Raw genomic sequence first — 46,902 nt, 5'->3', positions numbered from 1 at the left:
GGTCGAGCAATTGCTGCTGAATGGGCATAAAAAAATCCGATACCAGGGGGCTGGTATCGGATTTTCTAGAAACCCTGGCTCGGACTCAAATGCTTAAGTGAACAGCATTACACCTTTCGGTGAGCCTTTTGAGGCACCAGACGAACGGTTGTTAGCTGCGAGGCCCCGATTTTAGCGGGACTGGAATTTGGTGGATTTTTTGACGTACCTCAAAGGGTATCTATAAAAAAATCAGCTAGTTATGGCTTTCTGTGGAATCGAATCGGGAATTTTGGGGGCCTTTCGATTGCTGCTATGCGAGAGGGCGTCTGCTGCTGAAGACAGGGGGCACAAAATGTCTCGAGGCAGCGTTTACAGACGACCGCTATCGACCCAGGCTGTGTGAAAACCCTAACAGCTCTTTAGAGAGCGCGGTCCTACGTGAAATTTGAAAAGTTTCGGCTGCTTAGCTGACCCATAATTCGCGTAGGAGCGCGAATTATGGGTTGTTTTTCAACCAATCGAATCGCGCCGGAGGTTTTCACACAGCCTGGACCCAAAGCTGCCGTAGATGCCAAGCAGTGGCTCTGGGGATCATATCGCCCCATTTTTGTATTTGTCGAAGTCAGGCTGATGAGGGTGCTCCCACCAGCCATGATGGTCACGTTTGATCAGCTTGATTTCTTCCAGAATGAGATATTTTTGTCGAAGTCGTGGCCATTTTCTTGAACACATGGATTAAAAGGCGTGTAGCGATGTCCACCGCATGAGCCGTTGAAGCTAATAGCTCATTCATCCACCACAAGGTGAGCTAAATGCCCAGCGCCAAAGAAGGTCGATACCAGGCCTACAAGCTTCTGAAAGAGCTTGACTCCCAGATTTCCGAAACCATGAATCAGATCGCGTATGGGCGAATGAGCGGCGTCGACTGGGAGGAAACGTGTCGCTCACACCGGATTGCGTTTGAGGAGTGGATCCGGTTCGCTGACTTACAAGCCTTTGATGATGTCATTGGCCCCGACGAGGACACTGAGTAGGGCTCGCACCGTTGATTCAGGGTTCCAAAAGCGCAGTCGTGTCAGACGATTGCCTTAGTCAACGGCAGCTTTGGGTTTGTTGTGGTCGGTCTATCGCTAAAGTTCAGACCTACTTAGCACTTGAAGACCCATGCTCTTTCTAAACGGCGAGTCAGCAGCCGCACGGTCAGCAGGTAGTAATATCGTGTTGCCTTGCATCGCCTCGCTAATCGGTGGTCGAGAAACCAAGCAACATGTTTTTTCTGCCAACTCCAAGGTGTTTCTAGCTGCCAACGCTCTGCAATTTCGGCCTGAATGATTTTTGCCTGTCGCACATGGCGTTGCCGAGTTGAGTTCGACCCGGTCAGTACGCCAGCCAAGAACAGTTCCATATCGAATGGCTTACTCATATGCGTCCTCCAATGTAGGCCGCGACCACATCGATCCGTCCGTGTCCCAGCTCATAGCTAATTTGCCTCCGGGCCTCACGATCAAGGCGGTGATCTAACTGGTAGCATTTACCACCGTTGATAGGCGCGCGGTGGTGGGTGATTCGCTCATAGCGCTCACATGCGTACGCCGCTCGTAGCTCATGGAAGCCTTCCAGGTTGTGTGCATGCAGGATGTCCCTTGCTGGGCGGATGATTTCTTGCAACACACCAAGGTAGCTTTCGTGTGGCGCGATCAGGTTGCGGCTACCCGCAGGCGTCATCTGTTGTGCAAATCTAAGTGCACCTCGAACATGCTCGGTTACCGCAATCCAACGTGGCGCCGAGGCGCCAGCGCGGCCGCCTTTGGTGCCATCCTGAATGTTTATCCTGCCTAGGTCGTTAGCCTCGCGGCTTAGCCGTGGCAGATCAGCCAAGATGGCCTCACGCAAGCGCATGCCGGTGGCTCGCGCCAACAGAACAATTGCGGCGGCCCGTTGCTGATGACCCCGGCAAAGCGCATCGACGATCTGTCTAACCTGTTTGCGGTCTTGGCCCTGCGGCACCGTGTGGCGAACCCCAGTGCGCTGCATGCCCAGTGCCTTGCTCGGGCTGGGCAATTTCACGCACTGATCACCGCGAAGCGCCGCCATGGTTCTGTTAACGCTAGATAGCCGATTTTGCGCGGTGCTGATGGCGAGGTCACCGCGTCTAACTACCTCGCGAAGATAATCCGCGTAGTCGGCCAACATCTTCCGATCAATCTGTCGCGCATCATTAATGCCGGGACCTTGTTCGGAGCGGCACCACTTCACGAATGCCTGCCACCGATCACAGTGTGCCCTCACCGTGCCGTAGTGGCCGCCGCCGAACATGTCTTTCAGCGCTTGCGGACCTGCGTAGCTCAATTGCCTGCCGTAGCCGAAATTACGGCCATTGCGTTTACCCACCAATGCCATGTCGGTCACCTCTTCGTCCGCTCTTCGATCCTCGCCCCACGTCATCCCGCCAAGAATGTTGAGTGTTATCAGGGATCAAGGCCCCTGCGACCTGTGGGGAGTGTCCTCTACGCGGGACTGGCGGCTCCTTACGACCGGGAGCAAGGGCATCTCATGATCTGGCCTCCTAAGCACCGTTACCGGTGGGCGGGTGGAGGCAGTGCTGGCTGACGAGACCAGCGCCTGAAGATCCTGAGCCGGGTGAACGCAGCAATGCGATGACCGGGGCATGCCTGACTGTCAGTCAGGTGCAGTCCATTCCTTGGGCTGCGGCACCATCATCTACAGCGCTGTTGCTGGTGACATCGGCGTTTGTCACGCCGATTGTCACGAGGGGGATTGCCGCAAAGCCATGTGCGATCAGGGCTGCAGCAGTGTCAGGAGTGCCCGTCTCTTTCCACAGAAAGAGACGGGCACAGGTTGGCGCAATAGTCGGCCAAGCGGATGGGGTGCTGCAGGGCAGCACAGTACGGTGTCGCTGGCGCACGAGGGCCATGAGATTAGAGAGCATCCATCACCGGGGAGGTGACCGGGCGAGCTGCCGGATGCGAATCGCCCTTGGGGAGAACCACCGCGGGAGCGGCGTGACCTTTAAGGTTCGGGTCACCTGAGGTGCTGTCATCGACAGCGCTTACAAAGTCAGTTCTACGCCTGTGGATAATTTTGGTCAACGCCCCATTCCTCGTGGCTTGTGGGGCTGTGCATGAAATTATCCACCGGTGGAAATCAGTGGTATCCAAAGGATCCGGGTTGGCTTTTAGCTTTTCAAAGCGAGGTCCATCCAAACAGGGCGGCTTTGCAGCCCTGTTTGGATGGACCCGGATTAAAGAGCGGCCAACGTTGATCTGGAGGGTTCATCGACGATTGAATGCGCCACGCCCACTTGGTAAGGGGGTGATGTTGTCCCCAGCTGGATGGGCAAACTCATGTGGAGTGACATGCCCCGATCTGTTGGCATCGATGTAATTACTCCACCACGCCATGATCAACCGACGCTGCTCCAGAAATTCGGCCTTATGGATATAGGCGGCGCGCACGCGATTGCGTTCCTTGTGGCTCATCTGCCGCTCAATAGCCGCGTCTGTCCACAGCCCTGATTCCAGCAAGGCGCTACAGGCCATGGTCCTGAATCCATGCCCGCATACTTCCTTGGATGTGTCGTAGCCAACGTTGCGCAGCACCTGGTTAACCGTGTTCTCCGACATTGGCTTCCAATACTTGTGGTCACCGGGCAGCACCAGTTCGGAGAAGCGACTCAAGCCGCGCAGCCGTTCAAGGATCGCGATGACTTGCGGAGAGAGCGGCACCATCTGTATGTCTCCGCTCATCTTGGTGCCACGAGTGGAATTGCGTACGCCGTCGATTGGCTTGCGGGTGTCGGGGATTTCCCACATCGCCCTTTGCAGGTCGAACTCATCCCAGCGAGCAAAGCGCAGTTCGCTGGAGCGCACGAACACGTGCAGCGTCAGTAGTACCGCCAGTTTGGTTAGCTCACGGCCGTTGTAGTTGTCGATCCGGCTGAGTAGTTCAGGGAGGCGGTTGAGTGAGAGGGCAGGGCGGTGCACGGTGCGCGGGGCATGAATCGACCCTGCCAGATCGAGCGCCGGATTCTGGCTGATCTGTCGCGCTCGCTTCGCGCCTCGCATGATCGTGGAGAGATAATTCTGCACGCGCAGGGCAACGTCCATGGTGCCGCGCTCTTTTATACGCAGTGTGATCTCAAGCAAATCATGAGTATCGAGTTCAGCAATGGGGCGTTGGCCTATCAGGGGGAGGACGTGGGTGCGCAACCGACTCATGACGGTCTTGGCGTGCCCCTCCGTCCAGCGCCGGGACATTTCGGCGTGCCACTCCAGGGCGACGGTTTCAAAAAGCAGGGAGGCTCGTTGGGCGGCAAGCTTCGCTTTCTTCTTCTCTTCCATCGGGTCGAGGTTGTCGAGCAACAGTGCCTTGGCTTCATCGCGCTTGGCCCTCGCGACGGCCAGCGAGATGATGGGGTAGTTGCCGATGATCAGCGTGCCTTCCTTCCCGCTGGGCTTGAAATAGCGCAATCGCCACGTTTTCACGCCGTTGGGTTTCACGAAGAGGTACATGCCGCCACCGTCGAATAGCTTGTAGGCACGTTCGCGAGGTTTCGCCGTACGGCATTTGAGGTCGCTGAGAGGAACGGCTAGGCGTGGCATAAGGGTACGTTCTCCATGCAGGCAAGACGCTGTACCCTAAAAATACCCCCAGGGATGGGGTATTTTGTTGGATCCCGACGGAGGGTCCTGGAACGAAAAAACCCGCCAAATGGCGGGTTTTAGGGGCTTCCAAGGCATTCGCTGGAACGCGATGGAGCTGGATATGGTGCCGGCACCAGGAATCGAACCCGGGACCTACTGATTACAAGTCAGTTGCTCTACCATCTGAGCTATACCGGCAATGGGGCGTCATTATAACGATCGTTTGGCGCCTGTAAACCACTTCGTTGCGAATGTTCGCAAAAGACCTAAGTCACCGGCCCAAAAGGAGAATTTTCCTACCAGCCGCGGTGGATCGTGGTAACGCTTGGCTCGCTTTTGCCCGGGTTGAAGAACAGCTTGTCATTGTCGCAGCCGCGCTTGCGGCAGGGGCTCTCGGTGCGCAGGGGCAGGCCGTTGTCGCCGCCCAGTTGCATGCCGGGGTGGTTCCAGCCCAGGTTGCTGCTGTGGTGGGGCGAGGTGCTGCTGGCGCAGCCGGTCAGGGCCAGGGCGAAACTCAACAGGGCGAGGGGTTTGGCTCGGGTCACGATGGTCAGGTCCATTGGTCCATTGTCGATTCTGGCGCAACGCCAGAAGGCCGCGGGGCTGGTGGGCAGCGCGCGACGTCACTTTTTAATGATTTGGGGGGGGATGATACACCGTTGTGGCGCTTGGGCATTAGCCTTGTGTTGGCTGATTGGGCCTCTTCGCGGGTGAACCCGCGAAAGGGCCGGCAGCCGTACGAAGATTCTGAACCTGGGGCCTAAAAGCTTCAGGGCTTGGATGCTTCGGAAGTATCCTACGCGCGCCGCCGAAGTATCGCTGTTGTCGGGGAAGTGGCTCACGGATACCGTTTTCGGGTCGCTCTGGCGACCGGGTGTGAGAACCCTTCTTCGAATAAGCGCTAACCATTTATGGTGGCCGTACGTGGGCAGACTTCGGTCTGGCCGGGCTTCCTTATTCGACCGGTTTCTCACCCCGCGTACGGCTGCCGCCCCAAATCCGTGAGAAAGATTTCTGGCAGTCCCTTCCTCCGAATAAGGTTTTGCCATGAAGAAAGATATTCCCGAACCCATCACCACCGCAGGCGTGGAAACCTTCCTCGCCGCCGGCAACCCATCCCTCAATCTGCTGCGCGTACAGCCCGGCATCCCGGTCGATGCGGCCTATGAGCACGTCTCTATCCTGATGGGCTATATCAAGCACCTGGTGCGCGAGGGGGATATGGAGGATGACCATAAATTCCTCGGTGCGGCCGATTACCTGTGCGACATGGCCAAGGCGCTGATGAACGATATCGAGATTGCCAAGAACAAGGCGCACTAGGGGCTGACGCGAACCATGTGGGAGCGGGCGTGCCCGCGAAACAGACGACGCGGTGGATGGCACCGGCTTTGCCGGTGTTCGCGGGCATGCCCGCTCCCACAATGACTTCGCTAGCCTCTGGATTTTGAGTAGACAGTTGCCCCCACAAAGGTCGCACAGAGGCCTCTTTTGCCAACCACAAGAAATGTTTATGCACAAGTAGCATTGACGACTTGCGCGAAAGGCATGCCGGAGCGCTACACCGCTGGTCTTTGCGCAAACGCCTGTTTTTACTGGGCTTGACCTACAAGCAGGAATAAGCCAACCGCTTGAAATAGCGCTTGGCTCCAACAGGTAATCACAAGCTTGTTCACAGAGTTATCCACAGGTTGTGCTGCGGCTAACGGTCGCGCTCGGCGAGGATCAGCAGGTTGCGCGGGGTCAGTGGGTAGTCGCAGAAAAGGCCCAGGCGCACGTCGTAGCCTTGTTCTTCGAGGAACAGGGCGCGATCGAGTACCAGCCACAGCTCCAGCGGCCGGCGGAACAGGTTGCGTACGCGCTCCAGGTTGCGTACTTCGGCCAGGCGCTGCCAGCCGGCGGCTTCCAGTGCTGCCCAGTCCAGGTTGCCGTTCAGTGGCAGTTGCTTCAGATCAGCCAGATCACGGCAGTATTGCTCAAAGGGCTTCTCAAGCCAGGCCACTGGCAGGGAAGGCGTCGGCAGGTATTCGTCATTCTGGCGCTGCTGGCGTTGCAGCAGGTCGAAGCCCAGGCGCCGGGCCATCGAGGTGTCGCGCTGGCGCCGCACGCGGGCGCCGGCAGTAACGGTTTCGCTCAGGGGCAGGCCCAGGTCGTCCAGCGACAGCTGCAGGCTGGACGCTTGCGCAGCTGTGGATAAAGCCTGGTACTGCTGCACGGCGATGCGGTTATAGCAGCAAGGCGCTACGGCCAGTTGCCGGCACCCTTGCTGGCTGGCCAGTTGCATCAGGCGTACATGCAGGTCGCCACAGGCGTGCAGGGCGACAACGCTCTTTGCACCATCAAGGTGGCGGGCACTGTCGTTGGCCATTACATCCTGGTGCACGTGCTGCGCTGGCAAGTGGTGGTGCGCGCTCAGGGCCTGGCCGGCGCTGACCAGTTCGGCGTCGTATTCCAGGCAGGTCAGCTGCTGGCCGGGTTGTAGCAGGCGGCGGCCGAGGTGGCCTTTGCCGGAGCACCAGTCCAGCCAGTGGCGCGGCGGGTCGCGGAAGGCCAGGTGGCTGGCGAAGGCTTCGATCTGCTGCCATTTGCGGCCGGGGACGGCGACGTCGAGGCGGTGGGCGGCGGCGGGCAGGTCGGTTTGCGGGAGGTTGCCGAGGGCGGATAGCTGCTGGGCTTGCAGGGCCAGTTGCGGGAACGGGGCGGGCAAATGGTCAGCGGCACTGTCGGCTTCGGCGTCTGCCAGGGAGCATTGGCGCAGGTGGGCGGCAAGCTCGGGGTGGGTGGTTTCCCAGCCCAGGTACAGGGTGGTGAAGGGGCGGGGTTTCCACAGCTGTTGGTGCTCGATCAGGAACTGGTCGAGGGCATGGAAGCGGGTGCTTAGATGATGGCTGTGGAGGTGGTTGGGCATGGCAAGATGTGCGGTGGTTTTGAGGGCCTCTTCGCGGGTGAACCCGCTCCCACAGGTATAGCGCCACATGCGAGGTTGGCGCTATACCTGTGAAGAATGCCAGGAGATCTCAGCGGCCTTGGCAGGCATCCACCCGCAACCAGCGCTCCAGCAGCTTGAAGCCTTGCACCAGCAGGAACGAGATCACCAGGTAGAACACCCCGGCAGCGAAGAAGATCTCTACCGGCAGGTAGGTGCGGGCAATGATGGTACGGGCCATGCCGGTCAGTTCCAGCAGGGTCACGGTACTGGCCAGGGCACTGGCCTTGAGCATCAGGATCACTTCGTTGCTGTACGCTGGCAGGCCAATGCGCGCAGCACGCGGCAGCATGATGTAGAACAGCGTCTTGCCACGCGACATGCCCAGCGCCCGTGCCGCCTCGATCTCACCTTTGGGGATCGCCTGCAGCGCGCCACGCAGGATCTCGGCGATGTAGGCGGCGGTGTGCAGGGTCATGGTCAGCACCGTGCACCAGAACGGATCGCGCAGGTACGGCCACAGCGAACTCGAACGCACGGCATCGAACTGTGCCAGGCCGTAGTAGACCAGGAACAGCTGCACCAGCAGCGGCGTACCACGGAAGAAGAAGATGTAGCTGAACGGCACGGCGCGCACGTACCAGTGGCGCGAGGAGCGGGCGATACCCAGCGGGATGGCCAGGATCAACCCGGCAACCACGGCAATGGCCACCAGCTCCAGAGTCAGAACGGCGCCTTCGGCCAGGCGTGGCAGCCACTTGAAGATGACTTCCCAATTCATTATTCAGCCCTCGCAAAGCCGCGAGCGGCGCGTTTTTCCATGAAGTGCATGCCGGCCATGGCGATAACGGTCAGGCTCAGGTAAATGCAGGCCGCAACCATATAGAAGGTGAACGGCTCCTTGGTCACGGTCACGCCGATTTGCGAGTGACGCATGATTTCTTCCAGGCCGATCACCGACACCAGTGCGGTGTCCTTCATCAGGATCATGAACAGGTTGCCAAGGCCGGGCAGGGCGATGCGCCACATTTGCGGCAGGATAATGCGCGACAGGATGCGGCCCTTGGACAGGCCCAGTGCCAGGCCAGCCTCACGGTGGCCCTTGGGGATCGCCAAAATGGCGCCACGGAACACTTCGGTGGCGTAGGCGCCGAAGCACAGGCCCAGGGCGATTACACCTGCGGCAAAGGCGCTGAGCTCCAGGCCCGGCATGTTCAGGGCCTCGCCCAGGCTGTTCATCAGCCCGACGGTGCCGAAATAGATGAGTAGAACCCACAGCAGTTCGGGCACGCCGCGAACCAGGGTCGAGTAGAAGCCGCCAAGCCATTGCAGCGGCTTGATCGCGGAGGTCTTGGCCAAGGCGCCAAGCAGGCCCAAAACCAGGCCCAGCAGCAAGGCGCAAAGCGCCAGTTTTACGGTCATCAGGGTGCCGGCCATCATGGCCGGACCGAATCCGTGCAGGTCGATATTCATGGGCAGGTCATTCTAGGGACTTGCGCGCCGCAGGGGCGCGCAGGTCAGGGCGGGTCATTCGATGCTGAACGGGAAGTACTTGTCGTTGATCTTCTTGTACGTACCGTCTGCCTTGATTTCTGCCAGGGCTTTGTTCAGCTCGTCGCGCAACTTGGTGTCACCCTTGCGCACGGCAATGCCAATCTTGTCGCTGTCCAGCACCGGCTCGCCCTTGAACTCGAAGTTGGAGCCGTCTTTGCTCTTCAGCCACTCGTACTGCACGTACTTGTCGGCCAGGATGCCATCGATGCGGCCGGAGACCAGGTCGAGGTAGGCGTTTTCCTGGGTGTCGTAGAGTTTGACGTCGACGCCCGGGAAGTTGTCTTCAAGGTAGGTGCCGGCCAGGGTGGCGCGCTGGGTACCGATAACCTTGCCTTTCAGCGAATCTTTATCGGTCTTGAAGTCGACGTTCTTCGGCGCAATGAACTGCAGCTTGTTCGAGTAGTACGGTTCGGTGAAGTCGACGGCCTGCTTGCGCTCGTCGGTGATCGACAGCGACGACACCAGGAAGTCGAACTTCTTGGCGTTCAGGGCCGGGATGATGCCGTCCCAGTCGGAGGTAACCACCGAGCACTCGACTTTCATCTTGGCGCACAGGGCGTCGCCGATGTCCTTGTCGAAACCAACCACGTTACCGCTGGCATCCTTGTTGTTGAACGGTGGGTAGGCGGCTTCGATGCCCATGCGCAGTTTTTCTGCGGCCATGGCGTTTGCCGACATCACCAGCGTGGCAGCAGCTGCCAGGAGGAACTTCTTGTAAGTGTGCATGTATTGCTCCGTTAGCGGTGGCTGGACATGAATTGCTTGCAACGCGCCGAGGTCGGGTTTTCGAAGACCTGTTGCGGCGATCCCTGCTCTTCTACCAGGCCCTGGTGCAGGAAGACGACTTCACTGGACACATGGCGGGCAAAGCTCATCTCGTGCGTCACCAGCAGCATGGTACGGCCTTCTTCGGCCAATGCGCGGATAACGTTTAGCACTTCCTGGACCATTTCCGGATCGAGCGCCGAAGTGGGCTCGTCAAACAGGATGACCTTGGGCTTCATGGCCAGGGTACGGGCAATGGCGGCGCGCTGTTGCTGGCCACCGGAAAGCTGGGCGGGGTAGCTGTGGCGTTTGTCGTAGATGCCAACCTTGTTCAGCAGCGCTTCGGCGGCTTCGATGGCCTCGGCTTTGCTCTGGCCGAGCACGCGGCGTGGCGCCTCGATGATGTTGTCGAGGATCGACATGTGCGGCCACAGGTTGAAGTTCTGGAAAACAAAGCCGATTTCGCTGCGCAGGCGATTGATCTGGCGGTTGTCGGCAGCGATCAGGTCACCGTTCTTGGTGGCCTTGAGCTTGAGGGCTTCGCCAGCGACCAGGATTTCGCCCTGGTGCGGGTTCTCGAGCAAGTTGATGCAACGCAGCAAGGTGGACTTGCCGGAGCCGGACGACCCCAGGATGGAGATCACGTCACCGTCGCGAGCGGTCAGCGAAATGCCCTTGAGAATTTCCTGCTCGCCGTAGCGTTTGTGCAGATTGCGGATTTCCAGCGCGGGCGTGGCCTGAGCCATGTGCGGTCCTCATGTGATCGGGTGCGTTCCCAGCTGTTGGCGGCCTTCCTGGCGTGCGCCAAGCTAGCATAGCGGCATTATGACGGCCAACAGGGTCGCCGGGGACTCTGGGCGCTGGTGGGGCAGTTTGTCGCATCGCTACAGCGTAACGTCGCGCAGATGTCCGCGAAGGTCTCGCCCAGCACCAGAGCCTTGATGAAAAAAGGCGCGATGGTGCCAGCTTTGGCCGGCTCATGGAAGCGGTTTTAGACCATTCGCGGCCCAAACCTGACCTCAAAGCCAGCCGATCCCTGTAGCAGCGGGTTCACCCGCGAAGGCCTGCATGAGGTCTTATGGTTGTACCCATGGGTTGCACTTTTTTGCATTGCGCTGGTGCACAGGTGTTACCGGGGAGCACCTTTGGTGCGTTTGTAAGTGGGTATTTCAGTAATCCAATGATTTGGCGACCTTTCGGTCAAGCCATGGCCGAAAGCCCTCCAAGCCGCGTGCTAAAAGGCTCGCCGCATTTTCTGACGAATGCATTCAGCACATGGCGCGCTAATTGCCAGTAGGAAACCGCCGATTGCAGCGACGCCTAGGCCAACCCCAGGCGCGCTCCGTACCCGCAGTCGGAGTGGTCCACTCCTTACAAAGGTAGTTTTAATGAGCGGTAACAATTCCAATGACCTCGCTCAGGGGCTCAAACAACGGCATGTGACCATGCTGTCCATCGCTGGCGTCATCGGTGCCGGCCTGTTCGTTGGCTCCGGCCATGCCATCGCAGCTGCCGGCCCTGCCGTGCTGCTGGCTTACGCCGCCGCCGGTACGCTGGTCGTGCTGGTCATGCGCATGTTGGGTGAAATGGCTGTTGCCTCGCCTGACACCGGTTCGTTCTCTACTTATGCCGACCGCGCCATCGGGCGCTGGGCCGGTTTCACCATTGGCTGGCTGTACTGGTGGTTCTGGGTGCTGGTGATTCCGCTGGAGGCCAACGCCGCCGCGGCCATTCTGCATGCCTGGTTCCCTGCGGTTGACCTGTGGGCCTTCTCCCTCATCATTACCCTGGCGCTGACCCTGACCAACCTGTGCAGCGTGAAGAACTACGGTGAGTTCGAGTTCTGGTTCGCCCTGCTCAAGGTGCTGGCAATCATCGGCTTCATCGCCGTGGGCTGTGCTGCCATGTTCGGCTTTGTACCGAGCAGCCAGGTAAGCGGTGCCAGCCACCTGTTCGATACCCAAGGTTTCATGCCCAACGGCCTGGGCGCGGTGCTGGCTGCGATGCTGACCACCATGTTCTCGTTCATGGGTACCGAAATCGTCACCATCGCCGCTGCCGAGTCGAAGGACCCGGGCAAGCAGATCAGCCGTGCCACCAACTCGGTGATCTGGCGTATCTGCCTGTTCTACCTGGTGTCGATCTTCCTGGTCGTGGCCCTGGTACCGTGGAACGACCCGGCGCTGGCCGAAACCGGTTCCTACCAGACTGTGCTGAGCCGCATTGGGGTGCCAAACGCCAAGCTGATCGTCGACATCGTCGTGCTGATCGCCGTGACCAGCTGCCTGAACTCGGCGCTGTACACCTCGTCGCGCATGCTGTTCTCGCTGAGCAAGCGTGGTGACGCCCCGGCCATTGCCCAGCGCACCACCAAGTCGGCCACCCCGCACGTGGCGGTACTGCTGTCCACTGCAGCGGCGTTCCTCTGCGTGTTCGCCAACTTCGTGGCCCCGGCCCAGGTATTCGAGTTCCTGTTGGCCAGCTCTGGCGCCATTGCGCTGCTGGTGTACCTGGTGATTGCCGTGTCGCAACTGCGCATGCGTGCCCAGCGTGAAGCCCGTGGCGAGAAGATTACCTTCAAGATGTGGCTGTTCCCGGGCCTGACCTGGGCGACCATTGCCTTCATCGTTGCCATCCTGGTGGTAATGGCGCTGCGTGAGGATCATCGTGCCGAGATCATCGCGACTGCGCTGCTGAGCATTGGCGTGGTGGCGGCTGGCTTGCTGGTACACCGCAAGCGTGAAGCTGCCGGGCGGGTGGCGCTGGATAACTGATCCGCGCTGGCTGCAATGAAAAGGCCGCGCCCTGTGAAGGGTGCGGCCTTTTTGTTTGCCTGTTCCGGCCCTTTCGCGGGTGAACCCGCTCCCACAGAGGTTCACCACAGGCCTTGATGTCAGTGGGGCCCTTTGTGGGAGCGGGTTTACCCGCGAAGAGGCCAGAGCAGGTTACTTGGCCCTATCAGCCAAACTGCTTCTGCTGTTGCTGCTGTTTGGCCACTGCCTCCGAGGCCGCCACATAGGCCGCCTGGAACTCATCACTCTCCAGCCAGGCCATGGTGGCCTCTTCGTCAGCGCCATCCAGCCATTTGCGATAGGCGTTGAACACCAGCACGATGTAGTCGGTGGCGTGTTCTTCGTTGTGCCCCTTGAGCACCAGGGCCAGCAGCGGGTCCACCAGGAACACCGAGATCATCGGCACCAGGCCGCCGCCTTCCTGGGCTTCCTTCATCTTGTTGAACATCGCGTCGTAGCTGCCCGACTCCAAGGCCTTGTTGTACACCTGCTCGACGCTGGCGCTGTCACCGGCGCTGGCCTTGACCGCCTGGCCGCTACGTACCATGCGGTTCTGCTTGGCCTTGCTGGCGGCGCGCTTGGCGCGTTTCTGTTGCTTGGTAGGGGTGGCCATGGGGAATCCTTGGGTGTGGCTGAAAAGTGCGCGTATTGAAGCGCAGTTGCCGGGGAAACCCAAGTGTTGCGCAAAGGGGGGCGCGCAGCAGCCCCGGCAATCTAACTGGCTAACCCTGCCGGCTCGTCTTCTTCGAAGCCGCGCGAGGCCCTACCTACCAGCAGCGCATCCGGCGTATGCGCCACGCTGTGGTCCTTGCCTGGGTAATCCAGCGAATGCAGGAAGTGCCGAATGCAGTTGATCCGCGCGCGCTTCTTGTCATCTGACTTGATCACCGTCCACGGCGCATCGGCAGTGTCGGTATGGAAGAACATCGCCTCCTTGGCGGCGGTGTAGTCTTCCCACTTGTCCAGCGACTTGATGTCGATGGGCGACAGCTTCCAGTGCTTGAGCGGGTCGTCGCGGCGCGAGATGAAGCGGCGCAGCTGCTCTTCGCGGTTCACCGAGAACCAGTACTTGAACAGCAGGATGCCGCTGTTGCACAGCATGCGCTCAAGGTCCGGGGCCTGGCGCATGAACTCCAGGTACTGCAGCGGTGTGCAGAAATCCATCACCTTCTCGACCCCGGCGCGGTTGTACCAGGAGCGGTCGAAGAACACCATTTCACCCGCCGTGGGCAGGTGCTGGATGTAGCGCTGGAAATACCACTGGCCCTGTTCCTGCTCGGAAGGCTTCTCCAGGGCAACGATGCGTGCGCCGCGTGGGTTGAGGTGCTCCATAAAGCGCTTGATGGTGCCACCCTTGCCTGCGGCATCGCGGCCCTCGAACAGGATCACCACGCGCTGGCCGGTTTCCTTTACCCAGCTTTGCACCTTCAGCAGCTCGATCTGCAGCGCGTGCTTGGCCTTCTCGTAATCCTGGCGGCGCAGGCGGGTGCGGTAGGGGTAACTGGCTGGTAGGCGCGCCGAGGTGCTGTCTTCGTTGCTGCCCCTGGGGGCAGTGGCCACTTCCAGTGCTGCAGGTTGCTGGCTGATGCTGGTGATCGTTGGCTCCGGCTTGCGCTGGCGTGGGCGCCGCGTGCGGATTGGGGTGATGGCGGGTTCGCTGGGGGCGGGGAGCAGGAGGGGGGATTCTTCGCTCATGGAGGTCCTTGCAAGTCGATTCGGATGTCCGTCCTCGATTGTGAAGGTGAGCGGGTAATGGCTATTTGATACTGGTCAATAACTGCCGGGGCTTTTTGTAGGTGCGGTGCACGCCTACGGTAAAAATCACAGACAACAAAAAACCCGCACTAGGCGGGTTTCTTGTTGTCGCTTCGGGTAACTTTGCAACCACCAGAAGCTTGAAGGTGGTGCCCAGAGACGGAGTCGAACCGCCGACACGAGGATTTTCAATCCTCTGCTCTACCGACTGAGCTATCTGGGCGACGAGGTGAATTAAATAGATTTTCTAACGGCCCGTCAACGACTTTTTTAAAAAATTTTAAATTAATTCCGTCGCTTACGATTCGTGGGGTCATTCCGAGGGTGGAACGTAGCCTTCCGCCTGGGCGTATTCTTCACCGGCGAAAAACTTGTCCATCTCGCCCTGGAGGAATTTGCGGTCCTCGGCGTTCATCATGTTCAGGCGCTTTTCGTTGATCAGCATGGTCTGGTGCTTCTGCCAGTCGGCCCAGGCCTTCTGCGAGATGTGTTCGAAGATGTCCTGGCCCTTGGCGCCTGGATAGGGCGGGCGCTCCAGGCCTGGCAATTGTTCTTTGTACTTGCGGCACATCACGGTGCGGGTCATTGGGCGTCTCCTGCAATCAGTTCGTCGGCCGCGCGTTTAAGCAGCTTTTTGACCGGGGCGGCGAGGCCCAGGCGCGGTGGGGTGGCGAGGTTATACCAGAGCCAGTCTGCCTCGGCCATGTGCTGGCCGACCGGGTCGACGCGCACCAGCCAGGGCTCGATCGCCAGCTGGAAGTGGCTGAAGGTGTGGGTCAGGCTGTCCATGGCGTGGCTACCAGCCAGGCGCAGGCCGTGCTGGTAGGCCAGGTCGTCGAGCTGGGCGATGTCGTCCAGCTCGGGCAGGCTCCACAAACCACCCCACAGGCCGCTGGACGGGCGGCGGTAAAGCAGGATGGCGCCATCGTGGTTGGCCAGCAGCGGCATCAGCGTGCGCCGTTGTGGCAGCGCCTTGCGCGGCTTGGGCTCGGGGTAGCGGGTTTCTTCACCATGCAGGTGCGCTTCGCAGCCGCGCTGCAGCGGGCAGATCAGGCAACTGGGCTTGCTGCGGGTACACAGCGTGGCACCCATGTCCATCATCGCCTGGGTGTAGTGGTTGGCGCGTTGCTGCGGGGTAAAGCGTTCGGCTGTGGCCCACAGCTGGTTGGCCACCTTGGGCTCGCCGGGGTAGCCGGCCTGGGCGGTGTAGCGGGCTAGCACGCGCTTGACGTTGCCGTCGAGGATCGGCGCGCGGATGCCCATGCTGATGCTGGCAATGGCCCCCGCCGTGGAGCGGCCGATGCCGGGCAGCTCGGTGAGCTGCTCGACACTGCGCGGGAACTCGCCGCCATGTTGCTCGACGACGATCTTCGCAGCCTTTTGCAGGTTGCGCGCGCGCGTGTAGTAGCCCAGGCCCGTCCACAGGTGCAGCACTTCATCCTCCGGCGCCTCGGCCAAGGCCTGCACGGTCGGCAGGGCCTGCATGAAACGGTCGAAGTAGTTGAGCACGGTGCTGACCTGGGTCTGCTGCAACATGATTTCCGACACCCATACCCGGTACGGGTTGATGCCCTGTTGCCAGGGCAGGTCGTGCCGGCCATGTTCGTCATACCAATCCAGCACAGCGCTGGAGAACTGCTCGGGGCTCATCGCTTGAACAGCCCCTTGAGCGCGTCTTTCACTTCCGGGCTCACTTTGTCTCCGAGTTTTTCATCGATCTTGTCTTGCAGGCGGTTGCCGGCCAGCTTGGCGGCAACCTTGCCCAGGCCGTCCTGGTCCAGGCGGCAGGCCTTGGCGCCCAGCTCCAGTGGGCCGCGGCAGCGCAGCGGTATTTCGACACCGACATAGCGTTCGTTGACCTGGCAGGCCGGGTCCGGCATGGCGCGCTGGTCGCCTTCGACGATCACGCCAACGTTGTAGTCCATGCCCAGCACACGCAGGTCGAGGTCGCCGTGGCCGTTGACGGTCAGGCCGGGGATGCGCGCCTTGAGGTCCGGGTTGCTGGCGACGCCGTTGCGTATTACCAGGCTGCCGCGCAGTTCCTGGAATGGGGTGTCCTTGCCGCGTGGCTCGCCGTTGAGCGATTTGCGGTTCAGCGTGGCGATGGCCTGGCACAGCTGCTGTTCCAGGTTGGCGTTGACCAGCACGCCATCGTTGATGGTGAAGTTGGCGTTGCCATTGAGGGTGTCGACCAGGGCTTTCTGGCTGTTGCCGGTAGCGGTCAGGTCGCTGGTCAGGGTCAGCAGGCCCTTGACCGGTGGTGCCTGCTCCTTGCCTTCGGCCTTGATGAAGTGCTCTACCGGCACCCGCTGGATGTTGGTGTTCACACCCAGTTGCGGCACGGCAGGGCGCACGTCGACTGTGCCCTTGGCTTCGAAGGTACCGTTGTACAGCTCGCCGCGCAGGGTTTGCAGGGTCAGCAGGCCGCCTTGGCCGATGGCCTTGAGCTGGGCGTCTTCGATCGGCAGCTTGTCCACGGTCAGCGAGCCGAAGGCCAGGTCGGCCTGCAGGTCGAGGGCGCGCAGGCGGTCGACCGGCAGCAGCTTGTCGTCGCTCCAGGCCACCTGGGTCGGGGCGTTAGGCAGCGGCGAGTTGCCGGCACCGGCCACGGCGCTGGCTTCCTGTTGCTTGACCTCGGCCTGGCGCGCAGCAGTGGCGCCCTTGGCTTCTTCGCTTTTGGCCGGCAGGTAGCGGTCGGCGTCGAAGGTGTCGCCTTTAAGCTGCAGGCGCAGCGCTTGCTTGGCGAAGTCTTCGACCGCGACGCGGCCACTGAAGGTGCTTTCGTCCAGCTTCACCGCCAGGTCTTCCAGGGCCAGGCTGTTCGGCGTGCCCTGCAGGCGGGTGACCAGCTCCAGCTTGGCGAAGGCCGCAGGGTCGTTGGTGGCCGGCAGCGGGCGGCCGATGCTGTCGAGGAAGGTGCGCAGGTTGAACTGGGCGATGGACAGGCCGCCGCTAAGTTGTGGCGCCTTGTCCAGGTCACGCAGGTTCAGCTCGCCCAGGGCGCGCAGCTGGTTGGCCGAGACTTTCAGGCCGCTCCACGAGGCGACATTGGCGGCCAGGTCGACCAGCAGTTGGCCCTGAGCAGCGAAGGTCACGGTCTTGCCGCCGGTCGGCTCACCGGAGGTTTCGCCCGACAGGCGCATGTCCTCGAAGTTGTAGCGCTTGAGCTTGCGGTCAAAGCGCAGCTCGCCGGCAAGCTCGGTGCGGGCCTTGATGTTCGGCTGGCTGGCGCTGATGAAGGCACTGGCCTTGAGCGGAATGTTCGTGCCTTCGTGGACCGGGCCGGTGCTCAGCTGGATGCTCTCGGCGCTGTAGCTTTGGCCGGTCTTGGCATCGGTGTACTGCACGCGGGCGTTGTTCACGGTCAGGCTGTCGATGTCCAGCTTGACGGCGCGGTCGTTGCCTTCGGCAGGCGCCGGCTTCTGCTCGGCGGGTGCCTGGGCCGGTGCATTGGCTTGTGCATCAGCGCCTGCGCCGTTCTGCGCAGGCAGTGGCTTGCCGATGTCCTCCCAGTTGCCATGGCCTTGTTCGTCGCGCGCCAGGGTCAGGTTCAGGCCTTCGACGCGCACGTCGCTCATCTGTACTTCGCGGCGCAGCAATGGCAGCACACGCACCGACAGGCCGAGCATCTGCAGGTCGGCGAACGGCTCCTTGGGTTTGTTCAAGGTGGCGATGCTGGCTTCGTGCAGCTCCAGGCCCAGCCACGGGAACAGGCTCCAGCCAATGTCGCCGTTGAGGGTCAGTTCGACGTGAGCCTTGTCGCGCGCCAGCTGGCGAATCTCGTCTTTGTAGTCGTTGGGATCGAAGAGGTGGGTCAGGGCGAAGCCCAGCGCCACGATGATCAGCAGCAACCCGAGAAGCCCCAGTCCCAGGATTTTGCCGAACGCTTTCATGGGCGAGTCCTTGTAGTCCGTTTTTGAAATTCAAGCGGCAGAGTATAGCGCCGCAGTGTATGTCCCTGCTTGTTCGACTAGAGATACAGGGCGTTTCCTACGTTTGCAGCAGATGGTACGGCTTTCCACAGACCGATGTTTGCCTGTGCCGGCCTCTTCGCGGGTACAGGCAACATGACCGTTTCAGCCGAGCAAAAATTAACGATATCAGATTGCTTTCACGCTACTTGATGCTGCTACCCTTGCGCCGCTTTGCCTGCACCCTCCCTACAAGAAGGATCAGATCCATGAGCAGTACCGTCGCGACGGGTACCTTGGCCAGTGCGCCAGGCTTCCTGTCGAAGGAGCGCATCATTGCCCGCCCGGGCTTCAACCGCTGGCTGGTCCCGCCAGCCGCCCTGGCCATTCACCTGTGCATCGGCATGGCTTATGGCTTCTCGGTGTTCTGGCTGCCGCTGTCGCAAGCCCTTGGCATCACCGCCCCGGTCGCCTGCGCGGCGGACATGGGCTTCATGGCCCGTATGTTCAGCGCCGAATGCGACTGGCCAATCTCGATGCTGAGCTGGATCTACACCTTGTTCTTCGTCTTCCTCGGCTGCTCGGCGGCGGTGCTGGGCGGTTGGCTGGAGCACGCCGGCCCGCGCAAGGCCGGCCTGGTTTCGGCGTTGTGCTGGTGCGGCGGCATGCTGATTTCGGCGCTTGGTGTGAAAACCCACCAGCTGTGGCTGATGTGGCTGGGTTCCGGGGTGATCGGCGGTATCGGCCTGGGCCTGGGCTACATTTCGCCAGTGTCTACCCTGATCAAGTGGTTCCCGGACAAGCGCGGCATGGCCACCGGCATGGCGATCATGGGCTTCGGCGGCGGGGCCATGGTGGGTGCACCGCTGGCCACCGCGCTGATGGGGCATTTTGGCAACGAGCACGAAGTAGGCGTATGGCAGAGCTTCGTCGCCATGGCGGCGATCTACTTCGTATTCATGACTGCCGGCGCCCTGGCCTATCGCGTACCGCCGACCGGCTGGAAGCCTGAAGGCTGGACGGCCCCGTTGAAAAAAGCCGGCAATGCCATGGTCACCGACCGCCACGTGCACGTCAGCGTGGCCTGGAAAACCCCGCAGTTCGCGCTGATCTGGCTGGTACTGTGCCTGAACGTGTCGGCCGGCATCGGTATTCTGGGCATGGCCTCGCCACTGCTGCAGGAAGTGTTCGCCGGCAAGTTGCTGGGCAACGAACTGACTTTCAGCCAGCTGAACGCTGCGCAGCTGGCGCAGATTGCCGCGATCGCCGCTGGTTTTACCGGCCTGCTGAGCCTGTTCAACATCGGCGGGCGGTTCTTCTGGGCGTCGTTCTCCGACTACATCGGCCGCAAGAACACCTACTTCGCCTTCTTCGCCCTGGGTGTGGGCTTGTACAGCCTGGTGCCGAACATGGGCCACCTGGGTAACGTGGCGCTGTTCGTGGCGGCGTTCTGCATCATCCTGTCGATGTATGGCGGTGGTTTTGCCACGGTGCCGGCGTACCTGGCCGACCTGTTCGGCACGCAGATGGTTGGTGCCATTCACGGCCGTTTGCTGACCGCCTGGGCGGCGGCGGGGGTGCTGGGGCCGGTGCTGATCACCTACCTGCGTGAGTATCAACTGGCGGCGGGCGTGGAGCGGGCGGCGGCTTACGACATGACCTTGTACATCCTCGCCGGCCTGCTGGTGCTGGGCTTTATCTGCAACATGCTGGTGCGGCCGGTGGCTGACAAGCACTTCATGAGCGATGCCGAGCTGGCGGCCGAGCGGGCGTTGAGCCATGACAAGGGTGCCGATGGTGCGCGGTCGCTGGAGTGGAAAGCGGCACCGGGCAGCCTGCCGCTGGTGCTGCTGGCCTGGGCGGTGGTGGTCGTGCCGTTGGCCTGGGGGGTGTGGATTACCCTGCAGAAGACGGCTGTGCTGTTCCATTGATGAGTGATACAGCCGGGTCCTAGAGCTCACGCGATCAGTTGTAGGAGCGGCCTTGCGTCGCGATGGGCTGCGCAAGGTCGCTCCTACAAGCAGCCCCAATTACCCGGTTGTATAGACCTGTAGCGGTATTCAGCCCCTGCAATTCCTCGCTTTGCCATATGTCATCCGCGTTTCAAGCTGGCGCGTTCTGGGCCTATAATGGAGCCCTTTTCGCCCAATGATTTTGCGGAGCTGGTGATGGTCGAACGTAAGGCTTCCGTCGAGCGCAATACCCTGGAAACCCAGGTCAAGTGCTCGATCAACCTCGATGGCAGTGGCAAGGCCCGATTCGATATCGGTGTGCCTTTTCTTGAACACATGCTGGACCAGATCGCCCGCCATGGGCTGATCGATCTGGATATCGAGTGCAAGGGTGACACGCATATCGACGATCACCATACCGTCGAAGACGTCGGTATCACCCTGGGCATGGCATTCGCCCAGGCCATCGGTGACAAAAAAGGCATCTTCCGCTACGGCCACGCCTATGTGCCGCTGGACGAAGCGCTGTCGCGCGTGGTCATCGACTTCTCCGGCCGCCCAGGCCTGCAGATGCACGTACCGTACACCCGTGCCAGCGTCGGCGGCTTCGATGTCGACCTGTTCCAGGAGTTCTTCCAGGGCTTCGTCAACCACGCCCTGGTCACCCTGCACATCGACAACCTGCGTGGCCACAACACCCACCACCAGATCGAAACCGTGTTCAAGGCTTTCGGCCGCGCCCTGCGCATGGCCATCACCCTCGACGAGCGCATGGCAGGGCAGATGCCTTCCACCAAAGGGTGCCTGTAAATGCAGACGGTAGCCGTAATCGACTATGGCATGGGCAACCTGCACTCGGTGGCCAAGGCGCTTGAGCATGTGGGCGCCGGCAAGGTGCTGGTTACCAGCGATGCTGCGGTGATCCGCGAGGCCGACCGTGTGGTGTTCCCGGGTGTGGGCGCGATCCGCGACTGCATGGCCGAAATCCGCCGCCTGGGCTTCGACAGCCTGGTGCGCGAAGTTAGCCAGGACCGCCCGTTCCTCGGCATCTGCGTGGGTATGCAGGCGCTGCTTGAACACAGCGAAGAAAACGACGGTGTCGACTGCATCGGCCTGTTCCCCGGCCAGGTGCGCTTCTTCGGCAAAGACCTGAAAGAAGACGGCGAGCACCTGAAGGTGCCGCACATGGGCTGGAACGAAGTTGGCCAGACCATCGACCACCCGCTGTGGCACGACATCCCTGACCGCGCACGTTTCTACTTCGTGCACAGCTACTACATCAATGCCGGCAAGCCAGGCCAAGTGGTCGGCCGCGGCCACTATGGCGTCGATTTCGCCGCTGCGCTGGCCGATGGCTCGCGCTTTGCCGTGCAGTTCCACCCGGAGAAGAGCCATACCCATGGCCTGCAGTTGCTGCAGAACTTCGTTGCCTGGGACGGGCGCTGGTAAATGAGCAGGTCGAAGACCAAGGCCCCGGTCATCACCCTGGCCCCCGAGCAGGAGCGCGAAGCGCTCGACACGCTCAAGCGCTTCCTCGAAGACCGTTTCGAGCTGGAGCTGGGGTCGTTCGAGGTGGCCGAGGTCCTTGAGCTGTTCAGCAAAGAAATTGCACCCCATTACTACAACAGGGCGATTGCCGATGTTCAGCTGCACCTCAAGGAGCGGTTCGAGAGCATCGAAAGTGATCTGTGGGCGCTCGAGAAGCCCTGAAACCCTAAGAACAGACAGGTTCCCAAGATGCTGATTATCCCCGCTATCGATCTGAAGGACGGTGCCTGCGTGCGCCTGCGCCAGGGCCGTATGGAAGACTCCACGGTATTTTCCGACGACCCGGTGAGCATGGCCGCCAAGTGGGTCGAAGGTGGCTGCCGCCGCCTGCACCTGGTTGACCTCAACGGCGCCTTCGAAGGCCAGCCGGTCAACGGTGAGGTGGTTACCGCCATCGCCAAGCGTTACCCGAACCTGCCGATCCAAATCGGCGGTGGCATTCGTTCGCTGGAAACCATCGAACACTACGTCAAGGCCGGCGTCAGCTACGTGATCATCGGCACCAAGGCAGTCAAGCAGCCAGAGTTCGTCGCCGAAGCGTGCAAGGCCTTCCCGGGCAAGGTGATCGTTGGCCTGGACGCCAAGGACGGCTTCGTTGCTACCGATGGCTGGGCTGAAGTGAGCTCGGTGCAGGTGATCGACCTGGCCAAGCGTTTCGAGGCCGATGGCGTCTCGGCGATTGTCTACACCGACATCGCCAAGGACGGCATGATGCAGGGCTGCAACGTGCCCTTCACCAAAGCCCTGGCCGAAGCCACACGCATCCCGGTAATTGCCTCGGGCGGTATCCACAACCTGGGCGACATCAAGGCCCTGCTGGACGCCAAGGCCCCAGGCATCATCGGCGCCATCACCGGCCGTGCCATCTACGAAGGCACCCTCGACGTCGCCGAGGCCCAAGCCTTCTGCGACAACTACCAAGGCTGAGGACTGAACCATGGCACTGGCCAAGCGCATCATCCCTTGCCTGGACGTGGACAACGGCCGGGTGGTCAAGGGCGTCAAGTTCGAGAACATTCGTGATGCCGGCGACCCGGTGGAAATCGCCCGTCGCTACGACGAGCAAGGTGCCGACGAAATCACCTTCCTCGACATCACCGCCAGCGTCGATGGCCGTGACACCACCCTGCATACCGTCGAGCGCATGGCCAGCCAGGTGTTCATCCCACTGACCGTGGGCGGTGGCGTGCGCACCGTGCAGGACATTCGCAACCTGCTCAATGCCGGTGCCGACAAGGTTTCGATCAACACTGCCGCAGTGTTCAACCCGGAGTTTGTCGGCGAAGCGGCGGACCGTTTCGGTTCGCAGTGCATCGTCGTCGCCATCGACGCCAAGAAGGTTTCCGGGCCGGGTGAAGAGCCGCGTTGGGAAATCTTCACCCACGGTGGGCGCAAGCCGACCGGGCTGGATGCCGTGCAGTGGGCGAAGAAGATGGAAGGCCTGGGCGCTGGCGAGATCCTGCTGACCAGCATGGACCAGGACGGCATGAAGAACGGCTTTGACTTGGGTGTTACCCGCGCCATCAGTGATGCGCTGGGTATTCCGGTGATTGCCTCGGGTGGTGTGGGTAACCTGCAGCACCTGGCCGATGGCATTCTGGAAGGGCACGCCAGCGCGGTGCTGGCGGCCAGTATCTTCCACTTTGGCGAGTACACGGTGCCTGAGGCCAAGGCCTACATGGCCTCGCGCGGGATCGTCGTTCGCTGACAGACCGCCGGGAGGGCTTCGCCCTCCTATCGCGACACAAGGCCGCTCCCACAAGTACAGCGCTGAGCCTGAGGCTTGTGCAGTACCTGTGGGAGCGGCCTTGTGTCGCGAAAGGGCCGCAACGCGGCCCCAATTTCATCACCCGTGATTCTTGCCGAGCAGCGCGTGATACAGCTCGGTATCCCCAAGTATCCCCACCACCTTGTCATTCTCCTGCAGCACCAGCTTGTTCCCGGTCTGGTAGCGAATCTGCAGTGCCTCACGCATACCAATGTTGGCATGTACCAACGTAGGCCTGCGGCCCAGCCCTTCCACCGACTGCCCCGGCGCCCAGTTCTGCATCTCCAGCCCATTCTGCCCCTGGCGCGCGCGCTTGATCGAGTTGCCTTCGCTCAGGTCCAGCCACGAATCGCCACCCGGGTCCAGGCACACCGAACCATTTACCCGCTTGCAGTTGTCCAGGCTGCGCATCAGGCTGCGGCCACACAGCACGTTCAACGGGTTGGTATGGGCAACGAAGGTACGCACGTACTCGTCGGCCGGGTTGAGCACGATTTCTTCCGGCTTGCTGTACTGGATGATCCGCCCGTCCTTCATGATCGCAATGCGGCTACCCAGCTTCAGTGCTTCGTCGAGGTCGTGGCTGACGAACACGATGGTCTTGCTCAGCTTGGCCTGCAGGCCCAGCAGCTCGTCTTGCAGGCCCTGGCGAATCAGCGGGTCGAGTGCCGAGAACGGTTCGTCCATCAGCAGGATGTCGGCATCCATCGCCAGCGCCCGGGCCAGGCCCACGCGCTGCTGCATGCCGCCCGACAGCTCGTCCGGCTTCTTGTTGCGCCACTGGGTCAGGCCCACCAGCTCAAGCTTCTCGTCAACCAGCTTGCGCCGTTCCTTTTCCGGGCGGCCCTGCATTTCCAGGCCGAAGCTGATGTTCTCGCGTACCGTCAGCCAAGGCATCAGGGCAAACTTCTGGAAGACCATGGCAATGCGCTTGGTGCGCATCATCTTCAGTTCGGCCGGGGTGCAGTGGGCAATGTCGATGTGCTTGCCTTCGTGCTCGACAAACAGCTTGCCGCGGCTGACGGTGTTGAGGCCGTTGATGCAGCGCAGCAGGCTCGACTTGCCCGAGCCGGAAAGGCCCATCAGCACACAGATTTCGCCTTTCTGGATGTCCAGGTTGGCCTTCTCGACGCCGACCACCAGGCCGGTCTGCTTGAGAATCTGCTCGCGAGTCTGGCCCTTGTCCAGCAGCGCCAGCGCCTCGCGCGGCTTGTTGGAGAAGATGACGTCGACGTCTTCGAAACGAATGATGCTCATGCTTCACCCCTTACCGGCAGTTCCGGTTGCTTGCAGATACGGTCGAGCATGATCGCCAGCAGCACGATCGCCAGGCCCGCTTCGAAGCCCAGGGAGATATCGGCGGTGTTCAGTGCGTTGACCACAGGTTTGCCCAGGCCGTCAGCGCCGACCAGGGCGGCGATCACCACCATCGACAGCGACAGCATGATGCACTGGGTAACGCCGGCGGCGATGCTCGGCATCGCGTGCGGCAGTTCGATACGGGTCAGCAGCTGGCGGCGCGAGCAGCCGAACGCCTTGCCGGCGTCCATCAGCTCCTGCGGCACGTCGCAGATGCCCAGGTAGGTGAGGCGGATCGGCGCGGCGATGGCGAACACCACGGTGGAGATCAGCCCCGGTACCACACCCAGGCCGAACAGGGTCAGGGTAGGGATCAGGTAGACGAAGGTGGGTACCGTCTGCATCAGGTCGAGTACCGGGCGCATGGCGGTGTAGAACATCGGCTTGTGCGCGGCGACGATGCCCAGCGGCACGCCGATGGCCACGCACACCACGGTGGCGAAGGTCACCTGGGCCAGGGTTTCCATGGTTTCCTGCCAGTACCCCAGGTTGAGGATCAGCAGGAACGACAGGGCGACGAAGGCGGTCAGCGCCCACTTGCGCTGGATGAAATGCGCCAGGGCGGCGAACAGGGCGATGAGTACGAACGGGTTGAAGAAAGTCAGGGCGCTGGTGACGCCATGGATCATGAACTCCAGGCCTTGCGCGATGGCGTCGAAGTAGTTCGCGCCGTTCTGGGTCAGCCACTCGACGAACGACGCGATGTACTGGCCCAAGGGTATTTTCTGATCGATAAGCATGATAGCGAGCTTCCACCTGCATAGATTGAAATCAACCCGGGGCAGGCACGGTCCTGCCCCGAGGTAGCGCTATTGCGTATTTCGTTATTGCGTCAGCTTGGCCTTGGCCGCCTCCAGGCCGGGTTTGCCATCCACGGTGGTAACGCCAGCCAGCCAGGCGTCCAGCTTGCCTGGGTTGTCCTTGAGCCATTTCTTGGCGGCGGCCTCTGGTTTCATCTTGTCGTCCAGGACATAGCCCATCATGGTGCTTTCATCCTTGAGCTCGAACGACAGGTTCTTCAACAGCTGGCCAACGTTGCTGCACTCCTGCGCATAGCCCTTGCGGGTGTTGGTCAATACGGTCGCCTTGCCGAAGTCGGGGCCGAAGAACTCGTCCCCGCCGGTCAGGTACTGCATCTTGAAGCGGGTGTTCATCGGGTGCGGTTCCCAGCCCAGGAACACCAGTGCCTCGCCACGTTTTTGCGCGCGGTCGACCTGTGACAGCATGCCGGCCTCGCTGGACTGGACGATCTTGAAACCGGCGTCCTTCAGGCCGAAGGCGTTCTTGTCGATCATGCTCTGAATGGTGCGGTTGCCATCGTTGCCCGGTTCGATGCCGTAGATCTTGCTGTCGAGTTCTTTCTTGAACTTGGGAATGTCGCTGAAATCCTTCAGGCCCTTGTCATACAGCGCCTGGGGCACGGCCAGGGTGTACTTGGCGTTCTCCAGGTTGGCGCGCACGGTCTCGACAGTGCCGGCGTCGCGGTACTGCTTGATGTCGTTTTCCATGGTCGGCATCCAGTTGCCGAGAAACACGTCCAGGTCCTTGCCGGTGGCCAGCGACTTGTAGGTCACCGGTACCGAGATCATGGTGGTGTGGGTCTTGTAACCCAGGGCTTCGAGCACAACGCTGGTGGTCGCGGTAGTGACAGTGATGTCAGTCCAGCCGACATCCGAGAACCGTACCGTCTGGCATTGCTCGGGTTCGGCAGCCTGAGCCAGCAAGGGCGCAGACAACAACGCAACCAGCAACAGCGAGGGTGAACCTTTCATGGATGGACTCCTGTGATTTTGTCTTCGGGTTCGCGTGGGTCGCCGGGCTTTCTGAAGGTCCGGTCGACCAGGCCTGCAGAGGGCAGGATGCGTGGCCGTGCTTTACGAGTCGCTTTCGATAATCCTCCAGCGTTGGGCAATCGCCTACTGGTGGGGTCGTAACCAGTACGGAACGGGTCGTATCCAGTACGGGCGATGTCGCTTATGGATTTTTCCACCCCTTCGGCCGCAATTTTGCGTCACGAGGCCCCCGAAAAACGGCGCGACGGGGGGAGCTCCTTGGGTAAAAACAGCGCGGCGCTGCTGGACAAAAGTACGTCGGTTGCAGACGGCGAGGGGGGCGGTAAAAGCCTGATGATGCGTGCATTCACGGCGGCCCGCTGTTTCAGCCTAGCAGCTGCCCCGCCCTGCGCATGGCGCGCAGAGACAAGCCCAGCAAGAGGTGATTCGACAATGGCCATTAGCGTGTTCGACCTGTTCAAGATCGGTGTCGGGCCCTCCAGCTCCCACACCGTCGGCCCCATGCGTGCTGGCGCCCTGTTCGTCCAGGGGCTGCGTGAGCGCGGCGAACTGGAGCAGGTAAAGCGGATCGAAGTGCGCCTGTATGGCTCGCTGTCGGCCACCGGTGTCGGGCATGGCACCGACAACGCCACCATCATGGGCCTGATGGGCGAATGGCCGGACGCCATTGACCCGACCCAGATCGTGCCGCGTATCGCCGACCTGCGCGAAACCAATACCCTGCAACTGGACAACCGTCTGCCCATCGAGTTTGTCTGGGCCCGTGACATGCTGTTGCTGGACGAGAACCTGCCGTACCACCCCAACGCCATGACCCTGATTGCCGAAGGCGAGCAGGGCGAGCTGCACCGCGACACCTACTACTCGGTGGGTGGCGGTTTCGTGGTCGATGCCGCGCAGGCCGCCAGCGGCGTGCTGGATGCCGACCAGACGGTGCTGCCGTACGACTTCAACAGCGCCGCCGAGCTACTGCGCCTGTGCAAGCAAAACGACCTCAGCGTGTCGCAATTGATGATGGCCAACGAGAAGGTCTGGCGCAGCGAGGAAGAGATCCGCGCCGGCCTGCACAAGCTCTGGGAAGCCATGCAGGAATGCGTCAACAACGGCCTCAAGTATGAAGGCACGCTACCTGGCGGGCTGAACGTGCGCCGTCGCGCAGCCAAGCTGCACCGCAGCCTGCAGGAAATTGGCAAGCCCAACGTGATCGGCTCGACCATGAGCGCCATGGAGTGGGTCAACCTGTTCGCCTTGGCGGTCAACGAAGAAAACGCCGCCGGCGGGCGCATGGTCACCGCGCCCACCAATGGCGCGGCCGGCATCATCCCGGCGGTGCTGCACTACTACATGCGTTTCAGCGATGCGGTGAACGACTCCAGCGTGGTTGACTACTTCCTCGCCGCCGCTGCGGTGGGCATCCTGTGCAAGAAGAACGCGTCGATCTCCGGTGCCGAAGTGGGTTGCCAGGGTGAAGTCGGTTCGGCTTGCGCCATGGCCGCGGCGGGCCTTGCCGAAGTGCTTGGCGCCACCCCGCCACAGGTGGAGAACGCCGCTGAAATTGCCCTGGAGCACAACCTCGGCCTGACCTGCGACCCGGTCGGCGGGTTGGTACAGGTACCGTGCATCGAGCGCAACGCGATTGCCGCGGTAAAGGCCATCAACGCGGTGCAGATGGCCCTGCGTGGCGATGGCGAGCACTTCATTTCCCTCGACCAGGTGATCCGCACCATGCGCGATACCGGGGCCGACATGCACGACAAGTACAAAGAGACCTCGCGTGGAGGCCTGGCGGTCAGCGCTATCGAGTGCTGATTGCTTGATCTGATCAAGGGCCTCTTCGCGGGTAAACCCGCTCCCACAGGTACTGCATTGCCCTTACAGGCGGTGCTGTACCTGTGGGAGCGGGTTTACCCGCGAAGGGGCCCTTGAGTTTTAAGCCGGTGCAACATAACCACCAACGCCCCCTTATGGTGCAACACGACGCATACCGATCGTCGGGTGTCGTTATCAGTGCTAGCGTTGTCGGTGACACTCAAGAGTGTCGTTTCTGGGCAACTTACACTGCGCGTGTCACCAAATTGCTCAGCTGTTACACGCACGGTGCCTAGCACGCCCGTTTTGCGGACATCGGCCAACTCGATCAAAGCACCTGATTTGCCGAACAAAGGCGTCGTTTTCAGGTTTTTTTGGACAGCCGTTCAATTTCAGGCACGGCGTTTGCGTTGAGATTGGCCACCAAGCCCCTGCACACGAAACGGGGGCAATAACAAGAAATCAGTGCCCGCCTGAGGCACACCCTGCATTTGTGTGAGGAGAAATCGCGATGACGTCGTACACCTCCGGGACCCCAACCCAGAACCGCACAGCACCCCAGTCCATCGGGTTTCTTCTATTGGACAACTTCACCCTGATTTCCCTGGCATCGGCCGTCGAGCCGCTGCGCATGGCCAACCAGCTGTCCGGCCGTGAGCTGTACCGTTGGCACACCCTCACCGTTGATGGCGGCCAGGTCTGGGCCAGCGACGGTTTGCAGATTACCCCCGACGCGGCGATGCATAGCGCCCCTCCGATCGACACCGTGATCGTCTGTGGCGGCGTAGGCATCCAGCGCACCGTCACCCGCGAGCATGTGACCTGGCTGCAGGCCCAGGCCCGCCAGTCGCGCCGCCTGGGTGCAGTGTGCACCGGCAGCTGGGCCCTGGCCTGTGCCGGCCTGCTCGACGGCTTCGATTGCAGCGTGCACTGGGAATGCCTGGCGGCCATGCAGGAGGCCTACCCGCGGGTGAACATGAGCACCCGCCTGTTCACCCTCGACCGTAACCGTTTCACCAGCTCTGGTGGCACCGCGCCGCTGGACATGATGCTGCACCTGATCAGCCGCGATCACGGCCGTGAATTGTCGGCGGCGATCTCCGAAATGTTCGTCTACGAGCGCATCCGCAACGAGCAAGACCACCAGCGCGTACCGCTCAAGCACATGCTCGGCACCAACCAGCCAAAGCTGCAGGAAATCGTCGCTTTGATGGAGGCCAACCTCGAAGAGCCGATCGACCTGGACGAACTGGCGGTGTACGTGTCGGTATCGCGCCGCCAGCTCGAGCGCCTGTTCCAGAAGTACCTGCACTGCTCGCCGTCGCGCTACTACCTGAAGCTGCGCCTGATCCGCGCGCGGCAGTTGCTGAAGCAGACGCCAATGTCGATCATCGAAGTGGCGTCGGTGTGCGGCTTTGTGTCTACCCCGCACTTCTCCAAGTGCTACCGCGAGTACTTCGGCATTCCGCCGCGTGACGAGCGAGTGGGCTCCAACACGGCGCAGCAGGTGGCGATGATGCCGATTCCGCAAGCCATGACCCTGTCGCCGCACAGCGGTCCGATGGCGGCCTTGAGCCAGGCGCGCAACGAGTCAACCTTTGCCAGCGTAAGGCTCTGAAACAGCACTGGCCTCTTCGCGGGTAAGCCCGCTCCCACAGGTATCGCACCGCTTTTGAGACCGGTGCAGTACCTGTGGGAGCGGGTTTGCCCGCGAAGAGGCCAGCACTGACTCATGAATAAAAAAAGACCCGCGGCGCCTCACGGCGCAGCGGGCCAAATCGGCCTCGGCCGCTTCAGTGTCAGATATGCAGGGCGTGGCCCAAGGCGCGCAGTGCCGCTTCCTGGACTGCTTCACCCAGCGTCGGGTGGGCATGGATGGTGCCGGCCACATCTTCCAGGCGCGCACCCATTTCCAGCGATTGGGCAAACGCAGTGGACAGCTCGGAAACCGCCACGCCAACCGCCTGCCAACCCACGATCAAGTGGTTGTCACGCCGCGCCACCACACGCACGAAACCACTTTTCGATTCCAGGCTCATGGCCCGGCCGTTGGCGGCAAACGGGAACTGCGCGACGATGCAGTCCAGCCCTTGCTGGCTGGCTTGCTCCGGGGTCTTGCCGACCACCACCACTTCCGGGTCGGTGAAGCACACGGCGGCAATCGCGCTGGGCTCGAAGCGGCGTGCCTTGCCGGCGATGATCTCGGCCACCATTTCACCCTGGGCCATGGCCCGGTGCGCCAGCATCGGTTCACCGGCCACGTCGCCGATGGCCCAGACGTTGCGCATGCTGGTCTGGCAGCGCTCGTCGATGGCAATGGCGGCGCCATTCATTTTCAGGTCCAGGCATTCCAGGTTGAAACCTTGGGTGCGCGGCCGGCGGCCTACGGCCACCAGCACCTGGTCGGCTTCCAGGCACAGTTGCCCGCCCTTGCCGTCGTTGGCCAGCAGGCAGCCATTTTCGTAACCTTCGACGCTGTGGCCCAGGTGCAGGGTGATGCCCAGCTTCTTCAGCGACTCGGCCACCGGGGCTGTCAGCTCACTGTCGTAGGTCGGCAGGATGCGCTCGCGCGCTTCCACCACGCTGACCTGTGCGCCCAGCTTGCGGTAGGCGATGCCCAGCTCCAGGCCAATGTAGCCACCGCCCACCACCACCAGGTGTTGCGGCAGGGCTTTTGGTGCCAAGGCTTCGGTCGAGGAAATCACCGGCCCGCCCAGCGGTAGCATCGGCAGTTCGACGCTGTTGGAGCCGGTAGCCAGCAACAGGTGCTCGCACTGGATGCGCTGGCCATCGACCTCGACCTGTTTGCCGTCGAGCACCTTGGCCCAGCCGTGTACCACTTTCACCCCGTGCTTTTTCAGCAGGGCGGCTACACCGGTGGTCAGGCGGTCGACGATGCCGTCCTTCCAGGCCACGCTCTGGCCGATGTCCAGGCGTGGCGATGCCACGCTGATGCCCAGCGGCGATGGCTCGGTAAAGCGCGAAGTCTGGTGGAACTGCTCGGCAACATGGATCAGTGCCTTGGACGGGATGCAGCCGATGTTCAGGCAGGTACCGCCCAGCGCCTGGCCTTCCACCAGCACGGTAGGAATGCCCAGTTGCCCGGCGCGGATGGCAGCCACATAGCCACCAGGGCCGCCGCCGATGATCAGCAGGGTAGTTTGAATAGTCTGGTGCATGCTCACTCCACGAACAGGCAGGCGGGTTGTTCGAGCAGGCCACGCACGGCCTGGATGAACAGCGCGGCATCCATGCCGTCGACCACACGGTGGTCGAACGAGCTGGACAGGTTCATCATCTTGCGCACGACGATCTGGCCGTCGATCACCACCGGCCGCTCAACCATGCGGTTGACGCCGACAATCGCCACTTCCGGGGTATTGACCACCGGCGTGCTGACGATGCCACCCAGGGCACCCAGGCTGGTCAGGGTGATGGTCGAACCAGACAGCTCCTCACGGTTGGCCTTGTTGTTGCGCGCAGCGTTGGCCAGGCGCGAGATCTCGCCGGCATTGGCCCACAAGCTGCCCGCTTCGGCATGGCGCAACACAGGCACCATCAAGCCGTTGTCACCCTGGGTGGCGATGCCCACATGCACCGCGCCATGGCGGGTGATGACTTGCGCTTCGTCGTCATAGGTGGCGTTGATCTGCGGGAAGTCACGTAGCGCCACGACCAGGGCGCGCACCAGGAACGGCAGCAGGGTGAGCTTGCCGCGGCTGTCGCCGTACTTGCTGTTGAGCTGCTGGCGCAGGGCTTCCAGGGCGGTGACGTCGATTTCTTCCACATAGCTGAAGTGCGCGACCCGGCGCTTGGCGTCCTGCATGCGCTGGGCAATCTTGCGGCGCAGGCCGATCACCGGCACCTGCTCGCTGTCGCTGCGCTTGGCATAGCCATTTGGCGTTTGCCCGGCGGCGCTTTGCGGCTTGCTCATGAAGGCGTCGAGGTCTTCGTGCAGGATGCGCCCGGCCGGGCCGCTGCCATGCACGTAACGCAGTTCGATACCGGCGTCCAGCGCGCGTTTGCGCACCGCTGGCGAGGCCAGCGGCTTGTCACCCGGCTGGCGCGGCACGATCGGGGCTGCCTCGTGGTTGGCAGGCGCCTGGTATGCTGCGGGTTTTGCGTCTTGCTGTGGCGCCGGCTTGGCCGCTACAGGGGCAGCAGGGGCCTCGACCGGTTTGGCCGTTGGCACATCCACATGGTTGCCGCTGCCTTCCACTTCGATGCGGATCAGCTCGCTGCCAACCGCCATCACTTCACCAGGCTGGCCACCCAGGGCCAGCACCTTGCCGCTGACCGGCGAAGGGATTTCCACGGTGGCCTTGTCGGTCATGACGTCGGCCACCACCTGGTCCTCGGCGATCATGTCGCCGACCTTGACGAACCATTCCACCAACTCGACCTGCGCGATGCCTTCGCCAATGTCCGGCATCTTGATGACGTGCGTGCCCATTCAGACCTCCATGACCTTTTTCAATGCCGCACCTACCCGCGAAGGCCCTGGGAAGTAAGCCCATTCCTGCGCGTGAGGGTAGGGGGTGTCCCAACCAGTGACGCGCTCGATCGGCGCCTCCAGGTGGTGGAAGCAGTGCTCTTGCACCAGCGACACCAGTTCGGCGCCGAAGCCGCAAGTGCGGGTGGCTTCATGCACGACGACGCAGCGGCCGGTCTTTTTCACCGACTCGACGATGGTGTCCAGGTCCAGCGGCCACAGGCTGCGCAGGTCGATCACTTCGGCGTCGACGCCGGTTTCTTCGGCGGCCACCTGGGCCACATATACCGTGGTGCCGTAGGTCAGCACGGTCACGTCATTGCCGGGGCGGGTAATGGCGGCCTTGTCCAGCGGCACGGTGTAGTAGCCATCGGGTACGGCGCTGTGCGGGTGCTTCGACCACGGGGTTACCGGGCGGTCGTGGTGGCCGTCGAACGGGCCGTTGTACAGGCGCTTGGGCTCAAGGAAGATCACCGGGTCGTCGCATTCGATCGAGGCAATCAGCAGGCCTTTGGCGTCATACGGGTTGGACGGCATGACGGTGCGCAGGCCGCACACCTGGGTGAACATCGCTTCCGGGCTCTGGCTGTGGGTCTGGCCGCCATAGATGCCGCCACCGCAGGGCATGCGCAGGGTCAGCGGGGCGATGAACTCGCCGGCCGAACGATAACGCAGGCGCGCCATTTCCGAGACGATCTGGTCGGAGGCCGGGTAGAAGTAATCGGCGAACTGGATTTCCACCACCGGGCGCAGGCCGTAGGCACCCATGCCCACGGCCGTGCCGACGATGCCGCTCTCCGAGATCGGGGCGTCGAACACACGGGATTTGCCGTATTTGTTCTGCAGGCCCTCGGTGCAACGGAACACGCCGCCGAAGTAACCGACGTCCTGGCCGTACACCACTACATTGTCGTCGCGCTCAAGCATGACATCCATGGCCGAGCGCAGGGCCTGGATCATGGTCATGGTAGTGGTGGCCATGGCGGTTTCCGGGTTGATGCTGTTATTGTGGTCGTTCATCTCAAACCCCCAGTTCCTGGCGTTGACGGCGCAGGTGGTCGGGCATTTCCTTGTACACGTCCTCAAACATCGAGGCGGCGCTAGGGATGTGACCGTTGGCCAGGGTGCCGTACTGCTCGGCTTCCTTCTGCGCGGCAATCACCGCGGCTTCGAACTCGGCCGTGGTGGCCTGGTGTTCTTCCTCGGACCAGTGGCCGATCTTGATCAGGTGCTGCTTCAGGCGGGCGATCGGGTCGCCCAGCGGGAAGTGGCTCCAGTCGTCGGCGGGGCGGTACTTGGACGGGTCGTCCGAAGTCGAGTGCGGGCCGGCACGGTAGGTGACCCATTCGATCAGGCACGGGCCCAGGCCGCGGCGGGCGCGTTCGGCGGCCCAGCGCGAAGCCGCGTATACGGCGACGAAGTCGTTGCCGTCTACCCGCAGCGAGGCAATGCCGCAACCCACGCCACGGCCGGCGAAGGTGGTCGACTCGCCACCGGCAATGGCCTGGAAGGTAGAGATCGCCCACTGGTTGTTGACCACGTTGAGGATCACCGGGGCGCGGTACACGTGGGCGAAGGTGAGGGCGGTGTGGAAGTCCGACTCGGCGGTAGCGCCGTCACCGATCCAGGCCGAGGCAATCTTGGTATCGCCCTTGATGGCCGAAGCCATGGCCCAGCCAACCGCCTGCACGAACTGGGTCGCCAGGTTGCCGCTGATGGTAAAGAAACCGGCCTCGCGCACCGAGTACATGATCGGCAGCTGGCGGCCCTTGAGCGGGTCGCGCTCGTTGGACAGCAACTGGCAGATCATCTCCACCAGCGACACGTCGCGGGCCATCAGGATGCTTTGCTGGCGGTAAGTAGGGAAGCACATGTCGGTGCGGTTCAGCGCCAGCGCCTGACCACTGCCGATGGCTTCTTCGCCCAGGCTCTGCATGTAGAAGGACATCTTCTTCTGGCGCTGGGCGACCACCATGCGGCTGTCGAAAATGCGCGTCTTGAGCATGGCACGCATGCCTTGGCGCAGCACTTGCGGGTCGATGTCTTCGGCCCATGGGCCTTGGGCGTTGCCCTGCTCGTCGAGCACGCGGACCAGGCTGTAGGACAGGTCGGCGGTGTCGGCAGCATCGACATCGACAGGGGGTTTACGGGCTTGACCTGCATCGTTCAGGCGCAGGTAGGAGAAATCGGTCTGGCAGCCTGGCCGGCCGGTGGGCTCGGGCACATGCAAACGCAGGGGGGCGTACTCGTTCATGCTTTTTACGCTCGCTCGGGTATTTGTTTTTGTGAGCTCTGAAGCGGCCGCCGCTGAGTACCGGCTTGTGACTGGTAGGTCAGCGTCCCCTACATCTTAGTGGCCCGGCAGGAGAATTTTTCTCTCAAGTTGATTGCCTTTGCCGAGCGGGCCAGATAAACATTCCGCATAAACACAAAAAACCGGTGATTTTGTCTCATGCGCAAACTCGATCGTACCGATATCGGCATTCTCAACAGCCTGCAGGAAAACGCCCGCATCACTAACGCCGAGCTGGCACGCTCGGTAAACCTGTCGCCCACGCCCTGTTTCAACCGGGTGCGGGCCATGGAGGAGCTGGGGGTAATCCGCCAGCAGGTGACCTTGCTGTCGCCCGAGGCGTTGGGGCTGGATGTGAATGTGTTCATCCATGTCAGCCTGGAAAAGCAGGTGGAGCAGTCGCTGCACCGCTTTGAAGAAGAAATTGCCGAGCGGCCCGAGGTGATGGAGTGCTACCTGATGACCGGTGACCCGGATTACCTGTTGCGGGTGCTGCTGCCGAGTATCCAGGCGCTGGAGCGGTTTCTCGATTACCTGACGCGGTTGCCGGGGGTGGCCAATATCCGTTCGAGTTTTGCCCTGAAGCAGGTGCGCTACAAGACCGCCTTGCCGTTGCCGGCCAATGGCATGACCTTGCGGGAATAGTGGTTGCCTGTGCTGGCCTCTTCGCGGGTGAACCCGCTCCCACAGGTACGGCGCCGCACTTGAGGGCAGTGATATTCCTGTGGGAGCGGGTTTTCCCGCGAAGAGGCCGGCACAGGAAAAGAGGCTGCTTGATATTTTAAACACCCCCAGCCTATGTTGTTGTCAGCCTACAACAACAAGGACAAGCGTCATGAGCACCGCTCAGCTCCAGGGCATCGATGAAATCGAATGCGTCACCCCCGACCTCAACGGCGTCCCGCGCGGCAAGGTGATGACCGCCGAGGGCTTCCTTGAAGGCCGCCGCCTGCAGATGGCCCGGGGTGTGCTGCTGCAATGCATCATGGGCGGCTACCCGCCGGCAAGATTCTACGGCAGCGACGATGGCGACCTGGCGCTGGTGGCCGAGCCCAGCCAGGTTCACCGCCTGCCCTGGAGCAACGACGGCCGCGCCCTGGCCATCTGCGATGCCAACGAACTGGATGGCCGGCCCTCGGCACTCTCCACCCGTGGCCAGCTCAAGGCAGTGATCGCCCGCTACGCCGCGCTGGGCCTGGCGCCTGTGGTGGCGACCGAGCTGGAGTTCTTCGTGTTTGCCCCCAACAGCGACCCGCAGCAGCCGTTCCAGCCACCGCAGGGCATCGACGGCCGCCGCGAGCTGGGCCATTCGGCATTCAGTGTCAGCTCCAACAACGGCCTGCGCCCGTTCTTCAAGGAGGTGTACCAGTGCATGGCCGCACTCGGCCTGCCGCGCGACACCTTCATGCATGAAATGGGCGTCAGCCAGTTCGAGATCAACCTGCTGCACGGCGACCCATTGCTGCTGGCCGACCAGACCTTCCTGTTCAAGCACCTGCTCAAGGAAGTGGCGCTCAAGCACGGCCTCACCGTGGTGTGCATGGCCAAGCCGCTGGCGCGTACGCCCGGTAGCTCCATGCACATTCACCAAAGCCTGGTGGAGGTGGCCAGCGGGCGCAACGTGTTCAGCGATGAGCAAGGCCTGCCAACCGACACCTTCCACCATTTCATCGGTGGCCTGCAGGCGTGCATGGCCGACTTCACCGCGCTGTTTGCGCCCAACGTCAACTCCTACCAACGCCTGTGCCACCCCTATGCCTCGCCGAACAACGCCTGCTGGTCGGAAGACAACCGCGCCGCCGGCCTGCGCATCCCGGCCAGCGCGCCGGTGGCGCGGCGGGTGGAAAACCGCCTGCCTGGCGCTGACGCCAACCCGTACCTGGCCATTGCCGCCAGCCTGGCCGCCGGCCTGCACGGCATCGAGCAGCGCCTGCAGCCGTCGCCGGCCATCCAGGGCGAGTTCGAGGTGCCGGAACACCTGAGCCTGCCATGCACCCTGCATGCCGCCCTTGAACGCCTCAAGCGCAGCGCGCTGGCGCGGGAGCTGTTCGGCAGCGAGTTCATCGAAGGCTACATCGCCAGCAAGACCCTGGAGCTGACCGATTTCTTTGACGAGATCACCCCGTGGGAGCGCCGGGTGCTGGCGGCACAGGCCTGATCGCGACACGACCTGCACCGGACACGCCGCCATGGCAGCAAATCGCTCAAGGGGGCCTGCGCGGGACGTTTTTTGCCCTTATGCTGCAAGCACCCCCGCCACCTGACCAAGGGAGCTTCACGGGACCTATGCGAAATATATGGAAGCCGTTTCAGTCGTTGTATTTCGCCGCGCTGATGATGTTGATCGGCTCGGGCCTGCTCAGTACCTACCTGGCCCTGCGCCTGGCTGCCGACCATGTCGACAGTTTATGGGTGGGTGCGTTGATGGCCGCCAACTACTTTGGCCTGGCAGTCGGCGGCAAGGTCGGCCACCGGCTGATCGGCCGTGTCGGGCATATTCGCGCCTATGCCACCTGCGCCGGCATCGTTTGTGCGGCGGTGCTTGGCCATGGCCTGACCAGTTGGTTGCCGGCCTGGGTCGGGCTACGGATGCTCGTGGGCCTGGGCATGATGTGCCAGTACATGGTCATCGAAAGCTGGCTTAACGAGCAGGCCGATGTGAAGCACCGCGGCGCGGTGTTCAGCGGCTACATGATTGCCTCGTACCTGGGGCTGGTGCTTGGCCAGCTGATCCTGGTAGTGCACCCGCAGCTCGGCCCAGAGCTGCTGATGCTGGTGGCGATGTGCTTTGCCCTGTGCCTGGTGCCGGTGGCCATGACCCGGCGCATTCACCCGGCCCCCTTGCGCCCGGCGCCGATGGAACCGAAGTTCTTCATCAAACGGGTGCCGCAGTCGCTCAGCACGGTGCTGGGTTCGGGGCTGATCGTCGGCTCGTTCTACGGTCTGGCGCCGTTGTATGCCTCCAGCCAAGGGATGACTACCGAACAGATTGGTTTATTCATGGGTAGCTGTATTTTTGCCGGCCTGCTGGTGCAGTGGCCGCTGGGCTGGCTGTCTGACCGTTACGACCGGGCGGTGCTGATCCGCAGCGTGGCGGTGGGCCTGGCGCTGGCCGCAGCGCCGTTGGCGATAATGCCCAGCGTGCCGCTGGAGTTGCTGTTCGGTATCGGCTTCCTGATTTCGCTGTTGCAGTTCTGCCTGTACCCGCTGGCGGTGGCGTTTTCCAACGACCACGTGGAAAGCGAGCGGCGGGTATCGCTGACCGCGATGCTGCTGGTGACCTATGGTGTTGGCGCCTGTATCGGGCCGTTGGCCGCCGGTGTGCTGATGAAGGTACTGGGTGCGCAGATGCTATATGCCTTCTTCGTGTTCTTTGCGCTGGTGCTGGTGTGGCGCATTCGACCGAAGGCGGTTACCGGCCTGCACCAGGTGCAGGACGCCCCGCTGGGCCACGTGGCGATGCCGGCCGCCGGTTCGCCGTTGTCGGCGGCGCTGGACCCACGGGTGGATGAGCAGACCGTACAGGACGTGATGCAGGCACCGGTGGCAGCGGAGGATACCGAGGCGGAAGAGAAGGGGGCCGAGCAACAGGCTCCCGAGCCAGAAGAGACCAGTAAATCGGTGTAAGCCTGCACTGGCCTCTTCGCGGGTAAACCCGCTCCCACAGGGGTATCACAGGTTTTGAAACGGGTACTGTACCTGTGGGAGCGGGCAAGCCCGCGAAGAGGCCGGTACAGGAAAAACACAAATGAAAACGCCACCCTAAAAGGTGGCGTTTTTGTTTTACAGGCCGACGATCAATAGTCGTCTTTGTCGAACCGCCGCGCCTCGCGCTGCAGCTGGTACACAAAGCTCTCGATCTTGCGCTGTGCCTGCCCGGTAAGGTTGTGGAAGCGCACGCCGGCAAAGGTGGTATTGATGCGCTCTTCATAGTGCAGGTGGCGCAGCTCGACCATGGTATCCACCAGGCCCAGCGGGCTGCCCGCCTTGAAGCGCTCGTACACCTGGCCCAGCTGCAGGCGATCCTCGACATTACCTTCAAAGCGCAGTTTGCAGCCGGTGGCGGAGATGTCCAGCAGCTTGCCACGCAGGGCGCCGTTGCCCTTGAGGTGGGCGCCATCGAGGATGATATCGACCAGTTGCGACAACTTCAGCGCGGCGCGGAAGGCGTTACGGCGCTGGTGGTAGGTCATCTCTTGCGGCATGGCGCCACGGTAGCAGCGGTGGCCGTCGACTTCGCTGATCTTCAGCTCGTGGTTGCATTCCCAGGCGATGCGCACGCCATCGTGGAAGCCTTCTACGCGGAAGTGTTCGCCGTTTTCGATGAACTTCTCACCGTCGCGGGGGATCATCTCGTCCAGCGCCAGGGTGTTACTGTCACGGTCCACATGCACCACGTAGCTCTGGAAGCGCTGGCTGCGGTCATGGAAGGTGATGATCAGGGGGTCGTGGCTTTCCTGCAGCTGCCGCAAGTTGGCCGCAATCTCCAAAGGGGTGCTCAGTACCTTTGGTGGCTGCGGGGCATCGGTTTCATTGAACACGGCTTATCGTTCTCCAGGCAAAAGCGACACACGCAATTAACGGCATTTTGCCAGTATGTTCCGTGCCTTGATAGAAAAATCAAACTTGGCTGAGGGCCCGTGGCTTGGCCAGCGGCGAGGTGCTGCCGCGGCTGTCGTAGAGCGACGGCGAATCGCCGCCCATGAGGATCCTGATCTGGTTGCCGGTAACGTGTTGCTGCACCTGGATGATCTGCCCGTTGGTCTGGTTGACCTGCTGGCAGTTGTCCATCAGTTGCGACAGCATGTCGAGCCGCTGCAGCATCGCCTCGCCATGCGGCGATTGCGCCGCCACCGCCTGCACGCCGGCACGGTCGGCACTCAGGCCGAGGCTGCCGAGCAGTTGGCTACGGCGCTGGCCGTGCTGCTCGAGCAAGATGATCAACGACTGTTTGCGCGCCAGGATCTGCTCCAGCAGCGGCATGTCGCGGCCATGCAGGGCGATCGCTTCTTTGTGCAGAAGGTCGAGCAGTTCCTGCATCGGGGCAATGTCATCTTCGATCAGTTGCAGCAAGGTGGTGTCGTGCATGGCTAACTCTTGGCTTTTATAGCGTCCGTGAAGTCAGCGCGCCGAACGGTCAGCGCTGGGCTTCGAAATCGAGCAGTTTGCTGGCGACCCGGCCGGCATCGACCTGGTAGCTGCCATCGGCGATCGCCTGTTTCAACTGGGCCACACGGGCACTGTTGACTACCGGCTCGTCTTGCAGCTTGTCGCTGATCTTCTGCAACTGCTGGGCCTCTTGGCTGAGGTGTACTGCTTCTCCGCTGGCGCTGGCGCTGGTGGCTTGTGCCGCTTCCTGGCTGGCTGCCGGCTTTTCGGCGCTGCCGGGCGCGGTGTTGCCGCGCACGCCGCCCGTGACGGACGGAGAGTTATTCAAACGACTGAAGTCGATGACCATGATCAGAAACCTCTGGGTATTTGGACGCTTGCCTTGTTTTCGGCCAACCCGAAAGAAACTTTAGGCACAAATGCATAGCTGCCTGTCAGCAAGCTCACGTACCCGTTTTCTGACACAGTTTAGGAAAAGCGGTTCCTTACTGCCAGCGCAATGTGGTGGCTGGCTACATGCTCACCTCGACCTGGCCGGGGCCGGTCACCCTGGCCTTGACCACCCGTTTGGAATTGAGGTTGCGTACCCGGATCTGTTCGCTCAGGCCGCCCTTGCTCAGGGCCTCACCTGGCATGCGCACACTCAGGCTGCCGCTGCGGGCGATGATCACCACCTGGTCACCTTTGCGCACCACCTCGGCCTGCTCCAGGTGCTGCGGGGTGAGCACCTGGTCGATCACCGTGGGGCGCAGCATCTTCATGCCCACCGCCTGGTCCAGTTCGCTGAGGAAGCCCTGGCCCAATGTGCCCACATCACGCTCGCGCAGCGCCACGTCGCCTTCGCCCACTTCGTTGCCGCGCTTGAGCGGGCGGGTGACCACTACCACGTCGCGGAACAGCCGCACGGTGGCCGGCACGAATACCGTCCACGGGGCGCTGCCGTCGCAGCGTACCCGCACGGTCACCCGGCCCAGCGGCTGGGCCGGGCTCTCCAGCGTGGCGTCCAGCTGCTGGCTGCACAACGGCATGCGCAGGCGTGGGTCCAGCGAGTTGACCTGGATCTCGTAACGGCCCGCAGTCTGGGTGGTGGCCAGGTAATCTTCGACGGTGAATTCAAGAAACCCTTGGGTGACACCGATAAGCTGTTCAGGCAAGGTGAAGGCGTCCGCTACCGTGCGAACGCCGGGCACCAGCAAGCACAGCGTGGCCAGTGAGCCCGTCAGCAGGCGCGTCAATCGTCGGGAAAATGTCGTTTTCGTGTACATGGCGCTCATAAAAGCAAAGCTCGTGCCGACTCGCTGGTTGAGTCGCAACGAAAGGCTGAAATGTAAAGGAGTCTGGCATGGCGGGTGTTATGGATTCGGTCAACCAGCGCACGCAGCTGGTAGGGCAGAATCGCCTGGAATTGCTGCTGTTCCGCCTTAACGGCGAGCAGCTTTACGGCATCAACGTATTCAAGGTCAGGGAAGTGCTGCAATGCCCTGCGCTGACCTTGCTGCCCAAGGCGCACCCGGTGGTGCGTGGCGTTGCCAACATTCGCGGGTCGACCATCCCGATTCTCGATTTGTCGATGGCCACCGGGCTGCGCCCACTGCAGGAAGAAACGCGCAACAGCTTCGTGATCATCACCGAGTACAACACCAAGACCCAGGGCTTCCTGGTGCACTCGGTAGAGCGCATCGTCAACATGAACTGGGAAGAAATCCACCCACCACCCAAGGGGACCGGGCGTGACCACTACCTGACTGCAGTCACCCGGGTGGACAACCGCATGGTCGAGATCATCGACGTGGAGAAGGTGCTGGCCGAGGTGGCGCCGTCGTCCGAGTCGGTGTCGGCGGGTGTGATCGATGCCGAGGTGCAGGACAAGGCCGTGCTGCTGCGGGTGCTGACCGTTGACGATTCGTCGGTGGCGCGCAAGCAGGTCAGCCGCTGCCTGCAGACCGTGGGGGTGGAAGTGGTGGCGCTCAATGACGGCCGGCAGGCCCTGAACTACCTGCGCCAGTTGGTGGATGAGGGTAAAAAGCCGGAAGAAGAGTTCCTGATGATGATCTCGGACATTGAAATGCCGGAAATGGACGGCTATACGCTAACGGCAGAGATCCGCAGCGACCCGCGCATGCAAAAACTGCACATCTGCCTGCATACTTCGCTTTCCGGGGTGTTCAACCAGGCGATGGTCAAGAAGGTCGGCGCCGATGACTTCCTGGCCAAGTTCAAGCCGGACGACCTGGCCCAGCGGGTGGTCGACCGGATCAAGGCAACGCATTGAAGCAGCCGGGGGCAAGCCCCCGGCACCAGTGATTGAAAAGAGGCGGCAGTAGTGTCTACGGGTAATTTGGATTTCGAACAGTTCCGGGTCTTCCTGGAGAAAGCCTGTGGCATCCTGCTGGGCGAGAATAAGCAGTACCTGGTTTCCAGCCGTCTCAACAAGCTGATGGAACAACAGGGCATCAAGAGCCTGGGCGAGCTGGTGCAGCGCATCCAGGCCCAGCCGCGTGGCGGTTTGCGCGAGCAGGTGGTCGATGCCATGACCACCAACGAGACCCTGTGGTTTCGCGATACCTACCCGTTCGAAGTGCTGAAGAACAAGGTGATCCCCGAGTTCATCCGCAACAACCCCGGCCAGCGCCTGCGCATGTGGTCGGCGGCCTGTTCGTCGGGGCAGGAGCCGTATTCCATCTCGATGGCCATCGACGAGTTCGAGCGCAGCAACCTTGGCCAGCTGAAAATGGGCGCGCAGATTGTCGCCACCGACCTGTCTGGCACCATGCTGACCAACTGCAAGACCGGCGAGTACGACAGCCTGGCGATTGCCCGCGGCCTGTCTCAGGAGCGCCTGCAGCGCTACTTCGACCCCAAGGGGCCGGGGCGCTGGGCGGTCAAGCCGGCGATTCGCAGTCGCGTCGAGTTCCGATCGTTCAACCTGCTCGACAGCTATGCCAGCCTGGGCAAGTTCGACATCGTGTTCTGCCGCAACGTGTTGATCTACTTCTCGGCGCAGGTGAAGAAGGACATCCTGTTGCGCATTCACAGCACCTTGAAACCGGGTGGCTACTTGTTCCTCGGCGCCTCGGAGGCGCTGAACGGGTTGCCGGACCATTACCAGATGGTGCAGTGCAGCCCGGGGATCATCTACCAGGCCAAGTAAACCAGAAGGCCGGCAGCGAAAGTTGCCGGCCTTTTTGTTTGCCTGTGCCGGCCTCTTCGCGGGCATTTGTGCCTGCCGAGATCACTGTGGGAGCGGGTTCACTCGCGAAGAGGCCAGCGCAGGAAAAACCCTGACGTCAATTTTTTGTTTTGCCGCTTTTGCCACCTGGCAATTGCCGCTTTCGCCGCCCCAGGCGGAAGGCCTTTGCCGCTTTTCTGGCATCACTCTGACAGTACCCTACCGCCAAAGCCCATAAACACGGGCTTTGCAGTGGTTGGCACAGCCCTTGCTATACCTTGCTCAACGAAATTCCGGTCAACCTCCGAAGGTTTCCCCGACATGAGCATCAGCTTCGACAAGGCGCTTGGCATTCACGAAAAGGCCCTGGGCTTCCGCGCCCAGCGCGCCGAAGTGCTGGCCAACAACATCGCCAACGCCGACACGCCCAACTACAAGGCGCGTGACATGGACTTTTCTTCGGTGCTCGCCGCCGAAACCAGCAAGCAGCAAAGCGGCCGCTTCGCCATGGACCGTACCAATAGCCGGCACATCGAAGCTGAAGGCCTGGCCATTGCGGCTGACGATACCCTCAAGTACCGCACGCCGCTGCAGCCGTCGATCGACCAGAACACCGTGGATGCGCAGATCGAGCAATCGAACTACACCGAAAACGCCATCGGCTTCCAGGCCAGCTTCACCTTGCTCAACAGTAAATTCAAAGGGCTGGTTTCCGCCCTGCGGGGAGAATGACCATGTCCCTTTCCAGTGTCTTCAATATTGCCGGTAGCGGCATGAGCGCGCAGAACACGCGCCTGAACACCGTCGCTTCCAACATCGCCAACGCCGAGACCGTGTCTTCGAGCATCGACCAGACCTACCGCGCCCGCCACCCGGTGTTCGCCACCACCTTCCAGGACGCGCAGGCCGGCAGCAGCCAGTCGCTGTTCGAAGACCAGGGCGAAGCAGGGCAGGGCGTGCAGGTAAAAGGCATCGTCGAGGACCAGAGCACCCTGGAAGCGCGCTACGAGCCAAACCACCCGGCGGCGAACAAGGACGGCTACGTCTACTACCCGAACGTCAACGTGGTCGAGGAGATGGCTGACATGATCTCCGCCAGCCGTGCGTTCCAGACCAACGCCGAGCTGATGAACACGGCCAAGAGCATGATGCAGAAAGTCCTGACCCTGGGGCAGTGATAGGAAGCCGACATGACCACCACCAATTCCACTACCGACGTCGGCAGCGCATACCTGTCCTCGCTGCAGAAGCAGACGTCCAAGACCGACAGCGCTACCGGTACCGCCGGCAGTGCGCTGGGCAAGGATGCCTTCCTGCAGTTGCTGGTTACCCAGATGCAGAACCAGAACCCGCTCGACCCGCAGGAAAACGGCGAGTTCGTTGCCCAGCTGGCGCAGTTCAGCAGCCTTGAGGGCATTCAGTCGCTCAATGATTCGGTGCTCTATATCGCCGCCGGCTTCCAGTCGTCCCAGGCCCTGCAGGCCTCGTCGCTGGTCGGGCGCAACGTGATCGTGGAAACCGGCAAGGCCGTGGTCGACACCAGCAAGGAAATGAAAGGCTCGGTGAATGTGACCTCGTCCAGTACCTCCACTTCGGTGGGTATCTACGACAAGGACGACAAGCTGGTGCGCACCATCGACCTGGGTAGCCAGGCCGCTGGCAAGGCCGATTTCACCTGGGATGGCCTGGATGACGACGGTGAAGCGTTGCCTGCCGGCACCTACACCTTCAAGGCCACCGGTTCGGTCGACGGTACCGCCACCAGCTTGACCACCAACCTGCCAGCCACGGTCACCAGCGTGACCATGGGCACCAACGGCGCGGAAATGACGCTCAACCTCGCAGGGCTGGGCAGTATTGCGCTTTCCAAAATTCAGAGCATTGGCGTCTAGGGCCCAAGCTAAACGACAGGAGTTTTAGCACATGTCTTTCAATATCGGCCTTAGCGGCCTCTATGCAGCCAACAAGGCCCTGAACGTTACCGGCAACAACATTGCCAACGTTGCCACCACCGGTTTCAAGTCTTCGCGCGCCGAGTTCGCCGACCAGTACTCCAACTCCATCCGCGGCACCAGCGCCGGCAAGACCGTGGTGGGCAGTGGTGTGAAGACTGCGGCGGTGTCGCAGCTGTTCACCCCGGGTAACATCAATGGCACTGGCCAGGCGCTGGACATGGCCATCGATGGCAACGGCTTCTTTGCCTTGAACGACAACGGCTCGAAAATCTACACCCGCGCCGGTGCCTTCTACAGCGACAAGGATGGCTACGTGGTCAACTCGTCGGGCGCCAACCTGCAAGGTTATGCCGTGGATGCCAACGGCAAGATCATCCAGGGTGTGCTGACCAACCTGCAGATCGACACCTCGAACCTGACGCCGAACCCGACCGGGCGCGTCTCCGAGAGCGTCAACCTGAACTCCAGCGCCACCGCGCCAACCGAGACGCCGTTCGACCCGACCAAGACCGGCACCTACAACTACACGTTCAACACCGACGTGTACGACAGCCAGGGTAATGCGCACCAGTTGAACCAGTACTTCGTCAAGGATGCTGCCAGCAACTCGTGGACCATGTACACCACCATCGATGGCCGCAACCCTGCCGACCCGACTTCGACCACACCGCTGGCCAACAAGCTGCCGTTCAAGTCTGACGGTACCCTGGACACTGCAGCCATGACCGCAGGCCCAGTAACCGGCGGCCTGACCATCGCGGCCAACAAAACCTTCAGCCTCGACAACTGGATTCCGGCACAGAAGAACGCCGCCGGCGTATGGGGTTCCAACGGTGCCAGCGCCAGCGCAAGTGGGGTCAACCTGGACATGCTGGGTACCACCCAGTACAACGCTGCGTCCGCCACCACCGCCAAGAGCCAGGATGGCTTTGCCACGGGTGAGCTGTCGGGCCTGACCATCGACGAAAACGGCAACATGTTTGCCAACTTCACCAACGGCCAGGACAAGGTGATCGGCCAGGTTGCCATTGCCAACTTTGCCAACCTGCAGGGCCTCACCCCTATTGGTGGTACTGCCTGGAAAGAGTCCTACGCTTCGGGCGTGCCAGTGATCGGCGCCCCGGACACCGGCACCCTGGGCCAGATTACCGGCGGCTCGCTGGAAGACTCCAACGTCGACCTGACGGGTGAACTGGTCAACCTGATCAAGGCGCAGAGCAACTACCAGGCCAACGCCAAGACCATTTCCACCGAAAGCACCATCATGCAGACCATCATCCAGATGAGCTGATGCTCGTTTGTTAGT

The 46,902-nt window shown here is 61.8% G+C and carries 45 protein-coding genes and 2 tRNA genes; 20 read left to right on the top strand and 27 right to left on the bottom strand.

Annotation, left to right across the window (positions count from 1 at the left end):
• Nucleotides 1–794: 794 nt before the first annotated feature.
• Nucleotides 795–1,016, top strand: coding sequence for a hypothetical protein (locus ABE456_RS06365; RefSeq protein WP_346643176.1), 222 nt, complete (start codon nt 795–797; stop codon nt 1,014–1,016).
• 113 nt (nt 1,017–1,129) lie between these two features.
• Here ABE456_RS06365 and ABE456_RS06360 read toward each other — a convergent pair whose 3' ends face one another.
• From ABE456_RS06360 to ABE456_RS06340, 5 genes are all read right to left on the bottom strand, one after another.
• Complete coding sequence (locus tag ABE456_RS06360) at nt 1,130–1,405, bottom strand: hypothetical protein (protein WP_346643175.1); 276 nt, start codon at nt 1,403–1,405, stop codon at nt 1,130–1,132.
• Entirely contained in the window at nt 1,402–2,382 is a 981-nt protein-coding gene (locus ABE456_RS06355; RefSeq protein ID WP_346643174.1) for an integrase domain-containing protein, read from the bottom strand. Before ABE456_RS06355 ends, ABE456_RS06360 begins: the two co-directional genes overlap by 4 nt.
• A gap of 893 nt (nt 2,383–3,275) precedes the next feature.
• A complete protein-coding gene (locus tag ABE456_RS06350; protein ID WP_346643173.1) occupies nt 3,276–4,604 on the bottom strand; it encodes an integrase arm-type DNA-binding domain-containing protein in 1,329 nt (442 codons plus the stop codon).
• Nucleotides 4,605–4,768: 164 nt separating this feature from the next.
• Nucleotides 4,769–4,844 (bottom strand) — tRNA-Thr (locus ABE456_RS06345).
• A gap of 98 nt (nt 4,845–4,942) precedes the next feature.
• Nucleotides 4,943–5,191 (bottom strand): hypothetical protein, encoded by a 249-nt coding sequence (locus ABE456_RS06340; protein WP_346643179.1) that lies wholly within the window; start codon nt 5,189–5,191, stop codon nt 4,943–4,945.
• 502 nt (nt 5,192–5,693) lie between these two features.
• Here ABE456_RS06340 and ABE456_RS06335 point away from each other — a divergent pair.
• Entirely contained in the window at nt 5,694–5,969 is a 276-nt protein-coding gene (locus tag ABE456_RS06335; RefSeq protein ID WP_346643172.1) for a DUF3077 domain-containing protein, read from the top strand.
• Between the two features lie 379 nt (nt 5,970–6,348).
• On the opposite strand, the gene ABE456_RS06330 is transcribed toward ABE456_RS06335, so the two are convergent.
• From ABE456_RS06330 to ABE456_RS06310, 5 genes are all read right to left on the bottom strand, one after another.
• The gene (locus tag ABE456_RS06330; RefSeq protein WP_346643171.1) at nt 6,349–7,554 is read right to left on the bottom strand and encodes a methyltransferase; all 1,206 of its coding nucleotides are present in this window, start codon (nt 7,552–7,554) and stop codon (nt 6,349–6,351) included.
• 109 nt (nt 7,555–7,663) lie between these two features.
• On the bottom strand, nt 7,664–8,353 hold the full coding sequence (locus ABE456_RS06325) for an ABC transporter permease (protein WP_014755060.1): 690 nt from the start codon (nt 8,351–8,353) through the stop codon (nt 7,664–7,666).
• A complete protein-coding gene (locus ABE456_RS06320) occupies nt 8,353–9,045 on the bottom strand; it encodes an ABC transporter permease (RefSeq protein WP_346643170.1) in 693 nt (230 codons plus the stop codon). Before ABE456_RS06320 ends, ABE456_RS06325 begins: the two co-directional genes overlap by 1 nt.
• A 54-nt stretch (nt 9,046–9,099) precedes the next feature.
• On the bottom strand, nt 9,100–9,852 hold the full coding sequence (locus tag ABE456_RS06315) for an ABC transporter substrate-binding protein (RefSeq protein WP_346643169.1): 753 nt from the start codon (nt 9,850–9,852) through the stop codon (nt 9,100–9,102).
• 11 nt (nt 9,853–9,863) lie between these two features.
• Nucleotides 9,864–10,637, bottom strand: coding sequence for an ABC transporter ATP-binding protein (locus ABE456_RS06310; protein ID WP_346643168.1), 774 nt, complete (start codon nt 10,635–10,637; stop codon nt 9,864–9,866).
• Between the two features lie 642 nt (nt 10,638–11,279).
• Between ABE456_RS06310 and gabP the strand changes: the two genes are divergently transcribed.
• Nucleotides 11,280–12,665 carry a GABA permease gene (gene gabP, locus ABE456_RS06305; protein WP_019096869.1) on the top strand — a complete coding sequence of 462 codons (1,386 nt, stop codon included), beginning with the start codon at nt 11,280–11,282 and terminating at the stop codon, nt 12,663–12,665.
• A 184-nt stretch (nt 12,666–12,849) separates the two neighbouring features.
• On the opposite strand, the gene ABE456_RS06300 is transcribed toward gabP, so the two are convergent.
• The 6 genes from ABE456_RS06300 to ABE456_RS06275 form a co-directional block, all read right to left on the bottom strand.
• Complete coding sequence (locus ABE456_RS06300) at nt 12,850–13,296, bottom strand: hypothetical protein (protein ID WP_346643167.1); 447 nt, start codon at nt 13,294–13,296, stop codon at nt 12,850–12,852.
• A 101-nt stretch (nt 13,297–13,397) separates the two neighbouring features.
• The gene (ppk2, locus tag ABE456_RS06295; RefSeq protein ID WP_346643166.1) at nt 13,398–14,378 is read right to left on the bottom strand and encodes a polyphosphate kinase 2; all 981 of its coding nucleotides are present in this window, start codon (nt 14,376–14,378) and stop codon (nt 13,398–13,400) included.
• A gap of 207 nt (nt 14,379–14,585) precedes the next feature.
• A tRNA-Phe gene (locus ABE456_RS06290) sits at nt 14,586–14,661 on the bottom strand.
• A 90-nt stretch (nt 14,662–14,751) separates the two neighbouring features.
• The gene (locus ABE456_RS06285) at nt 14,752–15,024 is read right to left on the bottom strand and encodes an oxidative damage protection protein (RefSeq protein ID WP_144170193.1); all 273 of its coding nucleotides are present in this window, start codon (nt 15,022–15,024) and stop codon (nt 14,752–14,754) included.
• Entirely contained in the window at nt 15,021–16,088 is a 1,068-nt protein-coding gene (gene mutY, locus ABE456_RS06280; protein ID WP_346643165.1) for an A/G-specific adenine glycosylase, read from the bottom strand. Before mutY ends, ABE456_RS06285 begins: the two co-directional genes overlap by 4 nt.
• On the bottom strand, nt 16,085–18,331 hold the full coding sequence (locus ABE456_RS06275) for an AsmA family protein (RefSeq protein ID WP_346643164.1): 2,247 nt from the start codon (nt 18,329–18,331) through the stop codon (nt 16,085–16,087). Before ABE456_RS06275 ends, mutY begins: the two co-directional genes overlap by 4 nt.
• A gap of 287 nt (nt 18,332–18,618) precedes the next feature.
• On the opposite strand from ABE456_RS06275, the gene ABE456_RS06270 reads away from it, so the two are divergent.
• The 6 genes from ABE456_RS06270 to hisF all read left to right on the top strand — a co-directional run bounded on the left by ABE456_RS06270 (nt 18,619) and on the right by hisF (nt 23,557).
• A complete protein-coding gene (locus tag ABE456_RS06270) occupies nt 18,619–20,280 on the top strand; it encodes an OFA family MFS transporter (RefSeq protein WP_346643163.1) in 1,662 nt (553 codons plus the stop codon).
• Nucleotides 20,281–20,517: 237 nt separating this feature from the next.
• The gene (gene hisB / locus ABE456_RS06265) at nt 20,518–21,111 is read left to right on the top strand and encodes an imidazoleglycerol-phosphate dehydratase HisB (protein ID WP_003255736.1); all 594 of its coding nucleotides are present in this window, start codon (nt 20,518–20,520) and stop codon (nt 21,109–21,111) included.
• Nucleotides 21,112–21,750, top strand: a complete 639-nt coding sequence (gene hisH, locus ABE456_RS06260; RefSeq protein WP_016714499.1) for an imidazole glycerol phosphate synthase subunit HisH — start codon at nt 21,112–21,114, stop codon at nt 21,748–21,750.
• The gene (locus ABE456_RS06255) at nt 21,751–22,011 is read left to right on the top strand and encodes a DUF2164 domain-containing protein (RefSeq protein ID WP_201175018.1); all 261 of its coding nucleotides are present in this window, start codon (nt 21,751–21,753) and stop codon (nt 22,009–22,011) included. It begins immediately after the preceding gene.
• 27 nt (nt 22,012–22,038) lie between these two features.
• Nucleotides 22,039–22,776 carry a 1-(5-phosphoribosyl)-5-[(5-phosphoribosylamino)methylideneamino]imidazole-4-carboxamide isomerase gene (gene hisA, locus ABE456_RS06250; RefSeq protein ID WP_003255731.1) on the top strand — a complete coding sequence of 246 codons (738 nt, stop codon included), beginning with the start codon at nt 22,039–22,041 and terminating at the stop codon, nt 22,774–22,776.
• A gap of 10 nt (nt 22,777–22,786) precedes the next feature.
• Nucleotides 22,787–23,557 (top strand): imidazole glycerol phosphate synthase subunit HisF, encoded by a 771-nt coding sequence (gene hisF, locus ABE456_RS06245; protein ID WP_346643162.1) that lies wholly within the window; start codon nt 22,787–22,789, stop codon nt 23,555–23,557.
• Nucleotides 23,558–23,695: 138 nt separating this feature from the next.
• Here hisF and choV read toward each other — a convergent pair whose 3' ends face one another.
• From choV to ABE456_RS06230, 3 genes are all read right to left on the bottom strand, one after another.
• Complete coding sequence (choV, locus tag ABE456_RS06240) at nt 23,696–24,874, bottom strand: choline ABC transporter ATP-binding protein (protein WP_346643161.1); 1,179 nt, start codon at nt 24,872–24,874, stop codon at nt 23,696–23,698.
• The gene (choW, locus tag ABE456_RS06235; RefSeq protein WP_346643178.1) at nt 24,871–25,719 is read right to left on the bottom strand and encodes a choline ABC transporter permease subunit; all 849 of its coding nucleotides are present in this window, start codon (nt 25,717–25,719) and stop codon (nt 24,871–24,873) included. Before choW ends, choV begins: the two co-directional genes overlap by 4 nt.
• Nucleotides 25,720–25,800: 81 nt before the next feature.
• Complete coding sequence (locus tag ABE456_RS06230) at nt 25,801–26,748, bottom strand: choline ABC transporter substrate-binding protein (protein ID WP_346643160.1); 948 nt, start codon at nt 26,746–26,748, stop codon at nt 25,801–25,803.
• Nucleotides 26,749–27,201: 453 nt separating this feature from the next.
• Here ABE456_RS06230 and ABE456_RS06225 point away from each other — a divergent pair, with 453 nt between their 5' ends.
• Together ABE456_RS06225 and ABE456_RS06220 are read left to right on the top strand one after the other, a co-directional pair.
• Nucleotides 27,202–28,578, top strand: coding sequence for an L-serine ammonia-lyase (locus ABE456_RS06225; RefSeq protein ID WP_346643159.1), 1,377 nt, complete (start codon nt 27,202–27,204; stop codon nt 28,576–28,578).
• A gap of 511 nt (nt 28,579–29,089) precedes the next feature.
• A complete protein-coding gene (locus ABE456_RS06220; protein WP_016484513.1) occupies nt 29,090–30,196 on the top strand; it encodes a GlxA family transcriptional regulator in 1,107 nt (368 codons plus the stop codon).
• Between the two features lie 181 nt (nt 30,197–30,377).
• Here the strand turns inward: ABE456_RS06220 and lpdA are convergent, their stop codons facing one another.
• The 4 genes from lpdA to ABE456_RS06200 are packed head-to-tail and all read right to left on the bottom strand — an operon-like array spanning nt 30,378 to nt 35,324.
• The gene (lpdA, locus tag ABE456_RS06215; protein ID WP_346643158.1) at nt 30,378–31,757 is read right to left on the bottom strand and encodes a dihydrolipoyl dehydrogenase; all 1,380 of its coding nucleotides are present in this window, start codon (nt 31,755–31,757) and stop codon (nt 30,378–30,380) included.
• Between the two features lie 2 nt (nt 31,758–31,759).
• Nucleotides 31,760–33,031 (bottom strand): dihydrolipoamide acetyltransferase family protein, encoded by a 1,272-nt coding sequence (locus ABE456_RS06210; protein ID WP_346643157.1) that lies wholly within the window; start codon nt 33,029–33,031, stop codon nt 31,760–31,762.
• Entirely contained in the window at nt 33,032–34,090 is a 1,059-nt protein-coding gene (locus tag ABE456_RS06205; protein WP_346643156.1) for an alpha-ketoacid dehydrogenase subunit beta, read from the bottom strand.
• A gap of 1 nt (nt 34,091) precedes the next feature.
• Nucleotides 34,092–35,324, bottom strand: a complete 1,233-nt coding sequence (locus ABE456_RS06200; RefSeq protein WP_346643155.1) for a 3-methyl-2-oxobutanoate dehydrogenase (2-methylpropanoyl-transferring) subunit alpha — start codon at nt 35,322–35,324, stop codon at nt 34,092–34,094.
• Between the two features lie 198 nt (nt 35,325–35,522).
• Here ABE456_RS06200 and bkdR point away from each other — a divergent pair, with 198 nt between their 5' ends.
• The 3 genes from bkdR to ABE456_RS06185 all read left to right on the top strand — a co-directional run bounded on the left by bkdR (nt 35,523) and on the right by ABE456_RS06185 (nt 38,990).
• On the top strand, nt 35,523–36,008 hold the full coding sequence (bkdR, locus tag ABE456_RS06195; protein ID WP_012273540.1) for a Bkd operon transcriptional regulator BkdR: 486 nt from the start codon (nt 35,523–35,525) through the stop codon (nt 36,006–36,008).
• A gap of 271 nt (nt 36,009–36,279) precedes the next feature.
• Nucleotides 36,280–37,521 carry a glutamine synthetase family protein gene (locus ABE456_RS06190; RefSeq protein WP_346643177.1) on the top strand — a complete coding sequence of 414 codons (1,242 nt, stop codon included), beginning with the start codon at nt 36,280–36,282 and terminating at the stop codon, nt 37,519–37,521.
• A 128-nt stretch (nt 37,522–37,649) separates the two neighbouring features.
• Nucleotides 37,650–38,990, top strand: a complete 1,341-nt coding sequence (locus tag ABE456_RS06185; protein WP_346643154.1) for an MFS transporter — start codon at nt 37,650–37,652, stop codon at nt 38,988–38,990.
• Nucleotides 38,991–39,160: 170 nt separating this feature from the next.
• Here ABE456_RS06185 and ABE456_RS06180 read toward each other — a convergent pair whose 3' ends face one another.
• The 4 genes from ABE456_RS06180 to flgA all read right to left on the bottom strand — a co-directional run bounded on the left by ABE456_RS06180 (nt 39,161) and on the right by flgA (nt 41,737).
• Nucleotides 39,161–39,904 carry a flagellar regulator YcgR PilZN domain-containing protein gene (locus ABE456_RS06180; protein WP_346643153.1) on the bottom strand — a complete coding sequence of 248 codons (744 nt, stop codon included), beginning with the start codon at nt 39,902–39,904 and terminating at the stop codon, nt 39,161–39,163.
• Between the two features lie 79 nt (nt 39,905–39,983).
• On the bottom strand, nt 39,984–40,451 hold the full coding sequence (locus tag ABE456_RS06175; protein ID WP_346643152.1) for a flagellar protein FlgN: 468 nt from the start codon (nt 40,449–40,451) through the stop codon (nt 39,984–39,986).
• Nucleotides 40,452–40,500: 49 nt separating this feature from the next.
• The gene (gene flgM, locus ABE456_RS06170) at nt 40,501–40,821 is read right to left on the bottom strand and encodes a flagellar biosynthesis anti-sigma factor FlgM (protein ID WP_346643151.1); all 321 of its coding nucleotides are present in this window, start codon (nt 40,819–40,821) and stop codon (nt 40,501–40,503) included.
• A 163-nt stretch (nt 40,822–40,984) separates the two neighbouring features.
• On the bottom strand, nt 40,985–41,737 hold the full coding sequence (gene flgA / locus ABE456_RS06165) for a flagellar basal body P-ring formation chaperone FlgA (protein WP_346643150.1): 753 nt from the start codon (nt 41,735–41,737) through the stop codon (nt 40,985–40,987).
• A gap of 77 nt (nt 41,738–41,814) precedes the next feature.
• On the opposite strand from flgA, the gene ABE456_RS06160 reads away from it, so the two are divergent.
• The 6 genes from ABE456_RS06160 to flgE all read left to right on the top strand — a co-directional run bounded on the left by ABE456_RS06160 (nt 41,815) and on the right by flgE (nt 46,887).
• Nucleotides 41,815–42,744 carry a chemotaxis protein CheV gene (locus tag ABE456_RS06160; RefSeq protein WP_024087487.1) on the top strand — a complete coding sequence of 310 codons (930 nt, stop codon included), beginning with the start codon at nt 41,815–41,817 and terminating at the stop codon, nt 42,742–42,744.
• Nucleotides 42,745–42,795: 51 nt separating this feature from the next.
• Nucleotides 42,796–43,623: a protein-glutamate O-methyltransferase CheR gene (gene cheR, locus ABE456_RS06155; RefSeq protein WP_004575768.1), complete on the top strand. Its 828-nt coding sequence runs from the start codon at nt 42,796–42,798 to the stop codon at nt 43,621–43,623.
• A 339-nt stretch (nt 43,624–43,962) separates the two neighbouring features.
• Nucleotides 43,963–44,373 carry a flagellar basal body rod protein FlgB gene (flgB, locus tag ABE456_RS06150; protein ID WP_016711821.1) on the top strand — a complete coding sequence of 137 codons (411 nt, stop codon included), beginning with the start codon at nt 43,963–43,965 and terminating at the stop codon, nt 44,371–44,373.
• A 2-nt stretch (nt 44,374–44,375) separates the two neighbouring features.
• Nucleotides 44,376–44,819 carry a flagellar basal body rod protein FlgC gene (flgC, locus tag ABE456_RS06145; RefSeq protein WP_024087485.1) on the top strand — a complete coding sequence of 148 codons (444 nt, stop codon included), beginning with the start codon at nt 44,376–44,378 and terminating at the stop codon, nt 44,817–44,819.
• A gap of 12 nt (nt 44,820–44,831) precedes the next feature.
• Nucleotides 44,832–45,533 (top strand): flagellar hook assembly protein FlgD, encoded by a 702-nt coding sequence (gene flgD / locus ABE456_RS06140; RefSeq protein ID WP_346643149.1) that lies wholly within the window; start codon nt 44,832–44,834, stop codon nt 45,531–45,533.
• A gap of 31 nt (nt 45,534–45,564) precedes the next feature.
• Nucleotides 45,565–46,887 (top strand): flagellar hook protein FlgE, encoded by a 1,323-nt coding sequence (gene flgE / locus ABE456_RS06135; RefSeq protein ID WP_346643148.1) that lies wholly within the window; start codon nt 45,565–45,567, stop codon nt 46,885–46,887.
• The last annotated feature ends 15 nt before the right edge of the window (nt 46,888–46,902 follow it).

Origin of the sequence: Pseudomonas sp. TWI929, from assembly GCF_039673335.1 — a bacterium.
GTDB lineage: Bacteria > Pseudomonadota > Gammaproteobacteria > Pseudomonadales > Pseudomonadaceae > Aquipseudomonas.
The sequence above is the reverse complement of the archived record's forward strand: the minus strand, read 5'-3'. Positions and strand labels throughout refer to the sequence as shown.

Coding starts and splice junctions, on each gene's coding strand:
- lpdA (WP_346643158.1), bottom strand. CDS start 31,757: ATGCACCAGACTATTCAAACTACCCTGCTGATCATCGGCGGCGGCCCT.
- ABE456_RS06225 (WP_346643159.1), top strand. CDS start 27,202: ATGGCCATTAGCGTGTTCGACCTGTTCAAGATCGGTGTCGGGCCCTCC.
- ABE456_RS06330 (WP_346643171.1), bottom strand. CDS start 7,554: ATGCCCAACCACCTCCACAGCCATCATCTAAGCACCCGCTTCCATGCC.
- ABE456_RS06355 (WP_346643174.1), bottom strand. CDS start 2,382: ATGGCATTGGTGGGTAAACGCAATGGCCGTAATTTCGGCTACGGCAGG.
- ABE456_RS06360 (WP_346643175.1), bottom strand. CDS start 1,405: ATGAGTAAGCCATTCGATATGGAACTGTTCTTGGCTGGCGTACTGACC.
- hisA (WP_003255731.1), top strand. CDS start 22,039: ATGCTGATTATCCCCGCTATCGATCTGAAGGACGGTGCCTGCGTGCGC.
- ABE456_RS06325 (WP_014755060.1), bottom strand. CDS start 8,353: ATGAATTGGGAAGTCATCTTCAAGTGGCTGCCACGCCTGGCCGAAGGC.
- ABE456_RS06220 (WP_016484513.1), top strand. CDS start 29,090: ATGACGTCGTACACCTCCGGGACCCCAACCCAGAACCGCACAGCACCC.
- ABE456_RS06320 (WP_346643170.1), bottom strand. CDS start 9,045: ATGAATATCGACCTGCACGGATTCGGTCCGGCCATGATGGCCGGCACC.
- ppk2 (WP_346643166.1), bottom strand. CDS start 14,378: ATGAGCGAAGAATCCCCCCTCCTGCTCCCCGCCCCCAGCGAACCCGCC.
- hisF (WP_346643162.1), top strand. CDS start 22,787: ATGGCACTGGCCAAGCGCATCATCCCTTGCCTGGACGTGGACAACGGC.
- flgD (WP_346643149.1), top strand. CDS start 44,832: ATGACCACCACCAATTCCACTACCGACGTCGGCAGCGCATACCTGTCC.
- choV (WP_346643161.1), bottom strand. CDS start 24,874: ATGAGCATCATTCGTTTCGAAGACGTCGACGTCATCTTCTCCAACAAG.
- hisH (WP_016714499.1), top strand. CDS start 21,112: ATGCAGACGGTAGCCGTAATCGACTATGGCATGGGCAACCTGCACTCG.
- ABE456_RS06205 (WP_346643156.1), bottom strand. CDS start 34,090: ATGAACGACCACAATAACAGCATCAACCCGGAAACCGCCATGGCCACC.
- ABE456_RS06230 (WP_346643160.1), bottom strand. CDS start 26,748: ATGAAAGGTTCACCCTCGCTGTTGCTGGTTGCGTTGTTGTCTGCGCCC.
- ABE456_RS06315 (WP_346643169.1), bottom strand. CDS start 9,852: ATGCACACTTACAAGAAGTTCCTCCTGGCAGCTGCTGCCACGCTGGTG.
- ABE456_RS06310 (WP_346643168.1), bottom strand. CDS start 10,637: ATGGCTCAGGCCACGCCCGCGCTGGAAATCCGCAATCTGCACAAACGC.
- ABE456_RS06365 (WP_346643176.1), top strand. CDS start 795: ATGCCCAGCGCCAAAGAAGGTCGATACCAGGCCTACAAGCTTCTGAAA.
- flgA (WP_346643150.1), bottom strand. CDS start 41,737: ATGTACACGAAAACGACATTTTCCCGACGATTGACGCGCCTGCTGACG.
- flgM (WP_346643151.1), bottom strand. CDS start 40,821: ATGGTCATCGACTTCAGTCGTTTGAATAACTCTCCGTCCGTCACGGGC.
- gabP (WP_019096869.1), top strand. CDS start 11,280: ATGAGCGGTAACAATTCCAATGACCTCGCTCAGGGGCTCAAACAACGG.
- ABE456_RS06160 (WP_024087487.1), top strand. CDS start 41,815: ATGGCGGGTGTTATGGATTCGGTCAACCAGCGCACGCAGCTGGTAGGG.
- ABE456_RS06190 (WP_346643177.1), top strand. CDS start 36,280: ATGACCGCCGAGGGCTTCCTTGAAGGCCGCCGCCTGCAGATGGCCCGG.
- ABE456_RS06335 (WP_346643172.1), top strand. CDS start 5,694: ATGAAGAAAGATATTCCCGAACCCATCACCACCGCAGGCGTGGAAACC.
- flgC (WP_024087485.1), top strand. CDS start 44,376: ATGTCCCTTTCCAGTGTCTTCAATATTGCCGGTAGCGGCATGAGCGCG.
- ABE456_RS06270 (WP_346643163.1), top strand. CDS start 18,619: ATGAGCAGTACCGTCGCGACGGGTACCTTGGCCAGTGCGCCAGGCTTC.
- ABE456_RS06350 (WP_346643173.1), bottom strand. CDS start 4,604: ATGCCACGCCTAGCCGTTCCTCTCAGCGACCTCAAATGCCGTACGGCG.
- ABE456_RS06175 (WP_346643152.1), bottom strand. CDS start 40,451: ATGCACGACACCACCTTGCTGCAACTGATCGAAGATGACATTGCCCCG.
- ABE456_RS06275 (WP_346643164.1), bottom strand. CDS start 18,331: ATGAAAGCGTTCGGCAAAATCCTGGGACTGGGGCTTCTCGGGTTGCTG.
- hisB (WP_003255736.1), top strand. CDS start 20,518: ATGGTCGAACGTAAGGCTTCCGTCGAGCGCAATACCCTGGAAACCCAG.
- ABE456_RS06185 (WP_346643154.1), top strand. CDS start 37,650: ATGCGAAATATATGGAAGCCGTTTCAGTCGTTGTATTTCGCCGCGCTG.
- mutY (WP_346643165.1), bottom strand. CDS start 16,088: ATGAGCCCCGAGCAGTTCTCCAGCGCTGTGCTGGATTGGTATGACGAA.
- ABE456_RS06210 (WP_346643157.1), bottom strand. CDS start 33,031: ATGGGCACGCACGTCATCAAGATGCCGGACATTGGCGAAGGCATCGCG.
- bkdR (WP_012273540.1), top strand. CDS start 35,523: ATGCGCAAACTCGATCGTACCGATATCGGCATTCTCAACAGCCTGCAG.
- ABE456_RS06255 (WP_201175018.1), top strand. CDS start 21,751: ATGAGCAGGTCGAAGACCAAGGCCCCGGTCATCACCCTGGCCCCCGAG.
- flgE (WP_346643148.1), top strand. CDS start 45,565: ATGTCTTTCAATATCGGCCTTAGCGGCCTCTATGCAGCCAACAAGGCC.
- flgB (WP_016711821.1), top strand. CDS start 43,963: ATGAGCATCAGCTTCGACAAGGCGCTTGGCATTCACGAAAAGGCCCTG.
- ABE456_RS06285 (WP_144170193.1), bottom strand. CDS start 15,024: ATGACCCGCACCGTGATGTGCCGCAAGTACAAAGAACAATTGCCAGGC.
- ABE456_RS06200 (WP_346643155.1), bottom strand. CDS start 35,324: ATGAACGAGTACGCCCCCCTGCGTTTGCATGTGCCCGAGCCCACCGGC.
- ABE456_RS06300 (WP_346643167.1), bottom strand. CDS start 13,296: ATGGCCACCCCTACCAAGCAACAGAAACGCGCCAAGCGCGCCGCCAGC.